The sequence below is a fragment of the Hymenobacter lutimineralis genome, from assembly GCF_008271285.1.
Lineage (GTDB): Bacteria > Bacteroidota > Bacteroidia > Cytophagales > Hymenobacteraceae > Hymenobacter > Hymenobacter lutimineralis.
Window position 1 is genome coordinate 287,396 of the sequence record NZ_VTHL01000001.1, and the last position, 57,457, is coordinate 344,852.

Genomic DNA, 57,457 nt, shown 5'->3' on the forward strand with positions numbered 1-57,457 from the left:
CGGGGCGTCACGTAGTTGGGCGTGCCCGGCGGCAAGGCAGCCCGCGGCGGAATAATGGGCGCCTCCAGTGAATCTTCCTCTTTGGCAAATGCTCTGCTCATACCTGTCCTTAACGCTGGGAGCCAGGGGAGGTTACCCGTTGGCTTAGGCCGAATCGGCCGGGACTATTACCTTGGCGCCATCCTTTTGCGGCCGCTTGCCCGTGGCAGTGCTGCCTTATTCTTTTCCGGCTTATGCTTTACTCTGACCGAACCCTGGCCCAACGACTCGAGCGCACCGAAGGGGCAAGCAATGCCGCTTTCGTAGAGGCCCGGGCCCGGCTGCAGCCAGACAGCGGAGCGCAGTGGCGCGAGGTAGGCGGTGCCTACGCTATGTTCGACGGGCCCGACTCCCCACTTACGCAAACCTTTGGGCTCGGCTTATTTGCAGAAGCAGAAGCCGAGCATCTGGCCGAGCTGGAGGAGTTCTTCCTGGAAAGGGGCGCACCGGTATTCCACGAAATCAGTCCTTTGGCTGATGCCTCGCTGCTGGCCTTGCTTAACCAGCGGGGCTACCAGCCCATCGAATACACCAGCGTATTGTATCTGCCGCTGCCGCTGGCCCCTGCAGCAGTCTTGGGTGAACACCATCCCCAACTGCATACCCGGCTGCTTTCGGCCGACGAAGCGCCCCTTTGGGCCAGCGTATCGGCGGCGGGTTGGGCCAGCGAAATGCAGGGTCTGGACGTATTCATGCAGGAGTTTGGGCTGATCAGTGCCCAAAGCATTGGGGCGCGGCCCTTCCTGGCAGAGCTGGCGGGCCAGCCCATTGCGACGGGGGCACTTTTCGTACAGGATGATGCGGTCCTACTGGCCGGAGCCAGCACCACCCCGGCGGGCCGACGGCAGGGCGGGCAGCAGGCCTTGCTGGCGGCCCGCCTGCACTACGCCGCCAACCAGGGCTGCACACTAGCTATGATGGGAGCCTTGCCCGGCAGCCAGTCGCAGCGCAATGCCGAAAAGCACGGGTTTCGGATTGCCTACACCCGCACAAAGTGGCAGTTGGTAAGAAGTTGATTTTCAAGAAAAATACCCAGCGCGCTAACCCTGCTGCCGCAGCCAAACAATGGCGTCGGCTTCGCTGCTGAACATACGGTAGGTGAGGGCGGCGGCTTTGGCTTCCTGCAGCATGTTGTTCACGGAAAGCCGCGCAAACACGTCTTCAGGCAACAGCACGGCCCCGTACACACTACTACCCTGGTTTTTCGCCGAAAGCCAGTAATCCACAATCCACTCACTTTCCTCGGGGGTGAAGGGAGCCATCTGGCGCTGGTCGCCGAGGAGCTTGTTCCAGTTGCGCAGGCGTAGCAGCTGGCTGGTGTGCGTGAGAAAAGCTTGTAAATGGTGGAGCTTGCGGGGGCCGGGGTGGTACTGGATGTAGGCATACCCGTCGGGGTGCTCCAAGACACGGCCCACAGGGTTTTCAAAATACAGCCGCATGGCAGGCAGAAGCATAGAATCGGGGGGTGGGGAAGAAACAGTTTAAGGCCGCCGCTTGCCGTGCAAAGCAGGCGGGCGACGAGCAAGACTGCAACAACAAGTGAAAGAGCGGAGTTGCCAGGGAGGGCCTAAAAATATGCAGTCCGGGGCAAGGGCAGGGTAGGGCGGCTAGTGGCCTGCCCCGGCCGGCGCGGCTGACGTAGGCGGAAGGCCCACAAACTCCTTGATCTGCTGATAGATAATGTTGCGCGGCCAGTATAGCTGCAGCACCATGGCCGCGTGCTTTTTGCCGGGCAGCACGGTAAAGCGCGGTTCCTGCCCCAGGTCCCGCAGCCGCTGGCAGAACTCCTCGCTGCTGCTGCGGATGGAAGGGTAGGTCTTGCCGCCCACAAATACCAGGAAGGGCGGGCTCTGGCGGGTGAGATGATAGTACGGCGACACCTGCTGCCACACGCGGGCATCGGGGCCGAAGGGCACCAAGTAGGCGGCGTCGCCGGGGTATTGCTGCTTTTGCAGGTAAGTATACATGTTCAGCCCGGCCGCATCATCAAGCACCACGCCCCGAACAGGGTTGTGCGGCTGGCCCAGGCGGGCAAACAGCGCGTTGTCGGTGGCTAGCAGGGCCGCCAGGCCCCCACCCGCCGAGTGACCCAGCAGGAAAATGCGGGCCGGGTCGCCGCCATATTCCCGGATGTGCTGCTCGGTCCAGCGCACGGCCCGGGCGCAGTCGAAGGCCATGGCCGGCACCTGCACCTGCGGGGAAAGGCGGTAGTTGACAACCACGGCTACCAGGCCCTGCCGGGCCAGCCGCCGCCCGATGAAGGCGTAAAAATCCTTGCTGCCGCTGTTCCAGCTGCCACCATGAATAAAGACCACCACCGGCCGGGGCGCCGTGCCCTTGCGCGGGCTATACACATCCAGGCGGTGGCGCTCCGCGTCGAAGTCGGGGGCGGCCGCGGCCACATAGGGCAAGTCGGCGGTGCGGAGGCTGGCGCGCGCTGTGGCGTATTCGTGGGCTGCCAAAAGCAGCACGGGGGTGAGCAGCAGCACGGCGCCGCAAAGCCAGGGAGAAAACTTCATAACAGGAAAAAACAACCCGAAAGCGGGCGGCTTCTATACGCCAGCGCCGGGCTTTCTGGTTTGCCTCCCGCCCCTGCCAAAAATACTTCGGGCGGAATACTGCCCCCAGAGGCAGCAAAGGCACTGCCGGGGGAAATCTGGCCGGATGCACTAGGAAAGGGGCTTGAAAAACAGCTATTTGCATGGGCTTGTGACGCCTCGGCTGGCGCAATCGGTGAGAAGTCGAACTGAACTTAACGGCCGCCGTACTGCTTGTTGATGGTGCTGGCCTGCCAGTGCTACCGGCGTTTTCTCCGCCGCCCTCTTTTCCGCCCTGCCTGTTGGCGGTGCGCCCTCCTACGGGCTTCCCTTATGTCTTCCTACTACCAGCCATCGGCCGAGCTGCTGCGGGCCTTTGGCTTCAAACAATTCACGGCTCCGCCCGGTCAGGCGCGGTATAGCCGTCCCAGCGACTGTGGTCAGGAAACCATTGTGCTGTACGAAGATTTAGAAATCACCCTGCTGGAGGCTGTAAACGGGCAACTGCTGTACAGCTTTCAGGGGCGCCTGGCCTCCGAAGCCGAATTCCGAGTGCTGCTGCGGCAAGTAAACTGGCCGGCGGAGGTTATTACCACGTCCTAATTCCTTTTCTGTTTTTCATGACTGATTCTTACCTGCGAAGCCTTGGCTTTGTCTCAACTGAACCCGAGCGTACGTCCAGCCAACTGCCCTTCGCCGCTGCCTGGCGCTACCAGCAGCAGCACCTGGCGCAGGATGGTACTGCCTTGTACATCGAGCATCCTTACGGCATCGACAGCTGCCGCCTGAGCACGCTCATTGCCCCGCTCGACCAGCAAGACGTGCTTACCACGCTGGCGCTAACCGACCGAGTCGGGCTGGAAGGAGCCATCCAACATTTTTACGCCGCCCACGGGGGCATTGGCCCGCTGGCCCCGGTGTTTGTGCCCCACCTGTTCCGGCCCTACCGCCGCGCCCAGTAGGCGCCTCGTTTTACCTTCTGCCCCAACTCATGGATCAAGACCTGCAACTCAGCCTGGCCAACAACGCCAAAGAATGGCTGGCCCTTTCCTTATCAATTTCCTCGGCCGAAAAAGAGGCGTTTGGCAAAGTCCACGATGGGTTCTTCACCACCTACGGGGCCAACTTCATGGCCCATGTGTACCGCCTCACCATCGAGCGGGCCATGCAGAGCATGCCCGAAACCGAGCGAACCAAGCTCATTATGGTTTTGCGCGAAACGATGGAACAGGCCATTGACGAGCATTACTCCACCAGGTCGTCTTAGCCGTATTGGCGGGCAAGGCCCTTCTACTTGAAGCTTTTCAGGGCTCCGGCAGTTGTCGGGGCCCTGTTTGCTTTAGCCCGTTGCGCTGGGGCAAGGCACCTTCGGGAAATGGAAAAAACAGGTTTGTCTTCACGTTAATTTTTGGGTTGACATGGGCCGCCGGTGTAGTTCGCAGTTTATGTTTGGGCCTATGGAAAGCAACCTTATCGACCTACAGTATCCTATTGGCCGGCCCGTGCTGCCGGAGGGCCCGCTCACCGCTGCGCAGCGGGCCGGCTACATCAACCAGCTGGCGGCGCTGCCCGCGACCCTAACGGCGGCCGCCCGGGCCGCCGGGGGCGTGCGCCTGGAAAACTCGTACCGCCCAGGCGGCTGGACGGGCCGTCAGGTAGTGCACCACGTAGCCGATGTACACCTGAATTTCTACCTTCGCTTTCGGCTGGCCCTCACGGAAGAGCACCCCACCATTCGCCCCTTCGACATGAATGCCTGGGCCGCTTTGCCCGACAATGACGCCACGCCCATAACGGTTTCCCTGGCCCTGTTGGAAGCTCTGCATTCGCGCTGGGTTACCCTGCTCTGGCACCTCACGGACGCGCAGTGGCGGCGCACGTTCTTTCACCCTTTGTACCAGCAAACCTATACCCTCGACCAGGCCCTAGTGCAGTATGCCTGGCATGGCCAGCACCACTTGGCTCACCTGCACCTGCTTCGCCCGGTAGAATAGGGGGCTGCTCAGCCGGGCGAAGGGTAGCTAGGTACCAGTCGCAAAACCAGCAAGTGAATTTTCCCGGCTCTACAAGCAAATCGGGCCATACAGCGCCTTTGAGCAGGGGCCAGGGTGTATATTTGTGGATCTGTGCTCTTGCTGCGCAAGCGGGAAAAGACATATTTTCTTGTTTTTGGCCCGGCTTACTTCGGTCCACCTATTCACCTATAGTATTGTGCTCTACCGCATGAATTATCCTCGTCTCACGGCCGCACTGGCTTGCTGTTGGGCCCTGCTGGCCACGCCGGTTTTTGGCCAGTGGTCTGCTGATATTGACCAGAACATGCTGGTGCGGGACGTGATTGACCGGACTGAGGCCAACCCGCGGGTGGCAGCCATAGCGGCCGGTGGTACCTACATAGCGTGGTGGGAGGCCGATGCCAACCGGAAGTTCTGGCTGCACCTGCAGCGCCTCAACGCCCAGGGACGGCCGCAGTGGGGCAAGGAAGGCGTGACCATCAGTCCTGCTCCGGCCGGAAATTTTACCACTAACTATGATCTGCAGACGGATGCTGCGGGCAACGCCCTGCTCGTGTATCCGGCGGCGGCCGTGCATACCAGTACTTCGCACCTGCTGGTGCAGAAAATCAACCCGGCCGGCGACCTGCTGTGGGGCCCGGCCGGCGCTTCCCTGTTTGATACCGCGCCGGCCACCGGGGGCACCAATCCGCACTTGGCCATCACGCCCGCTCAGGAGGTAGTAGTGGCTTGGATGACCTACGTACCCACCGCCGACCCTACCGGCTCGTATATCTGCCTGCAAAAGCTCTCCACTGATGGTAAGCCCCAGTGGGCGGAGCCGACGCGTCTTAAGGCCCCCAGCCTGGGCAACCTGTTACCCAGCCACCTGCTGGCCGCCGGCCCCGATGAAGGAGTGCTCATCACGTACCGGCGCTTTGTAAAAGGCCCTAATAGCTACCTGATTTACATGCAGCGGATAGCGGCCAATGGGGCGCTGGAATGGGCAGCGCCCACGCAGATAACAACTGCTGGGGATGGTATCCTGGGCGGTCGGCCCCTAGCTGTGAGCGACGGCGACGGTGGGGCCTTTGTGGCCGTGCAGGCCGCCGGCGGACCCGATAAGCTGCGGTTGGGAGTATATGTGCAGCACGTAACGAAAACCGGGGCGCGGTGGAATACCACGGGCGTGGCCGCAGCGCCTGGAGTGGCCAGCACCCTGCAGACCCAATTTGCCAAAATCCAGTACAACGCCACCCAGCAGGCCGTGTGGGTAGCCTATGAGGTATTCGACCCCTATGCTCCTTCTCAAGCGCTGGCCCTGCAGAAGCTGCAAGCCGCCGACGGTACCCGCCTGCTCGGCGAAGCTGGTTTCACCCTGATACCCCAGCAAACGGTAAAACCCAACCTGCTCGGCTTCAACGACACGGGCCATGACTTGGTACTGGCCCTGCACATGCAGCGCTTCGTAGGGGAAGCAGGGGCTATGGCTGCCCTGCGCCTGACCTATGAAGGCCAAGCACGCTGGGCCGACAGCCCCCGCCTGCTTACGACGGATGCCACCATCAAGTCCTCTGCCGTAACCACGCTGCTGGCCGATGAGTCGCTGGCTATGGTCTGGGAAGATTATCGGCAGGGAATGGGCGTCTATGCCCAGAACATTCTGGCCGACGGCACCCTGGGCAATACAGTTACGGCCGCCACTGCGCTGGCTGCACGGGGCCGGCTGGAGCTGTTTCCGAACCCGGCCGCCGCGCCCGCGCTGCACTGGCCGCAGGCGGGGCGGCAGCCCGTTGTAATTCGGGTAGTAGACGCGGTGGGGCGCACGATGAAGCAGGAAACGTTGAGTGCCACCGCCACGTCGTGGGTGCTGTGGGCGCCGGAGCTGCCGGCCGGCACTTACATTGTGCACGCCACGATAGCGGGGCAGCCACACACCGTGCGCTGGCTGAAAAACTAGTCGCTGTGAAAATCAGTAACTGCCTGCTTGAAACGATTATAGTTCGGGGGTACGCTTGAAACCGGCTGCTTAAGCGCCTTGTGCCAATACGCCGCAACCCGGCTGTAGGAACATTGTTGGCGGCAAGACACGTAGGTAGCAGCAGCCTCCGTTAGCCCCATCCGCCGGGTGCCCCGCCGTAAATTTGGTTTTCGGGTTTTCCAGCTACTCTCGTATATGACAACATCAGCCCCTCAGTCCCTGGAGCATGCCACCTTTCAGAACTCCTTCGTGGAGGAAATGAACGGCGACACCACTTTCGATAACACCCCCCGCCAAGTGCCCGGCTACCACTACTCCCGCGTGGTACCCACCCCCGTAGCCGACCCGCGCCTGCTGGCTTGGTCGGAGGAGCTGGCTGCCGAGCTGGGGCTGCGCCGCCCGCCCGAGCAGGGAGCGGCCGTGGAGGTACTGGCGGGCAACCGCGTGCTGGAATCGATGAAGCCCTTTGCGGCGCGCTACGGGGGGCACCAGTTTGGCAGCTGGGCCGGACAGCTCGGCGACGGGCGCGCTATTTCCCTGGGTGAGGTGCAGGCCCCGGACGCGAGTAGCTGGGAAATCCAACTTAAAGGCGCAGGACCTACCCCGTACTCGCGCCGCGCCGATGGCCGCGCCGTGCTGCGCTCCTCCATTCGGGAGTTTCTGTGCAGCGAGGCCATGCACCACCTGGGCGTGCCTACCACCCGGGCCCTGAGCCTGGTAGCCACCGGCGACCTGGTGGTGCGTGACATGTTTTACAACGGCAATGCCCGCCCCGAGCCGGGGGCCATTGTGGCCAGGGTAGCACCCACCTTCGTGCGCTTCGGCAATTTCCAGCTGCTGGCCGCCACGGGCGAAATCGACAACCTGCGCCGCCTGGCCGACTACGTTATCCGGCGGTATTTCCCGGCCCTGGGCGAGCCTAGCCCTGAGGTGTATGAGCGCTGGTTTGCGGAGGTGTGCCAGCGTACGGCCGTGCTTATGGCGCACTGGATGTCGGTGGGGTTTGTGCACGGGGTGATGAACACCGACAACATGTCCATTCTGGGCTTGACCATTGACTACGGACCCTACGGCTGGCTGGAACCCTACGAACCTGGCTGGACGCCCAACACCACCGACTTTGCCACCCACCGCTACGCCTTCGGGCAACAGCCGCGCATTGGCCTCTGGAACCTGATGGCCCTGGCCCAGGCCCTCACGCCCCTGGTACCCGACCCTTTGGCGTTGCGCCCACACCTGGACGAGTATGTGGCCACGTTCACCGCCAAGCGCCAGGAGATGCTGCGCCGCAAGCTGGGCCTTACCGCTGCTGCCGCTTCCGACGATACCCCACTGCTCGATGCACTGCTGGAAGCCCTGGCCGCGGCGCAGGTTGACATGACCATCTTTTTCCGGCGCCTTTCGCACTGCACTTACGCCCTGTTGACGCAGCAAGCCGAAGAAGAAGCTACGTGGACCGAGTTACTCGCTACGGCCGCCTACCCCGAGTCGCCCGCGGCGGGCCTGGACCAGCTGCGGCAGTGGCTGGAGCAGTATGGGCAGCGCGTGCGCCAGGAAACAGCTGACGCCGAAACCATCCGGAACGGAATGCTGGCGGCCAATCCCAAGTACGTACTGCGCAACTACCTGGCCCAGCAGGCTATTGAGGCCGCCGAGGCCGGCGACCTGTCGGGGGTGCGCCGCTTGCTGCACGTGCTCAAAACGCCCTTTGATGAGCAGCCTGAGCACGAGGAGCTGGCCGCCAAGCGCCCGGAATGGGCCCGCGAAAAGCCCGGCAGCGCCACGCTCTCCTGCAGCTCCTGAGGCGGGGCGAGGTCCGTGACGCGCGGGAGTTGCCCCGCGCTTACACCTATCCACGAGCAGTGGCATGTTTTGGTCGATACCCATACGGCCTTAGAGCCTGCTACTTGCGTAACGTGCTTTCTCTGCTTTACTTACGGAGTAAACCTGTCAAGGCGCTGCTCTATGCAAGTACTAGCTACCTCCGTAAACGACCAGCCCAGCGCCGGCCTCACCAGCTCCGACCTGGCCCCCGTGCCCGCCGCCGCCCGCACCTGGACCAGCGCTAACTACGCTGCCCTCTGGATCAGCATGAGCTTGTGCATTCCGACCTACATGCTAGCCAGCTCCCTTATTGAGGGCGGCATGAACTGGTGGCAGGCTTTGCTCACCATTTTCCTGGGCAACACGGTGGTGCTGGTGCCTATGCTGCTTAATGGGCACGCCGGGGCGAAGTATGGTATTCCGTTCCCGGTTTTTGCGCGAGCGTCGTTTGGGGTGCGTGGCGCCAACGTGCCGGCGCTGTTGCGCGCCATTATTGCCTGCGGCTGGTTTGGTATTCAGACCTGGATTGGGGGCTACGCCCTGTATCAGATGGCCGTACTATGGGTGCCGGGGCTGGCCACGCTGCCCGCCGTGTTTCCGGATTCCTGGGGGCTGGCCACGGGGCCGGCCATTACCTTTTTTCTGTTTTGGCTGCTGAACATGTACGTGGTGTACCTGGGGGTCGACAGCATCAAGAAGCTGCTGGTGTTCAAGGCATTTTTCCTGCCGGTAGCGGCAGCGGCCTTGCTGTGGTGGGCCATTTCAGCCGGGAAAGGCCTGGGGCCGATTCTCGCGCAGCCGGCCAAATTTGCCACGTCGGCCGAGTTTTGGGCGTTCTTCTTTCCTTCGCTCACGGGCATGGTGGGTTTCTGGGCCACGCTTTCCCTCAATATTCCTGATTTCACCCGCTACGCCATCAGCCAGCGGGCCCAGGTGCTGGGTCAGGCCCTGGGGCTGCCTTCGTCGATGACGCTATTTTCCTTTGTGGGCGTAGTTGTCACGTCGGCCACGTTCGTGATTTACGGGCAAACCATCTGGGACCCGGTGGTGCTGGCTGGTAAGTTCGATAGTAAAGTGCTGGTGAGCGTAGCCATGCTGGCCGTGGCGTTATCGACGCTGGCTACCAACATTGCCGCCAACATCGTCAGCCCCGCCAACGACTTCGCCAACTTCGCCCCCGAGAAAATATCCTTCACCACGGGCGGCTACATCACCGGCGTCATCGGCCTGCTCATCTTTCCCTGGAAGCTTATTGCCGACCCCTCCGGCTACATTTTTACCTGGCTAGTAGGCTACTCCGCGCTGCTGGGGCCCATCGGCGGCATCATGATTGCCGATTACTACCTGCTGCGCCACCAGCAGCTCCACGTGCCCGACCTCTACCAGTACCAGGGCCGCTACACTTACCAAAATGGTATCAACTACGCCGCCATGCTGGCCTTAGGCATTGGTATTCTGCCCAACATCCCGGGCTTTCTGCAGGCAGTGGGGGCTTTGCCGGCGGGTACCGTGTGGCCTTGGCTGGCGGCCGTGTACAACTACGCCTGGTTTGTGGGGTTCTTGCTGGCCGGTGGCCTCTACGTGCTGCTCATGCGCCCCCAAACCCGCATGGCTGTAGTGCCTCCGCTGGTTTCTCCGGAGGTGGCCTAAAACTGAAAGGGATTTAGTAGTAGCCTCCTCAAACCAGAACGCCCTGCCAGGTACTACCTGGCAGGGCGTTCTGGTTGAACAGGAAAATTGGAGACTACAGCGGACTCACCGCTTCATCGGTTGCCCATGCGGCCCGCACGACGGGACCGGTTTCCGACGCAGGTGCTGTTGTCACGGCCCGCAACGGCGTTGGCAGCCGCACGATGCTGATGCCCGGCAGCCGCAGCCACGCGGCCTGCGCCAGTTGATCCAGCCCAATGGTGCCCGTGAGGTAGTATCCCAACTCCTGGGAATGGAAATATTCGTGAATGGCGCTGAAATCGGCGCGGTCGGGGGCGTGTTCGGCGCCGAAGGTCACCAGCACATCAGCTTCGGCATCCGTCGGCGTGAGGGCCAGGGTGCTTTCTTGGTGGAGCTTCTTATACTCATAACGGTAGCCGTAGGTCAGGGCCGATAGGTCGCTGAGGACTGCCGAGGCGGTCGGTACAGCACCGGCGCCTTTGCCCAGAAAAAACTGCCGGTCGGCGAAGTTGCTTTGGGTGATGAGGCCGTTGTACTCGTCCTGCACGCGGGCCAGCTCGTGCTCGGGGCGCACCAGGGTAGGCAGCACGGCCGCGGCCACGCCCCCGTTGGGCAGGCGGCGGGCTTCGGCCACCAGCTTCAGCACCAGGCCTTTTTCACGGGCGTAGCTGCTGGCTAGGTCACTGATGCCCGTGATGCCCACGGCCAGAATGTCCTCGGGCCGGGCTACCAGCCCAAAGGCGTGGGCCAGCAGCAGCACCAGCTTATTACGGGCGTCGAGGCCTTCCACATCGAGGGCAGGGTTGCTCTCGGCGAAGCCCAGCTCCTGAGCCTTGCGCAGGGCCGCCGCGAAGGTCAGCGCATCGCGGTGCATGGCCGTGAGAATGTAGTTGGTGGAGCCGTTGATGATGCCTTCCACTGCTTCCAGCAAGTCGGTATCGTAGTACTCCTCTAGGTTGCGAATAACGGGCAGGGAGGCGCAGGCGGCGGCTTCGTAGAGCAGGGGGGTGTTGGTTTCGCGCTGCAGCTCAATGAGCTCCTGCAGGTGCTCGGCCAGCATTTTCTTGTTGGCCGTCACCACGGCTTTGCCCCGGCGCAGGGCCCCGGTCACAATGCGGTAGGCCTCATCGGCGTCGTCAATCAGCTCCACAATGACGTTGAGCGTGGGGTCGTCCAAGACTTCGTCGCGGTCAAAGGTGAACAGCTCGGCGGGCAGGTTTCGGGCTTTGGTGCGGTCCTTCACCCCAATGCGGCCGATGCGGGCCCGCAAACCGGGGGTGCGTTCCAGTACCGTGTGCAAGCCCTGGCCTACCACCCCAAAACCAAACAGCCCAATGCGGATGTCGTTACGATTCATAATGCTTGTGCAAATGCAAAAAAGGCGTCATTCTGCTGTTGACCGTCAGGCTGAGCGCAGCCGAGGCATGACGGTCAATAATTTCTGTACTCTTACGCCAGCTGGGCTTCGGCTTCGCGCACGGCCTCCTTCAGGGTTTCCTTGGCTTCGCTCAGGCGGTCCAGGGCCTGGGCCAGGTCGGCAATGAGGTCTTCAGCATCCTCCAAACCCACGCTCAGGCGAATCAGGCTGTCGGCGACGCCGGCGGCGCGGCGTTGGGCCACGGGCGTGGACTTATGCGTCATGGTAGCTGGGTGGCAAAGCAGGCTCTTGGCACCGCCAAGGCTTTCGGCCAGGTGGAAGTACTTGGTGCCCGTTACCACCTGGGTGGCGGCTTCCTGGGTGTCGTCTTCGAGTACGAGGGCAATGATGCCGCCGAAACCGCCGGGCTGCTGCTTTTTGGCTACCGCGTGGTTAGGGTGCTCTTCAAGGCCAGGGTAGTATACGGCCCGCACTTCGGGGCGCGTCTGCAGGAACTGGGCCACTTTCAGGGCCGTGCTACAGTGACGCTCAATGCGCAGGGGCAGGGTTTCCAGCCCCCGAATCACGAGGAAGGAATCGAACGGCCCCAGGATACCGCCCGAAGCGTTTTGGATGAATTTCAACTGCAGGCCGATTTCCTCGGTGGCCGCTACCACGGCGCCGGCAATGAGGTCAGAGTGGCCGCCCAGGTACTTGGTGGCGCTGTGGACCACGATATCAGCTCCCAGCTTGATGGGCTGCTGCAGCACGGGCGAGGCGAAGGTGTTATCCACGCACAGCCAGGCGCCGTGGGCGTGGGCAATGTCGGCAATAGCGGCAATGTCCGATACTTTCAGGGTAGGGTTGGAGGGCGACTCCAGCCACACCAGCTTGGTTTTGTCGGTGAGGGCGGCAGCTACCTGCGCCGGGTCGGTGGTGTCGCAGTACACAATGTCGATGCCGAAGCGGCGGTACACGTGCTCGAACAGGCGGAAGGCCCCACCGTACAGGTCGTCGATGGCCACGATCTGGTCGCCGGCCGAGAGCAGCTTCACCACCGCATCAATGGCCGCTAGGCCCGAGGCGAAGGCGTAGCCGGAGTGGCCATACTCAAGGGTGGCTAGGATATTTTCGAGGGCGCGGCGCGTGGGGTTGCCGGTGCGGGCGTAGTCGTAGCCCTTGTTTACCCCAGGGGCCTCCTGCACGAAGGTCGAGGTCTGATAAATCGGCACGGAGATGGCGCCGGTGAGCTCATCAACGGGAATGGACTGGAGGAGGCGAGTGGCAGATTGCATGGGGTTGGCCGTTTTGTGGTTAGACGAAAACGCACCTTGTTGCCCAGACACTTATGCAAGATTTCTTACCGAAAGAGCATAAAAAAAGCCCTCCCGACAAGTCAGAAGAGCAAGACCGCTGCAGACGGTAGGCATCTTTTAACTTATCTTCTTCCGCGCCGACCGAAGCCGACTCAGAACAGGATTTAGCACCTGGTATTTCTACTGGTTGCTAAGGCATCACAGGGCCTGTCCCTCCGCCTTTCTTGATAAGTGCTCCGTGGCATGGAGCGCAGGGCAAATGTACAACCGGATTTTTTTCGCGCAAATTTTTTTGAAAATTTTTGAAGAGGGCAGAAAAATAGCCTGCCCGGCCAAACGCAGCCAGCGCAAACCCCGACCTTTGCCCGCATGCACACCCTGGAGCAACTGCGCCGCGGCGACCTGGCCGGCACTACCCGCCTCGATCTGGCAGAAGGCCTCACGGAGTTCCCGCGCGAAATCCTTGACCTGGCCGACTCGCTGGAAATCCTCAACCTTTCCGGCAACGCCATCTGCAGCCTGCCCCCCGACCTGGGCCGCCTGCGCAAGCTGCGCATCCTTTTCTGCTCCGATAACCAGTTTACTGAGGTGCCCGAGGTGCTGGGGCAATGCCCGGAATTGGAAATGGTGGGCTTCAAGGCTAACCAGATCCGGACGCTGCCCGCCGCCGCGCTGCCGCCCAAGCTGCGCTGGCTGATTCTGACTGACAACCAACTCACGGCGCTACCGCCCGAAATTGGCCGGTGCGGGCAGCTGCAAAAGCTCATGCTCGCCGGTAACCACCTCACCGCGCTGCCACCCGAAATGGCGGCCTGCACGGCCCTGGAGCTGCTGCGCATTTCGGCCAACCGCCTAGCGGAGCTGCCAGCCTGGCTGCTCACCCTGCCCCGCCTGAGCTGGTTGGCCTACGCGGGTAACCCGCTTAGTGAACAAGCCGAAGCCACGGCGCTGGCGCAGCAGCCTATTCCGAAAATCCGTTGGGAAGAAATGGCGGTGCAACAGCAGTTGGGCGAGGGCGCGTCTGGGGTGATTTACCGGGCGGAGTGGCAGAAGCCTACGGACCGTAAGGCGGTAGCCGTAAAACTGTTCAAGGGCGCCGTAACCAGTGACGGATTGCCGCACAGCGAAATGGTGGCTTGCATCAGCGCCGGCACGCACGCGGGGTTGATACCCGTGCTGGGGCAGGTAGCTGGCCAACCGCAGCAGGCCGAGGGCCTGGTATTGGAGCTGATAGCGCCCGAATTTTCCATTCTGGCCGGGCCGCCCAGCTTTACGACCTGCACCCGTGACGTATACCCAGCCTCCGCTGCCTGGAGCCTGGAAACGGCAGTGCGGATAGGGGAGCGGGTAGCGGAGGCGGCAGCCCAGCTCCATGCCCGCGGTATCCTGCATGGTGACCTGTACGCCCACAATATCCTGACGACGACTGCGGGTGAAGCCTTGCTGACGGACTTTGGGGCGGCCAGTTTTACCAGGGGCCAGGACGCTGCGCAGGCCGAAGCCCTACAGCAACTGGAGGTGCGGGCCTTTGGCTGCCTGTTGGAGGAACTGCTGACGCATTGCCCGGCGAGCCAGAAAGATGAACGCCTAACGACCCTATGGGCGCTGCAGCAGCAATGTGCCCGGCCTGTAGTAGCCGAGCGGCCGTCTTTTGCGGAAATAGCCCGGCTGCTGCAGAAGATATAAAGCCGTCTTAGGCCTGCCTGAGGAGCCAGGAATAGCCGGAAGCAACGTCGTCAAACAAGACGACCATGGGCTGGGTCACGAACAGCATGGCGGTTTCCATGGACTTGCGCGCCGGCCAGTGCGGAGGGCAAATCCAGGCAACAAACCGGATGCCCTTTTCCGCCAGGGTCGTGTAGTAGTGCCCGCCTACCCAGCGGGCGCCCTTTTCCCACTCGCTGGTTACCTGGCTGTTGTCGTTGAGCATCTTGTAGCAGGAGCAGCTTTGCAGGTAGTGCAGCACCAGCTCGCCCCCTTTTTTAGCCGATACGGCGTCGTGCTGGCCTTTCCACTCCACGTACAGCCATTGGTTTTCCTCATCGAAAGCAATGGACAACGACGGCGTATCGTAGAAGGTGCGCATTGGACAAGGAGCGGGGCGGCTGTACGGAGGAGCTTGGCTGGCTAGGAAGATACGGGTTGCGACGGGTATTTGCGCTATATAGGGCGCCTCTATTCTACGTTGCTGGCTAACCACCGGGTAGAAACGTTTTCCGCCTGCTTTTACGTAACTCCCGGCTGGATAGCTACTCTCTTTGTCTTCAGGCTCTCTAATTTCTGCATGACCATGAAAATGCCCGGAATGAACCGCGCCCCGCGCCCTGATTTTGATGACCGCTACACGAAGTGGGGCTGGTACGTTATGGCATTGATTGCCGTGGCCTGGCTGCTGTATGGCTTGTTTTTCAAGTAATTATACGAACCCCTGGTTAAGCGAAAGGCAGCATCAGTGGGGCCTGGACGCTGGCAGTGGTGTATAGTGTAGCGTAGGGAAAACCAGCCACAATCGGTTTACTGCCGTATTTTGGCCCATGACGCCTTCCTCTGCTTCTTCTAACCTTGATGGCTTTGTGCGCGTGCGCGGGGCCCGGGAACACAACCTCAAAAACGTAGACGTAGACATTCCCCGCGACGCCTTGGTCGTGTTTACCGGCGTGTCAGGCTCGGGCAAATCCTCCCTGGCGTTTGGTACGCTCTACGCCGAAGCCCAGCGCCGCTACCTGGAGTCGGTGTCGCCGTACGCGCGGCGGCTGTTTCACCAGATGGCCGTGCCCGAGGTGGATAGCATTGACGGGCTGCCCCCGGCCGTAGCCCTGCAGCAGCAGCGCGGTACACCCACTACCCGCTCCTCGGTAGGCTCGGTTACAACCTTGTCCAACTTGCTGCGCATGCTCTATTCCCGGGCCGGCGACTACCCCGTGGGCCAAAGCATCGTGTACGCCGAGGGATTTTCGCCCAACACGCCTGAGGGGGCCTGCCCGCAGTGCCACGGCCTGGGCCGCATCTACGAAGTGACGGAGCAAACCATGGTGCCCGACCCCACGCTCACTATCCGGGAGCGGGCCATTGCGGCCTGGCCCCAGGCCTGGGGCGGGCAAAACCAGCGCGACATCCTCGTCACGCTGGGCTACGATGTGGACACGCCCTGGAAAGACCTGCCCCAGAAAGACCGGGACTGGATTCTGTTCACTGAGGAGCAGCCCGTGGTGCCCGTATACCCTGGCTATTCGCCCGAGGAAACGCAGCGGGCCCTTAAGCGCCGGGAGCCGCCAAACTACATGGGCACCTTCACGGGCGTGAAGCGCCACGTGCTGCACACCTTCGCCACTACGCAAAGCCCGCTGATGAAAAAGCGGGCCCTGCAGTACATGCTTAGCACCGAGTGCCCCACCTGCCAGGGCAAGCGCCTGCGCCCCGAGTCGTTGGCTGTGAAGTTTGCCGGCCTCGACATTGCCGACATGGCCCGCCTGCCGCTCAAGCGGGTAGCTGCGCTACTTAAGCCCTACGCCGATGGTACCGCCGCGGGGCGCAAAAAGCACGACGCGGCTCACCCCGAGCAAATCATCGTAGCTCAGCGCATAGCCGAAGATTTGTGCGCCCGCCTGTCGGTGTTACTGGATCTGGGTCTGGGCTACCTGGCTTTGGAGCGCAGCACGCCTACATTGTCGCCGGGCGAGTTGCAACGCCTGCGCCTGGCTACCCAGCTGTATTCCAACTTGTTTGGGGTGGTCTATGTGCTCGATGAGCCCTCGGCGGGCCTGCACCCCTCCGACACGGAAGCCCTGCTCAGCGCACTGCATACCCTGAAAAAAGCCGGCAACTCCCTGTTTGTGGTGGAGCACAACCTGGACGTAGTGCGCCAGGCCGACTGGCTCGTGGACGTGGGCCCGGCCGCCGGGGAGCAGGGGGGCGAAGTGCTCTACAGCGGCATTCCGGCCGGGCTGGCCCAGGTGGAGCCCTCCCAAACGCGGCGCTATTTATTTAGTGAAGCCCAGGCGGAGCGCCGCGCCCCGCGCACCCCGAGCGGCTGGCTCAAGCTGCAGGGCATCACGCGCAACAATCTGGATAACCTCAGCGTGGAGTTTCCCTTGGGCGTGTTTACCACTGTCACGGGCGTGTCGGGTTCGGGCAAGTCGAGCCTGGTAAGCCAGGTGCTGGTAGAACTGGTAGCGGAAAGCCTGGGCCAAACGGTGGAGGCGGAGGAAGAAGAAACCGACCCACTGGAGCAAGCCGCGCCGGTGCAAACCGGCGGCCGGATTGTGGCCGGGATGGAGCACATCAAGCGCCTCGTGCGCGTGGATCAGAAGCCTATTGGTCGCACGCCCCGCTCCAACATGGCCACGTACACCGGGCTGTTTGACCACGTGCGCAAGCTGTTCGCGGCCACGCCCGCGGCCAAAAAGCGCCGCTACGATGCCGGCCGGTTTTCCTTTAACGTGGCCAAAGGCCGCTGCGAAAATTGCCAGGGCGAAGGGTTTGTAATGGTCGAGCTGCTGTTTTTGCCCAGTGTATACGCCCCCTGCCCGGTCTGCCACGGAGCCCGCTACAACGCCAAAACCCTGGAAATTACCTACCGCGACAAGAACATTGCCGAGGTGCTGGGTTTGACCGTGGACGACGCCTGGGCCTTTTTTGCTGATGAGCCTGCCGTGCATCGGGCCCTCACGGTGCTGCGCGAGGTGGGCCTGGGGTATCTGCGCCTGGGCCAGCCCGCTACCGAGCTCAGCGGGGGCGAAGCCCAGCGCATCAAGCTGGCTACGGAGCTGCAGCGGGCCCAGCGCGGCAACTCCCTCTACATCCTGGATGAGCCTACCACCGGCCTGCACCCTTCGGACGTAGAAAAGCTCCTCACCCAGCTCGATGGCCTGGTAGAAGCGGGTAACACTGTCATTGTGGTGGAGCACGATATGCGCGTCGTGGCCGGCTCCGATTGGGTACTGGACATTGGACCCGGTGCCGGCGAGGAAGGGGGACAAGTGGTGGCTGCCGGAACCCCCGCCGCGGTTGCCAAAGTCAAAGAAAGCCGCACCGCTCCCTACTTGCAACGCTTTCTGCGGCAGTAATTCTAACAGAGGCAAGAGCCCCCAGTGTGCACAGCGGTGCGAGGTGTCGCGCACTCACGCGCCTTTGCTGATCTACGGCACCGCCAACCAATTGGTAGAGCTCAGCAGCAGTAGCGTAGATGTTTTAGCGCTTCTGGGCAACAAGCTTTACCAGGCGCCGCGTTTCCCTGGTGAAGTCAGCAGGACCGACGGGCTCTTCGTAGCGCACAATGCGGAAGCCATTCGCCGCGTACTGCTGGGGAAGGTAATTAGTGTCAAAGCCTATTTGCTTGGTTGGCGAAGTATTCCAGGCCGCATTTACCTCGGCATGGAAGTTTTCGAACACGAGCAAGCCCCCCGGTTTTAGCGCTGCGTGCACTTCCGCTACGTGGGCTTCGTCGTCGGCGTAGCAGAGCACCACCAGGTCCCAGGCATTCGTACCCCAGTCGAAGGCGGCCAGCTCCTGGGCATGGGTACGCAGCAAAACGCCCAACTCCCGGGCCCGCTGCTGGGCATACAGCAAGGCTTGGTCGGCGAAGTCTACGCCCGTCACCTGCCAGCCTTGCTGGGCCAGGTACAGAGCGTTGCGGCCTTCGCCCATGTTCACATCCAGCGCCTGGCCGGGTGTGAGTCCCGCTATTGTTTCGGTTAATAAGGCATTGGGCTGGGCATTGAAGCGCGTACGCCGCCAGGCTTCATCTACCAGGAAGTGGTTCCAGCGGCCCCGCTCATACTCGCGCAGCTGGGCCGGCGTGGCATTCGTGGGGGGAGGCAGGTTGCTGAAGTGGGCGGGAGAAGAACCGGGTGGTGGAACTGGCATAACACGACAACCAAGAGAACCGCTGGAAATTTGTTTCTGGCCGGCGTTGGCTTTGGCAGAGCAGTCTAAGCACCCCCCTGGGCTTGGCTGCTACAGCCAAGCCCAGGGGGGCCATCCAACGGAGAAGGCCCGCAACCGATGCTTACGCGATGCGCTAATCTCCGAAAAAGCTGGAAGTAAAGAGGCTTAATCGGATACGTAATGGAACAGAAATTTTCGGTAGTCATGCCCCGGTCTTATTGTACCGCTTGGTCGTATCTTTCTCCGCCCAAGCTGAAGCCCCTTCACCCATGCCTGAACATGTTTCCTCGCCGAATCCAGTGCTGGTTATTGGGGCTGGCATTGGTGGCCTGAGCGCCGCCATTCGTCTGGCCCGGCTGGGCTATACCGTACGGCTGCTGGAGGCCCGCCAACAGGCCGGCGGACTGGCGTCGGGCTTTACCTTGGCGGGGTTTTCATTTGATTCCGGCCCCTACATCCTGCTGGATCAGCCGGGGCTGGCCTGGGCTTTCCGGCAGCTCCAGGTACCAAACGAAGCGCTGCCGCTACGCCCCATCGACGCTGTGTACCATGTGTTGCAGGAAGATGGCTCCGTCACAGCCTTCGACCGCAGCCTGACTACGACGGCGGCCCGCTTCGAAGCCCAGGAGCCCGGTAGTGGGGCGCGCTATGCAGCCTTTGTGCGACGCACGTTCAGGATTCACCAGCTCATGAAGCCGCTGACCTTCACGAACCACCCCACGCCGCTGAAGGTGCTGCGGGCCGGGGGGTGGCGCCATGTACCCTTTCTGCTGAGCTCCCTGGGTACGGTGCTGGAGCAGGCCGGGCTGCCTCTGTCCGTGCGCAAAGGCATCAGCATCTGGACGCACATTGCCGGGCAGCCCGTGTCGGAAGCGCCCAGCCCCATGGCCTTTGTACCGGGCCTTTTCCACGAAGTGGGCTCCTTTTACCCCAGGGGCGGGATGCGGGCCATTCCAGAGCTGCTGGAAGCCACGGCCCGGGCAGCGGGGGTACAAATTTCCTACAACACGAAAATTTCCCGCATTTGCACCCGCCACGGCGCCGTAACTGGGGTGGAAACCACGCAAGGAGAGTTTATTGCCGCCGAGGCTATTGTTTCCAACTCAGCCGGCATCGGCACCTACACGGAACTGGTGCAGGAGCTAAAGCCCACCGACAAGCAGGAGCTCGAAGCCCTGCCGCTGCAGTCGCCGGGCGTGTGCGTGTACCTGGCTGTGCGGGGCCTGAATCCGCCGTACTACATCCGCTTTAAGCTGCGCGGTAATGGCTGCACGGCTTTTGTACAACCGGGTTTGCTGGCCCCCGAGCTAGCGCAGGATGGTTGGTATCCGGCCCGCCTCATTGCGCCCCTCAACCACGCCACGGCCGCTAGCCTGGGGCCAGAAGGGCAGCACCAGTTGATGGATGAACTGCTGGCCGAGCCCTGGTGGCAGGAAAACATTGCGGAGTACCGGGTGCTGCACCAGCGTACTACCTTCGAATGGGGGCGGGAGTTCAGCCTCTACCACGACAGCATGAACCCGGTGATGACGGCTAAGTTTATGCGCCAGGGTCGTATAGCCCACCGCAGCTCATCAATACGGGGCCTATATCTGGCCGGCAGCGCCACGCACCCCGGGCAGTGGGTCAGCTTCTGTGCCATTTCCGGCGTGTTGGCGGCAAATTGTCTGGCTGAAGACTTTCCGCGCCGTGCTTAGTACCACCACTGAACAGCCCCGGCCCGGCAAATGCCTGCGCGTAGCCCGGCTGGGCCAGGGCCAGGCCGTAGTACTGCTGCATGGCTACCCCGACAACCTGCAGGTGTTTAGTGCCCTGGCCCCCGAGCTGGCCCGGCATAAGCAGGTCGTTGCCTTTGACTGGCCCGGCATGGGCAGCAGCGACGAGTGGCCCGGTGGGGCAACGCCCTTGCTTATGGCCAAGCGCCTGCGGGAGCTGCTAGATACCTGGCAACTCGACAAAGTCCACCTTGTGGGGCAAGACATGGGCGGGCAGCCGGCCCTGGTGTTTGCGGCCCAGTACCCCGAGCGGGTGCGCAGCGTGGTGGTGATGAACTCCCTGGTAAATGGGGCCGCCGCCACCTCCTGGGAAATCAGATGGCTGCGGCGCTTTGGGGCAAACAAGCTCCTGCTGCGCCATTTGCCCTGGCTGGTGTTTGGGCGGGCCATGCGCACGTTTACGCCAGGGGGTACCCGCCTCAGCCCGGCCCTGCGTCAGGATCTGTGGGGGGCTTTTCGCCGGCCAGCCGTGCGCGACTTCATCGTGCGCATGTGTGCTGGCTACGAGGGGCAGCTCAAGCGCCTGCCTGAGTGGTACGGCCAAGTGCAATGCCCCGTACTGCTGTTGTGGGCCGAGCACGACAAGCACTTTCCCGTGTTGCAGGCGGAGTCGTTACGGGCGTTTATTCCTCAGGCCCGGGTGCAGGTGGTGCCCGGGGCCGGACACTGGATGGTACTTACCCGAGCCGCCGAGGTAGCCGACCATCTTCGGCGCTTCTACCAGGAGCTTTAGAAGTTCAAGGAATACACCCGCCGGAACTGCTCGTCAATGATAAGCTGAGGTGTGGCCCGGATGACGAAGTTGCGCACAGCCGCCGAAGCATGTTGCCAGTAGCCTACTTTCCCCATGATTCGGGAAGTGCGCACAATGTACTGGGCCTTGGCGCGGCGCAGGCGCTGCATGGCGGCAAAAGCCTGCTCGGCGGTAGCCTCCTGGTCCAGGCATTGGGCCAGAGCATAGGCGTCTTCTACGGCCTGGCAGCCGCCCTGGCCCATGTAAGGTGTGGAGGCGTGGGCCGCGTCGCCAATCAGGCATACCAAGCCCTGGCTCCAGCTGGGAATGGGGTCGAAGTCCGTGATATCGTTGCGGATAATACGGGGCTCATCGGCGGCGGCCAGAATAGCCCCGACGGGGTAGGCAAAACCTTCGAACAAACGGAGCAAATGGGTCTTCAGCCCTTCGGGGTACGCTACCGGATTGGGCGCATACTCACCCACAAACCAATCGACTAGGCCGTCGGCAATTTCGGAAAAGCCGAAGCGCACCCCGTTAGCCCACACTTCCATAATAGCCTGCTTAAACTCGGGCCGCAGCTGCACGGCCGAAATACCCCGCCAGACGACGTGGCCGGTGCGGCCAAACCGCGCCCCGGGAAACAGCTGCCCCCGCACCACCGAGTGAATGCCGTCGGCCCCGATCAGGTAGCCCGCCCGCAGGGTAGTGCCATCGGTAAAATCCACCGTAACCCCCGTTGTGGACTGCGTGAAGTGCGCCACTGTTTTGGCCAGCTGTACGGTGCCGGGAGCCAGCTCAGCTAGCAAGATTTCCTGCAGACGGGCCCGGCGGATGGCGGTGGTGGTGTAGCCAAAGCGGCGCCGAATTTTCTCCTGGTCGGTGCGCATGATGGGCTGCATGCGGGCATCCACCACCTGTATGTTGCGCAGTGGCACCCCGGCGGCGTTAATTTTATCGGTAATGCCTAAGCGGTGAAATACCTGCATGGCGTTGGGAGCCATCCAGATACCGGCGCCCAGCGGCTTGATTTCGGGCGCCGACTCGCACACTGTGACCGGCAGCCCCCGGCGCTGCAGGGCCAGGGCCGTCGTCAGGCCCGCAATACCGCCGCCAATAATAAGTCCGGGAAGCTGCATAGAAAGATAAAGCCAAGAAGAAAGCACCGGGTAACCTTCGGGCGCCAGGGTTAAACATACGGTACAATCGGGGAATGACCGCACGAGCTACCAGGGTAGGCGCGACGCCACCCAAATCAGGCCTGTAGCCGTACAGAGGCAAATCACCTAAGGGTTTATTCCGTCCTGCTTTTCTGACCATGGCCTTTCTCGAAGAATTCCTGCGCAACCCGGCTACTGTAGGCTCCCTGGTGCCCAGCTCCCGGGAGCTGACTGATAACGTCACGGCGCCCATCGACTTTTCCTCGGCCAGCTGCATTGTGGAGTATGGGCCGGGCACGGGCGTGTTTACCGACATCCTGATGGCCCGGCGCCGGCCCGAAACGGTGCTGGTACTGGTAGAAGTAAGCCGCCGCTTCTGCCAGCTGCTGCAGGCGCGCTACGCCGACCACGCCAACGTGTACATTCTCCACGGCTCGGCCGACAAAACCGGCGACTACCTGCGCAAACTAGGACTTCCCAAGCCCGACTACGTCGTCTGTGGTTTACCTTTTAGCTCGCTGCCGCGTCGCCTGGGCTGGCGCATTCTGGAACACACCCGGGAGCTGCTGCTGCCGGCCGGCCAGCTCATTCTCTTTCAGTATTCTTTGCGCAACACCCGCTTATTTGAGCGGTTCTTTCAGCCGATAGGGCAGGAGCACGTGCTGCTGAACCTGCCGCCCGCCTACGTTTTGCGGTACCAGCCGCTTAGGGCTGCCCCCGCGCCCCGGGCCCGGGCCCGGCTGGAAGCATGATGCGTTGGGCGGGTGGGCAGTAGAGCCAGCTGTGCAAAACGCCCCCGGCCACAGCCGAGATTAAAGCGTTATATTCTTATTTTAATGAAAATATAAGACGGTTATAATGCAATATTAATTCCCGGCTTTTGGTTGAGCTTTACCTTTGTGACGGTGACACCCACTGCTTCGGCAGGTCCAGCGGCCTGTTGGCAGGGACACTCCTTGCGCTTTCCAGCTGACGTCCTCGTCCCTCTACTTCGGGCCCCTGGCCCGGCCTCCCCGGTCATTCAGCTTTCCTCTTCGCTGCCGCTAAACAGCGCCGGCACGCTCATGCCTTTTGCTTCGCCTATGTATACCGCCGCCGATGAGCCAAACCACAAACTACTCGCCGCCGGTGCCGCCGGGCCAGGGCTGCGGTACCTTCTGAATCGGCTGCTGCTGAAGCTGCGGCAGGGCTGGACCGGAGGGCTGCGGGAGCCGGCGGCAGTGGGAGCCCCCGGGGCCGCAGGACCACGCCGCCAGGTTATTCGCCTAGGGCGCAACGTGTCTTTTTTGCAGAAGGCCAGCCTCTTGGCCCGGCTCAGCCGCGTTGCCCCCCATACCATCTTGGTGCTGGATGGCACCCACTCCGTTTTTATTGACCCCGATATTCTAGGCGTAATTGAGTTGTTTCGCGAACGGGCCCGGCCGCACCATATTCAGGTGCTGCTGCTGCGCCAGGGCGACGACTACGCCCGCTCCCTGACCGAAACAACCAGTGCTGACCCCCGGGTGGCAGTCTTTGCGGCTTACTACTCGTTGTTTGTCAGTCCCTATCACTGGGTAGCAGCCAAGCTACGCAATGGCGCTGCCAGCCCCGGGGCTTCGCCCCGGTTTCTGTTTGTGGGCTACTCCGAGGCCTTGCCGGAGCCGGTTGCCAGCGGGCTTACGGGGCCCGAGCACATATTTGCCTCCAGCCCAACCACTATGCAGGTGGTAAGCACGCCCCTGGGCCTGGACGCCGTACTGCGCTACGCCGTGCACACCCTGCACGTAGACCACCTGGTGCTGTGTGGGCACTGCGGCCGCAGTCCCGAGCCCCCGGGCGCCACCCGCGGCAAACCCACCGGTAAGCGTGGCCAGGCCACTACCCCCGAGCCCCTGGCCCCGGTGCTGGCCGACGTCACGGAGCCGGAAGCGGAGCCGGAGCGCAGCCGCCGGCTGGTTTCCCTCAGAATTATCGAACAGGTATATCAGTTGCAGGCTGCCTTGGTCACGCCGGCGGGCCAGCCCCCGGTGGCCGTGCACGGCTGGGTGTACGATGAGGCTCAAGGCATGCTGCACGACCTGGCCGTGGATGTGCGCCGCGATTTTGCCGAGTACGACACTCAGTTTCGGTACGAGGTAGCCGCCGGCGGCCTCCGCCAGCTGCCGGGCGACCTGCAGCTGACGCCCTTTCTGTACGCCGTGCAGGCCGCACACCCTGCCGGAACGGTGCTAGCGGTGCCCCCGCTGGTAAGCTCTGGGCCTTTGGGGGTGCCGTAGGCGCCGCCCGCTATTCCTTCTTCTCTATTCTTCCTGCCGGGGTTTACCTGCTCCGGGAGGTGTTACCTGTTTTCTTGAAGTATGCTACTCGACACCAAGCTTCCCATTTCCTACATATTCACGCGCATCAAGCCCGATATCATTCGCGTGCTGCTAATTTCCGGGGTATTCCAGCTCCTCAAGCTTTTCTTTTTTGCTTACCTGCCCCGGGTACCCCTACAACTGCCCACCATCCTCGGTAGCTGCATTTCCCTGCTGCTGGCTTTCACCCTCAATCAGTCTTACGACCGGTGGTGGGAGGCCCGCAAAGTGTGGGGCAGCATCGTCAACGACTCCCGCAGTCTGGTGCTGCAAATCATGGGCTTTGTGCCCGACGACGTGCTGGGGGCCGCCAACGCGGAGTCGCCGCTCCGGCGCATAGCCTACCGGCAGATAGCTTGGTGCTATAGCCTGGGCCAGGCCCTGCGCGGCCTGGATATGACGGCTACGTTGGTGAAGTACCTGCCCAAAGCGGAAGTGAAATACACGCAGGGCCACGCCAACAAGCCCCTGGCGTTGCTTTCCCTGCACACCCGGCACATCAAACAGCTTTACCAGGAGCAGACCATCAACACCTACCAACAGGTGCAGCTGGACAGCACCCTCGTGCGCCTCTGCGACTCCATGGGCAAGGCTGAGCGCATCAACAGCACGGTGTTTCCCGTGAGCTATCGGCTGCTGGTGCACTTCTTTATCTACCTGTTTCTGATGACGCTTTCCCTGGGCCTGGTTGAAACCATTGGCCTCTGGGAAGTGCCGGTGCTGCTGGTCACGGCCTCCACGTTTTTTCTGCTGGAGCGCACCGCCCGCTACCTGCAGGACCCCTTCACCAACAAGCCCACCGACACCCCCGTGACAGCCATAGCGCGCACTATCGAAATCAACCTCAAGCAGCTGCTGCAGGAAGCCGATGTGCCAGCCCCGGCCCGGGCCGGGGAGTACTACCTGATGTAGCCGACCTGCGCGCCGGGCAACTAATCGAAAATGATGCTTTTGTTGCGGTGCACAAATACCTGCTCGTTGAAAACCAGCTTCAGCGAGCGGGCCAGCACAATTTTCTCCACGTCGCGGCCCGCCTGGGCCATTTCGCGGGCGCTGTGCGTATGGTCGACGGGAATGACGCTCTGGGCAATAATGGGGCCCTGGTCGAGCTGCTCGTTGACGAAGTGCGCCGTGGCCCCAATGATTTTTACGCCCCGCTCGTAGGCCTGGGCGTAGGGACTGGCCCCCACAAACGCCGGCAGGAAAGAGTGGTGGATGTTGATGAGGCGGTTGGCGTAGTGGGCCACAAACTCCGGCGACAGGATGCGCATGTACTTGGCCAGCACCACAAACTCGGGCTGGTACTGGGCCAGCACCTGCAGCACGACGGCTTCGTGGTCGGGGCGGCTCAGGCCCTCGTGGCTGATGTAGTGAAACGGCACCCCAAAGCGCTGGGTAAGATCGGCCAGCACCTCGTAGTTGCTGATAACGGCCAGCACGTGGGCATTCAGCTCCTGAAAGGCGTGGCGTACGAGCAACTCGCTCAGGCAGTGGTGCTCCTTGGTGGCCAGCAGCACAATGCGCTTGGGGCGGTTGTCGGAAAGCCGGATTTCGGCCGCGGCCGGCAGTACCTGGCGTAGCGCCTCGGTAAGGTCGGCGGGCTCGAAGGTGCCGGCTACCTCCGTGCGCATGAAAAAGTAGGTGTCCTGGCGCTCCACAAACTCGTCGTTGCGGATAATATTGAGGCCGTAGGCGTACAGCACGCCGGTAATCTTGTAAATCAGTCCGGCCTCATCGGGGCAGCGGATCAGCAGGAAGTGCGACGAGGCAGCGGCAGCAGACACAGGCAACAAGCTAAAGACCAGGAAGGCGGTAAAGGTACTGTGCTGCCTTTAAGTCAGCCGGTTATTTTTAGAGGAGCCTCTCCCTGTTGCCTTATAGGGTAGAAGCAGGGCCAGCCGGGGAACAACTGAGCCGCTTGGCCTACGCCGGGCAACAAAGCACTAGGCATAATTACGCAGTGAGAAATACTGGTTTCTCCCCGGCAAAGTAAGGGTTTTTCGCCTGTCGTTTCGGCCAAATGGGTGCGTATAGCCAGTAGCTGGCCACTTTAGGGGTTCTCGCGGGGCCAGCGTTTCTGCTTTCTGTTCAGCCCTAAGCTGCCTCCCCAGCCCTGCCTGCTATGCTACCAGCCGGCATCAGAGCCAACCTACTATGCCAGGGGTGCAGGAGCTTGGGGCCGTTCTACGCCGCTTCGTTATGCTCTTCCCAGCCGTTTTCTTTAGTGTCTTCTTTGGATTGTATGGCTTCGTGCTGCTCCTGGTAGCCAGGCGCCGACTGGTAGAACTTCCCGCTCTGGCTGCCGGGCCCCGGGTGAGCATCCTGCTGGCCGCCCGCAACGAAGCCGCGAATATCGAGCGGTGCCTGGGGGCGTTGGCGGCCCTGGACTACCCGGCCGAACAATTGGAAATTCTGATCGGGGATGATGCCTCCACCGATGACACCGTGGCGCTGGTACGCCGCTTTATTCACGGCAAACCCCAATTTCGGCTGGTGCCCATTGGGGGGCAGTTGGGCACGGCGCGGGGTAAAAGCAATGTGCTGGCCCAACTCAGCCGCGCTGCCACCACCGACTATTTCTTTATCACCGACGCCGACATGGCCCTGTCGCCCCGCTGGGTGCAGACTATGCTGGCCGCCGCTACCCCCGAAGTGGGCAGTGTAACGGGCATCACCACGGCCGATGGCTCCCTGTTTGGCCGCCTGCAGGGCCTCGACTGGCTTTTCGGCCTCAACCTGATTCGGCTGCTTTCCGACCGGGGGCTGCCCGTAGCGGCCGTGGGCAACAACATGCTGGTGCGCCGGGCCGCCTACGAGTCCATTGGCGGCTACGAAACGCTGGCGTTCAGCATTACCGAAGACGTGCAGCTATTTGAGCGAGTAGTAGCCCAGGGCTGGCAGTTCCGCAACCTGATAGAGCCCGGCGTGCTAGGCGTCTCTGCTCCCCAGCCTACGGTGCGGCAATTGCTACGCCAGCGCAAGCGGTGGATGCGCGGTGCCGGCCGGTTGCCCTGGCAGCTGGGGGTACTATTCAGCTCTTATGGGGTCTTTTACACGGTGCTGGGCTGGCCGGGCCTCCTGCCGGGTGCTACGGTAGCGGCCCTGTACGCGGCCAAGATGCTGTTCCAAACCATTTTTCTGCACATCACGCTCCGGCAGGCGGGGCGCCAGGAGTCGTTGCCAGTGCTGCTGCTCTACGAGTTCTACCTGCTGGCCATGTCGGTGGCGGTGCTGGCCTATACGGTGCTGCCCCGGCCCATCGTCTGGAAAGAGCGGCGGTATACCTGGGCCGAAAGCTAGAACGGGGCCACCACCGGCCGCGGGAAGGGCTGACTGCTCGAAATATTAACCTACCGGAGCCCCGGCACAAACCGAAAAATTCGGTTTGTGCCGGGGCTCCGGTAGGCTACAGAAGAAGAGTCATGGGCGGCTTAGAAACCCGGCAGCGTATAGCACTGGCCTTTCGCCAGCAAGTGCAGCTGCAGGTCACGTATAGAAAATACTTCCCCGGGCTTAATCTCATAAATGGTGTTTCCGGTACACGCATGTCCGTCCAGGAGCACCACGATGCCGTTGCCAATGACTTCCAGCTCGTTGCCTTTCGTGACCAGCACCGCCGTGTCTTCTTCCAGGCCCAGGCCAAGGCAGCCAGGGTTGGTGGCAATAATCTGGGCCATGCGGATGATGCGGCCGCGGGCAATAAAATGGGTGTCGATGGCTACGTCGCGCAACAGTTGGAGCCCGGTCGTGATATGAATTTCATCCTTGAGGAAGCCGGCGTCGTTGCGGCCCTGGTAAATCATGGGCGTGCTCATGGCGGCGGCTCCGGCGCTGGTGCCGGCAATGACGATGGGCTCCTGCTGGTAGCGTTCCGTCAGGCGGGTCAGGAGCTGGGTGCCGCCCAGCAGGGCCGTTAGACGCAGCTGGTCGCCACCCGTTAGCATCACCCCGTCGGCCCGGTTGATGATGTCGAGGGCCTCCGCTCCGTTGGCTTGTTCCCGGCTTTGGATGTTGAGCACTTCCACGTGCTCTACTCCGAGGGAGGAAAATACCTGAACGTAGGCCTCCGCAGCTTTTTCCGGCTCCTCCGAGGCAGTGGGTATAACGACAACCGTGCGCTTGGCCGGCAACTCATCGACAAAGCGTTACAGAATAAATTCGGCCGAGGCATCGTCGTTGGGTTGCTGATCGGGCGCCTGGCGTTGTTCGTGGCCGCCAATAGCGAGCAGGCGGCCCTTGGGTTGGGAAGGATGGGTTGGCATGAAAAGAGAAACAGTAAGCAAATAGTACGTTGGCAGGCTGCAGCCGGCAAGTGTCAGCCTGGGGGCCTGCCAGCAGGAAGGCTGCTAGCCGGGTATGCCCGCAGAGTTGGGCAAAAAGAGCTCAGCTCATCCTGACGCAGCAGGCCAGCACTGGTTCTTAGTAGCAGAACCCAGGGTCAGCTTGGTTGCTGGCTTGCAGCAGTCAGCGGTGGAAAAGAAGCGGTTAGCGCCTAGTCACCTGGAGGTCAGGCTTCTCACTTGCGGAATACCAGGCCAGGGCAGTTAACAGAAAAAGACACAAACAGGGGGGGCGGCAATGCAATAGCTTAAAGCATACTAGCGGCTCCAGGCTGGAGGCTGCTGTGTAGTTAAACGGCCGCAAGGGGCAGTAGATGGTCGAGAAAACCCTTATTTTAGCCTGGAAAGCTGGTTTTTTCCTCCGGTTAATTACGGAGCACGCAACAGTTTGGCCGGTACAGCTGCTTTTTCCACTTAGCCTCACGAAAAATGCCCGCTAGCAGCGGGCATTTTGTTGGTGCCTTGACCAAAGCCGGAGGTTACTCTGCTTTGCGGTTGAGGTAGTTCTTAGCTAAGTCATTGAGCTTGGTGTCCGTCAACTGCTCCTCGTCCAGGGTCTGGCGCAGTAGCTCGGCGGCCTGCTCGTGGCCGAGGCGCCCGGCAAAATGAGCAGCCGTGCCGTAGCCCGAAATTTCGTAGTGCTCGATGCGCTGCGCGGCGGCAATCAGGGCCGCATCCATCACTTCCTCCGTAGCCCGCTCCGACATCGTTTCCTGGCCTTCCGCAATCAGCCCTGCCATGGCCTTGCAGGTATGGCCCTCCAGGTCGAGGTTTAGGGCTTTGCCAATTCTTTCGAGGCGCTTTATCTGCGTTTCGGTTTCGTGCAGGTGCTTGCTGAATCCGGCCCGCAGGCGGCCATCCTTGGCTTTCTCCGCCATCAGCGGCAAAGCCTTTAGCAGTTGATTTTCGGCGCTATACAGGTCCTTGAGCTGCATTTCGAACAAATCGTCGAGGGTTTCCAGTTTGTCGAACATAACGAGGTGGAAAAAGGTGGGCGTAGGTGGTTCGGCCGGGAGAAGGGAAGGAGTGCTTCCCCACCTGGTCAAGTAGCATACGCGGGATGCCCGGGCACGTTAAACGCCCCCTCAGCCCAGGCTATGGTTTCATGACTCGGGCTAAGGGGCAAGGTGCTGCTCAGCAAGATTTTAGCCGGTGGTGGCGGAAAGTTGGGGCCCGCCGCCCGGAAAACACGTAGCAGTATTTGCGCAGTTTTCCCCGCGAAATCCGGGTTTTCATCCCCTTAGGGCTGCTCCAGGTGGGCATCATCTGCCGAGAGCTTTCCCGCCTAAGCCTGGTGAGCAAGGCAGTGACTAGGGCTGCGTGAAGCTGAGAAGCTCCAGCCGCTGCTGCAGCTGCCCGGTTTCGCGGGCGTAGTAGTTGGCGTGCACCATGCCCAGGCCCGGCGTCACATATTCCTCGCGCTTCTGCACAAGGGGGGGGCTCTGGTTGTGGTACTGATACTGCCACTCTATAGCGTAACGAATGGCGTTGTAACGGTGGCGGGAGGTAGCGACGGGTGCCGGCGCGGGGGCCCGCCACGTCATCACCCACAAGGTGTAGGTGGGGTATTCGTAGCCGTAGCCAATGGAGCCACCAAAGCGGGCGTTGGCGTAGAGGATGATGCCGGCCGGGTCGCTGGGGTTGTAGCGCACGTACCCGTTCTGGTTGTTCTGAACAATGTCGCGGTTGCTGAGAATATACCAGGTACTCTGATTAATAAGCGTGTCGCGCAGCACTGTGCGCGTGAAAATAGTGCTGTCGGTAACGGCCCCGTTGTCATCAAAATAGTAGCGTTGGTACATCCACGTGTTGCCCACGCGTAGGGGAACCACTTGTTCGGGGGCGGGGGCCATAGCAGCCTCTTTCTGACAGGAAATAAGCCCCACAATGCCAAGCAGAAGCAAGGCGGGGCGTGGAAATATGGGCATAGTATAAGATGGGCAAGGGCGGGCCGTGGGCGGGGCCAAAGAGTAGAGCCGCTTTAGCCCCCGGAAGTTGCACCGACTAAGTATCCTGGGCCCCAGATGGGGTTGCCAAGCTGCCTACTCCCACGTAGCTAAGCTGAGGCAGCGCCAGTCTAAACGATGACCATCCAAGCAAGCCCCTGCTGTGCGACCTGCCCAACTTCATCCCTGCGTAGCTTTGCTGCATGACCAAAGGCCTTATTCAAACTACCCCGCCAGAGCCCGCTGCCCTGAAACTGCTGCGCCTGAAGCTGCGCCTGCAGGCGGCCGTATCCACGGAATGGGCGTTTGGGGCGGCCTGGCGCATCTTCACCACGCCACGGCGGCTGCCGGAGAAGCTTTGGGAAGCAGCGGCCCTGGCCGGGGCGCGGCGCTTCACGGTGCCGAGCGGGCCCTATACCATCGCAGCCTACGAGTGGAACCCCACCGGCCGGCGCACCGTGCTGCTGGTCCACGGCTGGGAGCACCGGGCCAGCTTCTGGGGAGCTATGGCGGCCGGGCTGGTGGCGGCGGGCTACCGCGTAGTGGCCCTCGATGGACCGGCCCACGGGGCCTCTAGCGGCTCGCGCACTACGCTGCCGGCCTTTGCCCGTGCCATCCAAGCCGTGGCCGACAGCCTGGGCGAGGTGTATGCGGTTGTCGCGCACTCCTTTGGGGCCGCTGCTACTGTGGGCGTGCCGGTGCAGTTCAACCAAGCCACCGGAGGGCAGCTGCCGCGCCTGGTCCTACTGGCCGCCCCGGGCAGCACCACGGCCGTGGCCCAGCGTTTCGCGGCCTTTCTGCATCTTCCGAATGCCGTAGTAGCACGCATGGGCCGCTACATCCAGGAGCAGCAGGGCCGCGACGCCGAAAGCTTTAGCCTCATGCAGGTGGGGTGCCACTTTCCCGCCGGCCGCGCCCTGCTTTTCCACGACCACGCCGACGAAAGCATCCCCTTCGCCGAGGCCGAGGAAATTGCTGCCAACTGGCCGGGCTTGATGTTTCGCCCCACTACCGATCTGGGCCACAACCGCATCATGCGGGATGATGCGGTGATAGGGGAGGTAGTGGTGTTTTTAGGGTAAAGGGAGGGAACTCAGCACGTCATTCCGAAGCGGTAGAGATGCTTCGGCTTCACGGACGCCAGATGAAGCATGACAGCCTGGGTCGTCCTTAACCATTCATTTTCCTCTATCATACTGTGTCGTGGCCCTCGGCGGCTAGCTCGCGGAGTACTTCGCGCAGGCCGTTGGGGTCCTGAATCAGGCGGTGGACGTGGTGGAGATACTCGGCCTCGGCCCGGAGGTGGCGCTTGAGCTGGCGGATTTCCTGCTCGCGCTTTTTGCCGGTAGTGCCGCTAAAGCCGTTGTCGCCGAATTTCAGCTCGTTCAGCTGGGTTTTCGACTCTAGCTGCTGCTGGTGCAGGGCCTGGGTGTAGCGCAGCAGCAGCGTTTCGTCGGTGGCCGCCGCGGGGGCCGACTCGGACAGGAGCTGGAGCAGGGTGTAGAGGTCGTTGGTTTCGTAGGCCTCCGTGATGCGCTGCATGAGCTGAGTGCGCTGCTCCCGAATGGCTTCGTCCTGAGTTAGATCGGGGTGGTGGGTGCGGGCCAGTTGGCGGTAGAGGGTTTTAGTGTTCGACAAGAGCAGCTGCTCCTGAGTACGGGTTTGCGCGGCGGCGGCTTCCTCGGCTTTCTGCTGCTTGGTTTTGCGCCGGGCACGGGCCGCGGCTGCGGCCTGCTCGTGCGGGGGCAGGGTGGGGTCGAACGGTTCGAGCGCGGGCGCGGTTGCGTCTTCGTCCGGGGCGTTGTCGTCCTCGTCGGCGCGGCGGCGCGGGGCGTACTTGCGCAGGATTTCGGCGGCATCTTCCCCGAACCGGTTTTGCAGGGCGCGGGCATTGCCCACCAACAGGGCCGTAATCTGCTGCTCCTCCAGGCGGCTGAAGTAGCCCAGCAGCAAGGCTTCTTCCAGCGGCGCGAACAGCGCCTGACGGGCGCGCACCACTTCTTGGGCGGCGGGCCCTACCTGCTGCCAGTAGCGCCGGCGTGCCTCGGCCTGCTCCTGCTGCAGGTCCCGCAGCCGCTGGCGCAAACCTTCAACCTGCGCCACCGCCTCCCGAAACGCTTGCTGAGCCGGAGTACCGGGTGCTTCGGCGGGCGCGGGCGTAGGCAGCTGATTGGCGGCAGGCAGGTCGGTGAGCGGGTTGTGCAGGTTCATGTCGGCAAAGGTAGGGGAGGAGAATGTGCTGAGGTGGAGAATGTGGGGAATGTGCGGAGGTGCCCCTCTGACGTCAGGGGGCTTTTCGCTTTGCAGGGCCGGGCACGTTGCCCGGGACGGATGGCGTCGTCCCTGGCCTGATGCGCCACCTGCTCGCCGAAAGGCATTAGCACCTCAGCACCTTCTTCACATTAGCACATTCCCCACATTCCCCTCACCCATACAGCTCATAGGCCACCCGGAACGTGTTGCAGTGCGCGTCCACAATGTCGCGCAGCAGCTCGGAGTAGCCGCCGCCCATGCTCACGGCCACGGGCAGCTCGTGCTGACGGCATAAACCCAGCACGTATTCGTCGCGCTGGCGACAGCCAGCCTGGGTGAGGGCCAGCTTGCCCAGCTTGTCGGTAGCCAACACATCTACCCCGGCCTGAAAGAAGATAAAATCGGGCTGCACGTCAGCCAGCAGGCGCGGCAGGGTCTCGCGCAGAATACGCAGGTAAGTGGCATCGTCGGTGCCCAGCTCCAGGGCCACGTCCAGGTCCGACTGCTCTTTGCGCAGGGGGTAGTTGGCCCCCGCGTGCATGGAAAAGGTGAACACGCGCGGCTCGTGCCGGAAGATGCTGGCCGTGCCGTCGCCCTGATGCACGTCCAGGTCCACCACCAGGATTTGCCGGGCCAGCTGGTGATGAAGCAGGTGAGCGGCGGCCACGGCAATGTCGTTGAGCACGCAAAATCCTTCGCCCCGGTCCCGGAACGCGTGGTGGGTGCCGCCGGCCAGGCTCAGGCCAATGCCATCCTGCAGGGCCCGCCGCGCCGACTCTACCGTGCCGGCCACGCTGCTTAGGGAGCGGCGCACCAGCTCGGGGCTCTGGGGCAACCCCAGCCGGCGCACCTCGGCGGGGGAGAGGTGCAGCTCCTTTACCTTATGCCAGTACTCGGCCGAGTGCACGCGCAGAATGTCTTCCTCGGAAGCCAGGGCCGGGTCGTAAATGTCGGCGGGCTGCGCAACGCCCTGCCACAGCAGCTGCTCCCGAATCAGGGCGTACTTGGCAATGGGGAAGCGGTGGCCGACAGGCAGCGTAATGGAGTAGTTTTCGGAGGAAGCAAGGCAGGGCATGGCCCTTCCTTACGTGCGGTGGCTGGCCCGGTTAGCTTCGCCGCTGCGGATTCCCAGTTGTGTAGAGACGCATACTTGCGTCCTGCCGTCCGCGCCGCGTGCTGTTCAATATGGGACGCGAATACACTTCTCTACACGCTGTATGCGCTATTTATATAATGCTCAAATGACGCTGTTGGTAATCAATAATTGATCTGAAGTAGCGAACAAAGTTGAATAATTATTTACTTAAAATATGATCATTTTCAAGGCGAGTAAAAATAATTGAAAATATTTTTTAAAAAATTTGGTAAGAACAAAATAACCTTTCTACCTTTGACCCGTTCAAAGACCCAAACGTCACCGACTTCTACCACTTCCCTCGTCATGCGCCGGCACTACAATAAATTAGCAGGTACCCCATCAATGCTGGATAGCAAGATCCAGCCGGGGTTCGGCGCGCTAGCAGCAAGGTGAAGTTCTATCCATAGAATCATCCTCCGCAAAACGCCCGAATCCTGCCAGATTCGGGCGTTTTGTTTTTCAACTATCTGTTACCCATTCTCCTTTCTCCCATGCTTACGCCCAACCAGCTCCGCTCCATTGTCGCCCGCAATCGGGTGTTCAGTACCCGGTGCCACGTGGGCTGCATACGGGCTACGTGTCTACTTAACCGACGCCGAAAACGCGGCGACGAAAAGAGAAGTAGAGTAAAATCGGCTAGCTAAAATCGAATTAAATTCCGGGTTTTATTTCCTGTTTTATTGCCTTTATTGAGGTAATAAGGAAGAATATTGTCCACGGTTTTAAAATAAAATAACTTCCAAAATAGCAGTATTTGTGCGCGAATAGCTGGCTGATTTTTTACGTCCTTTTTTTCGATTTGTCATGTACGAAGGTTTCCGGATTCTGCTTTATCCCAGCGCGCCCCCGGCGCCAACCTCTTCTGATTTTTCAATCGGTAAACGACCCCGCGAGGGCAACCCCGACCGATGGCTAACCGTCACAAACCATTATCCCACGAAGCCTGGCAAGCCGAGCAAGCAGTAATTGTGCTGGCGGCAGCCCGGCGCCTCTACTGGCGCAAATGGCCGCTCCGCCAGCAGGTAGAATACTTATTTAACCAGGGCGGCCCTTTGACGGCCGTACAGGCCCAACTCGGCACCGACTGTGTGTTGCTTCCGTTCTACGAAGCCTGCATCCTCAATCAGCCGGAGGAAGTAAGCCAGCGGCAGCGAAAAGTGCTACTGGCCCTGGCCGATCAACGCAGCGAGTTGCTGTGGCGCCCCGAGCTTTGTCAGGCCCTGGCTGCCATCGGCAAGCACTATCCCCAGCGCCGACGTGAGCTGGCCGACTGGAAACCCCGCAGCCGAAACCCGTTCCGGCAGCTGGAAAGCCTCGTTCGCCACCTGTTCGACCAGTATGGCGACGTGCCAGCCTGGGTGCTGAACTCCTGGATGGCGGGCCGGCTGTACGAGGGTATCGACATTCCGCGGCTTACGCTCCACCTTGGACAAGGCCTGGCGTTGCGCAAGTTTCAGGGACTCCCGCTGACGCTGACGCGCAAGCTGGAGCATCACCTGCGGCAAGCCCCGGCAAACTGCACGTTTCTGGAAGCCCTACGCTACGCCCAGCTTGCCGACCGCAACGCGCTAAGCTGGCTGGGACCGGTGCTGGACTCGCGGCTGGGCCGGGAAATCGGGCGCGACGACAGCTTCTGGCTAACCGTAGTCGACTTTTTTCGGGCTGCTCCCGCAGTTGATAGGTGGCGTTTCGGCCCGGTTTGCGACTGGATTCACCAGAAGCGGAGCGTAGGCCTGCCACTGGAGCCGCCACAACCCGGCTTCACGCTCAAGGGGCGCTCCATGGCGAGTGTGCTGCACCAAACGGAACAGTGGCACCGTCAGGTAGCCCGCCTTCCGCCAATACCCGAAGAGGGTGTCGACATTACAGCAGCTACTACTTGGGAACCCCTAGCGGTAGCCGATTTCAACGGGGGCGGGCCGGGCAAAGTGCAGATTACCCAACTGCGCACTTACCGCGACTTGCTCCGGGAGGGCTGGGCTCAGCGGCACTGCGTTTCCACCTATGTGCAAGCCTGCGTGCGGGGCCGCTGCGGCATCTTCTCGCTCACCGTTGGAGGCGTGCGGGCCCTTACCCTCGAGGTGCTGGCCAACCGCACCATCGTGCAAGCCCGGGGCGTGTTCAACCGGCGCATGAATGATGAGGAGTTGAGCTGGGTGCAGCGCTGGGCCAATGAAAACCGCCTGCTGGTGCCAAAGCACCTGTACTAAAGGTCAGCTGCTGGTCTTGCCATAAGCGGCCAGCAAATACTTAATAAACGAACAACGAATAACCAAAACCCACTTCCCTCATGCGTTTCAACTTTAGCTTCCGCAAAACTCAGCCGGCCGCCGTGGTGAACCACGAGGGGGCCGTGGCTTACCAACTCACGCCAGCCCTGGAGCTGTACGCCGCCGTTGCCACGGCTGCCCTCAGCGACCAGTACTACGAAAAAGCCGATACCCGCCTGCAGCGCCTTCGCGAGCTGGTGGCCCGCAACGACCCGCGTTTTGTGGCGCAGCTGGCCGTGTACGCTCGTGAAAAGCTCTACCTGCGCACCGTGCCCCTGGTACTAGCCGTGGAGCTGGCTCAAATTCATCGGGGCGACAACTTGGTGAGCCGCCTGGTAGCCCGCATCGTGCAGCGCGCCGACGAAATCACGGAGCTGCTGGCTTTCTACGCCCTGGCCAACCAGCGCCAGGGTACCAAGCAGCTCAACCGTCTGTCGAAGCAGCTGCAGAAAGGCCTGGCGCTGGCGTTCAACCGCTTCGACGGCTACCAGCTGGCCAAGTACGACCGGGCCGGGCAGGTGCGCCTCCGCGACGCCCTGTTTCTGGTGCACCCTGCCGCCAAAAGCCCCGAGCAGCAACACCTGTTTGACCAGCTGGTGCGCGGGGAGCTGCCCACGCCCTATACCTGGGAAACCGAGCTTTCGGCCCTGGGGCAGGCAAGCTACGCCACGGCGGCGGAACGGCCAGCGGCCTTCCGCCAGAAGTGGGAAGAGCTGATTGGGAGCGGCAAGCTGGGCTACATGGCCTTGCTGCGCAACCTGCGCAACATCCTTGAAGCCGAAGTTTCGGCCGGGGCTATGGCGCAGGTAGTGACTGCCCTCACCGATGCCACGGCGGTGGCGCGTAGCAAGCAGCTGCCGTTCCGCTACCTGGCCGCCTACCGCGAGTTGCTGACCGTGAAGTCGGGGCACGTAGGGGTCTTGCTGGCGGCGCTGGAAACGGCCATTGGCCACTCCATTGCCAACCTGCGCGGCTTCGGCCCCGAAACACGGGTGGTGGTAGCCTGCGACGTGTCGGGCTCCATGCAGCAGCCGGTGTCGCAGCGCAGCAAAGTGCTGCTCTACGATGTGGGCCTGGTGCTGGGCATGCTGCTGCAAAGCCGCTGCGCCCACGTGGTAACCGGCATGTTCGGCGACCGGTGGAAGCGGGTGGCCTTGCCCCAGGGCCAGGTGCTGCGCAACGTGCAGGAGCTCTACCGCCGCGAAGGCGAGGTAGGCTACAGCACCAACGGCCACCTGGTCGTGCAGGACCTGATCCGCCACAACGAGCGGGTGGATAAGGTGATGATCTTCACCGACTGCCAGCTCTGGGACAGCACCGGCAACGATGCCTCCCTGGCGGCGGTGTGGCGGCAGTACCGCCGCACGGTGGCGCCCCAGGCCCGCCTGTACCTCTTCGACCTAGCCGGCCACGGCACAGCCCCGGTGCAGGTACACGAAGCCGACGGGGTGGCGCTCATTGCCGGCTGGTCCGATAAAGTGTTCGACGTGCTCCAGGCCCTGGAAAACGGCGGCACGGCCCTCACCGAAATCCAGCGAATTGAGCTGTAGTTCTTTATTCAACCGAATTGCTTGTGTATTTATCCTTAGCCCCAATTGGTTATGAACTGCTAACACTACGCGGCCGGGCGGCGGTCAATCCGGGCCGCCGCCCACAAAAACGACTTTTTACTTTCATCATGAACCGCGAACAACGACAGGAAATAGCCCGCCAAACGCTCCAAGCCCTAAAGCAGGGAAGCTACAAAACGGCCACTGGCACCCAAGTCGACATTGGCAGCTGGCAACGCACTGCTGAAGCAGAAAGCCGCTTGTATCGGCCAGAGGATGCCGCGGCTTTATTGGCGCCGAAAGGCTCCGGCACTTCTGCTGCCAAGCCGGCAGAAGTGCGGGTATACAATGCCACCACGCTCGCGGCGGCGTCTGATCTTGTCAGCCAGTACCAGCGGGTTGCCTGTCTGAACTTTGCATCGGCCCGGAATCCGGGTGGGGGCTTTTTGGGCGGCAGTCAGGCCCAGGAAGAAAGCTTGGCCCGCTCCACGGGGCTGTATCCGTGCATTGCGCAATTCAGTGAAATGTACCAGCACAATGCCCACCTCAACGGCCTGTACAGTGACTACCTCATTTTCTCACCCGGCGTGCCGGTGCTACTAACGGATGAAGGCGAATGGCTGGCCGAGCCGTATCGAATTGACATCATCACCGCGCCGGCGGTGAATGCCGGCGCACTCCGCCGCAATAACCCGGAGCTACTCGACCAGCTGGTGCCTACCATGCAGCGCCGGATCCGGCAGGTGCTGGCGGTGGCTGCCCGAAACAGGTGCGAAGCGCTGGTGCTCGGGGCGTGGGGCTGCGGCGTATTCGGAAACGACCCCGCGCAGATAGCGGAGCTGTTTGCCGAAGCCCTGGCCGAACCAGCGGTTCGCAACCAGTTCCGGCGCATCGATTTTGCGGTGTTCGACCCAAAGCTGCCCTATTCAACCTTACATGCTTTTGAACAAGCTTTTGCCTGACCAACCTTTTTACTAAAATGAAACCCTTCTCATAAGTCTTTGGAAACAGTGCCGTAGATCAGCCATGCTTCGCCCAACTGCGATGGAAGATTGAGTTCTTCGCCGTGCTCATACCACGGAGTATTGGTAGGCTGGTCAGATTTATTGCCTGTTTCCTTTCGCCGCGGCCAAGCAGGCGGCCGGGTGCCGTCGGAGGGCGTTTCTTCGTCTGGTTGAGGGCAGTGGACCAAGAGCCACGCCCGGGGTTCGATTCCCTATGAAGCCTTCCAACCCGTTTCCCCTGTCCTTGCTTGCGCCTGCCGCCGATACCTTCGCCGGGTGTCGTGGCCTTCACATACTTCGTGTTATAAGTTCGACTCTTATCGGGCCCACCAGTAGCAAACATCTGGGCCCGTAGCTCAATGGTAGAGCAGAAGTGGGGCCTTTTTTACCCCGGCGACTAGTACCACAAAAAACGGATGCCGTAGCGCGGCCTTCCTTCGTACCATAAATAGAGGCCTGTCGCGGGTTCGACTCCCGAAGTAGCGCCTACCCGGCGTTGCGTATACGTGAATTGGTAGGGCAGCCTCGTTAGGCCGGGCGTTTGTTGCTCCGTTTTCTATTACCTCGTTGGGTGCCGTAGCTCAGCCTTACTTCGCACTTCTACTGCCCGGGTCGCGGGTTCGAATCCCGCCCGCAGCTTCGGCGGCGGTAGCTCAGTCTGGTAGAGCAGGATATGTAGGCTGGGCGCCCTGTCGCCCCAACGTTTTTTCATCTGTTTACCGGGTGCCGTAGGCGGGCGTTACTTCGTTAAATCTCAAAAGGGTTTCGCAGGTTCGAATCCTGTCATTGTCTCCACCGAGATAATGTGGCTGAGTGGTCTAAAGAGCTGATTCGCCCGCCGCCCTGTTGCCCTGGTAAGCAGCTTTTTCCTGATTGGTGCCGTAGCGCCGCCATACTTCGATTTAGTAAATGGGGTCGGGGGTTCGAGGCCTCCCTGCTTCTTCGGGAGCAGTAACTCAGCTGGTTAGAGCACATAACGGCGGCGCGTGGATAGCCCAATCAGGGGTGGGGCGGGCAAGGTGGCGTCGGGCAGCATTCTTTCGACTGAAAATTGAAACCTGAAGCTGCTCACCTGTAACCCTTGCCCGAACCTACCTGCCTTCCCGGCCGGATGCCGTAGGCCCGCGTTACTTCGACCTGTCTTGTCGGGTAGTATACCTCTGGTGTGCCCCAATGTGCGCGGGCCGGCCTGTTGCTCCGGCTTTTGCGGGATAGTAACCATTACGCTGAGCTGTGCTCGGCGCGGCAGCCTCGGCTGCTAAGCATGGCCATCATTATGGCTCTGCATCAGCATTTTGATGCGTGACATGCTATTGCCTGGCTCTGCCAGGTACCGCTCGTCAACGCTTTTCTTTCAACCTCACGCGACTTCGTTCGCACCGACCATTATGGCCAATCAATTACGCGGCAACGACCTTCGCCAACTCGGATTTCCCGAAGGCCGGGCCATTGGGCTGGCGCTGGCCCAACTGCAGCGCAAACACCTCAAGCGCCTCTCGCATACCGATCAGCTGGCGCTGCTCAACCTAATTCTGCAAACTCCCAGCAACTTTCTCACCGACCTCGACTGGAGCCACACCGCAGCTGCGCTGCTGCCCGCTCCTAGCCGCCACATTGCCCTCACCGAGCGCAAGCCCTACGTCACGTTCGGGGCCGAGCACATCGAGGCCGGAGCCATCCACCAGATGGAAACGGCCATGAAGCTGCCCGTGACGGTGGCCGGCGCCCTCATGTCCGATGCCCACTTTGGCTATGGCCTGCCCATCGGTGGCGTGCTGGCCACCGACAACGCCGTGATTCCCTACGCCGTGGGCGTGGACATTGGCTGCCGGATGGCCTTGTCCATCTTCGCTCTGCCGCCCCAGTACCTCACCCAGCGGGTGCAGGAGCTGCGCAACGTGCTGCTGACGACCACCAAGTTCGGCAACCGGGACGTGTTCCGCCACGGCCAGAAAATGGGCCACGAGGTGCTGGAGCGCGACGAGTTTACTGCCATTCCCTTCCTGCGCAACAAGCACGAGTCGGCCATTGCGCAGATTGGCACCTCGGGTTCCGGCAACCACTTTGTGGAGTTTGGCATCGTCGAAATCACCGACGCGACCAACGAAATGGGCGTGCCGGTGGGCCAGTACCTGGGGCTGCTTTCGCACTCCGGCTCCCGGGGGCTGGGCGCAGCTGTGGCTCAGCACTACACCAACCTGGCCAAGGACGTCTGCAAGTTGCCGGCTGAAGCCCAGCACTTGGCCTGGCTCACGCTCGACTCGGAGGCCGGGCAGGAATACTGGGCGGCCATGAACCTGGCCGGGGACTACGCCTCCGCCTGCCACCACCAGATTCACCAACGCGTGGCCCGGGCCTTGGGTGAGCGGCCCCTGGCGAAAGTGGAAAACCACCACAACTTCGCCTGGAAGGAGCGCCTCGCTGATGGCCGGGAGGTGATTGTGCACCGCAAGGGCGCTACCCCGGCCGGCAAAGGCGTGCTGGGCATCATCCCTGGCTCCATGACCGCGCCCGGTTTTATCGTGCGCGGCCGGGGCGTGGCCGATTCGCTCGGCTCCGCTTCCCACGGGGCGGGCCGGCTGATGTCGCGCACCCGGGCCAAAGCCGAGCTGGGCGAAGCCGAGGTGCGCCGCTACCTGCACCAGCACGGCGTCGAGCTCATTGGCGGCGGCCTCGACGAAGCCCCGCAGGCCTACAAAGACATCTACACTGTGATGGAAAGCCAGCAGGACCTGGTAGATGTGCTCGGCACCTTCACGCCCAAAATCGTGCGCATGGACGGAGCCGCGTAGGGAGCTGAGCGACGCTGGGGAGTCCGTGTCATCCTGAGCGGAGCGAAGGACCTTATTACGCTTGAACGACTTGTTCTGGTGTGATAAGGTCCTTCGTTCCACTCAGGATGACAGCCAGGGCATCGAAAAGCAGGTCAATCAACCATTCACTTTTTATTTATCACTCACAATGACCCGCACCCAACTAGCCGAATCCATTTTCACTGTCGATGACTTCCTGAGCCGGACGGAGTGCCTGGAGTACATGGCGCTAAGCGAGCAGCTGGGCTACGAGGCGGCTAAGGTGACTACAACCTCCGGAGCCCGCTTAGTACCCAGTGTGCGCAACAACAGTCGGGCGTTTTATTCCAGCGAGGAACTGGCTCAGAAACTCTGGGAAAAGGCTCAGCCATTCATTCCGGCCCGGTTTGGAAACAGTCAGGCATTGGGGCTTAACGAGCTATTCCGCTTCTACCGCTACCAGCAAGGCCAGCAGTTCCGCGGGCATTACGACGCGAGCTACGTGCGCAGCCCCACCGAGGCCAGCCTGTTCACCTTTATGGTGTATCTGAACGACAACTTCCAGGGCGGCGACACGGCCTTCCGCAACCTGCGCGTCTGGCCGAAACAAGGGCGTCTGCTGCTGTTTGAGCACGGCCTCTACCACTTGGGGCATACCGTAACGCAGGGCGTGAAGTACGTGCTCCGCACCGATGTAATGTACCGTCTACCGGCCGGGTAAACCTTTAAATAGCCTTGTAAAAGCCGCCGCTGCAACCCGCAGCGGCGGCTTTGCGCTAGAGGAGTTCCACCCTTTGCTCCTCGTTATGGCTAAAGCAACCAACAAGCTCCACGGCAAAGACCTGCGCCAACTGGGCTTCACCGATGATAAACAGATCAGTCTGGCGCTGGATATTCTCGACCAGCGCGAGCTGCGCCGGCTCGATAAAGGCAGCGCCCTGGCCCTGCTGCGCGAAATCAAGGCCGACCCTTTCAAGTACGTGCGCGACCAAACCTGGCGGCCCCTGGCCCAGGAGCTGGTGCCCCAGCCCAGCCGCGACGTGCAGCTCAACCCCAGCATCAAGGACTACCGCCGCTACGGCGACGCCTTCATCGAAGACGGGGCCCGCAAGCAGATGGACACTGCCATGCAGCTGCCCGTCACCATCGACGGAGCCCTGATGCCCGATGCCCACCAGGGCTATGGCTTGCCCATTGGGGGCGTGCTGGCCGTGGATAACGCCGTCATTCCCTACGGGGTAGGCATGGATATCGGCTGCCGCATGGCTTTATCGGTGTTCGAGGTGCCGGCCCGCTACCTGGAGCAGCGCCGCGACGAGCTGAAAAAGCTGCTCCACAACCACACCCGCTTCGGAGGTAAGGAAGTGTTCAAGAACCCCGCCGACGACCCCGTGCTGGAGCGGCCCGAGTTCCGGGAAATCGGGGTGGTGCGGGGCAAGCGCGAAGCGGCCATTAACCAGCTGGGGTCCTCGGGCTCCGGCAACCACTTCGTGGAGTGGGGCGTGGTGGACATTACGGCCGAAGACAACGACCTGAATTTGCCCATAGGTCAGTACCTCGGGCTGCTTTCGCACTCCGGCTCCCGGGGCCTGGGGGCAGCCATTGCCCAGCACTACACCAAAGTGGCCATGAATAAGTGCCCGCTGCCGCCCGAGGCCCGCTACCTGGCCTGGCTGGGCCTCGACACCCAGGAAGGGCAGGAGTACTGGGCCGCTATGAATCTGGCTGGGGACTATGCCTCCGCCTGCCACCACGACATCCACCGCCGCTTGAGCAAGGCCCTGGGGCAGGAAGTATTGGCCAAAGTGGAAAACCACCACAACTTCGCCTGGAAAGAGCAATTGCCTGATGGGCGCGAGGCCATAGTTCACCGCAAGGGGGCTACCCCGGCCGGAGAGGGTGTGCTGGGCGTGATTCCAGGCTCCATGACGGCGCCCGGCTTTATTGTGCGCGGCCGTGGGGAGCGGGACTCCATTCAGTCGGCTTCGCACGGGGCGGGGCGGCGCCTTTCCCGCACCCAGGCCAAACTGCAGGTAAGCGAAGGCGAGCTGCGCCGCCTGTTGCGCGACCAGGGCGTGGAGCTGATCGGCGGGGGCCTCGATGAAGCCCCCATGGCCTACAAAGACATTCACCAGGTGATGGCGCACCAGCGCGACTTGGTAGACGTGCTCGGCTCTTTCCAGCCTAAAATCGTGCGCATGGACGCCGGCGGTGCGGGCAAAAGCAAGTACGGGGGCGAGTAGGCAATGAAGGAGTTTAACCCCGGATAAGATCAGGGCGAATCAGTTCCCCGTTATCGGATGAAAAAGAACGAGACCCGGATGCATGCATCCGGGCCTCGTTCTTTTAAAAGCGGTATACGAGCAGGTTGCTCAGGCTTTCTGCCGACGTCGCAGCTGGCGGAGGCCCAGGCCTACGCCGGCGGCCAGCAGCAGCGAAGCACCCCCGTCAATGGGCACGGCGGTCGGCGCGTCGGGTTCCGGACCGCCTTCCGGGGGCTCACCCTGGGCAAAGGCCAGACTCGTGATACAGAGCAGCGCCGCCGTTAGGCTACCAGCGCGAAACAAGTGAGAAAAGCGTGTCATCAACAACAGAAGTTTTAGCTAGAAAAAGGAAAACGAAAGGGCCAGAACCACTGCCCTGGCCCTTTCGACATGCTATTGCACCACCAGACGCTTGGCAATCAGGCCCTGGGCAGTGCGCAGCTGCACGGTGTACACGCCGGGGGTGAGGCCTTGCAGGCTCAGGCTGCGCTGATTGCCGGTCAGGGTCTGGTGCCGCACCACTTGGCCCAGGGAGTTCACCACTACCGTTTCTACCGACTGTTGCCGCAGGCTGGCGGGCAGTAGCACGCTCACGGCGTCGCGGGCGGGGTTGGGGTAGAGGGCTACCTGCTCGCGCAGGGCAGCCGGGGCCGTAGCCAGCACGCTGCCGGCGCTGAGCACCAGCGTAAAGCGCGGGGCCTGGAGGCCGTCGGCGGTGGTGCTGAACGCGTAGCGGGGCTGGGCACTCAGGTCGGTGAGCTGGCCGGTCTGCGCGTCGCGCAGGTAGGCCTTCACGCCGGCCGGCAGGTTCAGCAGCTGAGCGGCGTGCAGGGTGTAGGTGCCCGCCCGGGGCACGCGTACCGTCAGGGCCAGCTCCGTGGTCGTGGCCGCATCCAGGGAAGGCAGGCCGCTGATGCTCATTTCCTCGGTGCCAGCCAGCAAAGCCAGGGACAGGCCCGAGCGTACGGGGAACTTCACGGCGTCAAACTTGGCGTCGAAGCCGGCAGTAGCGCCTTGCTCCCAGTAGGCGTAGGCGGCATCGGCCTGGTTCTGGCCCAGCAGCTCCAGCTGCACCAGGGGGCGCTGCTCGGCGGTGCCGCGCTGGAAGGCGGGGCTGGCGTATGAAGTCAGACGGGCATCGTTGCTGAAGGTGAGGGAGCCGGTAGTGCCGGGGGTAGTCACCCGCACAAAGAAGCCCTGGCCCACGGCAATGTTCTGCCCCCCGAAGGGCACCCCATTCACGAAGGAGCTATACGTGCCGCTGTACTGACCCGAGGAGGCAAAAATGTACACGGCCCCATCCAGGCCCGCCGCCCCACTCTGGTACAAAGCCGACCAGTCGATGGGGGAAGGGTAGGGGTTGCCGAGCAGGTGCCAGCCGGAGCTGCCCACGTCGGTGGTGGAGCGGGTGAGGCCGGTTTGGGCAAGGGTGCCGTTGTTGAGCGTACCCACGAAGTCTACCTGGGCCGTACCGGGCAGGTTTACGCTGTAGCCGCGGCCGGGCTCCAGGGTGCTGCCCAGACTGGCCGGCGAAAGCCAGCCCTTGCTGAACGGGGCCAGCGCCGTAGCCGGGCTGCTGGCGAGGCGGCTTTCGTCGTAGGCAAACACCGTGGGGTAGGGCTGCACGCTGCCGGGCGTGAGCGAGGAATTGTAGCCGGGGTTTACCACGGGCACGAAACCACTGGTCGCCAGATCGGCCACCGTGGTGCCGGTTACCGGCGAGGCGTAGTGGCGGTAGCCCAGGCCGTTGTTGCTCGACGTGATAGTGCGCTGCACGGTGGCCGCGCCGCTCACCGCGCCGCCGCTGTTCACCACGTGGGCCGTGCCCGCGTCGTTGGAGAGCAGGGTGAGGTTGCCGTTGGAAGTCAGGTTGCCGTTGAGCTGCAGCACGCGCTGCACCTGCACCGGTCCGCCCGCCAGCACTCCGGCCGGCCCCGCCGTCAGGTTCTGGAACTTGGTGAGGGAGCCGCTGATGGTTTGGGCCGCGGCCCCGCTGAAGCGCACTTCGCCGGTGCCGGCCCCATCGGTGCTGCCGCCGTTGTTGGTGAAGGAGCCATTCACCGTCAGTACGCCGCCGTTGGCCGTGAAGAGGGAAGCCCCGCTGCCCAGGGTCACGTTAGCCGCCTGTTGGGCATTGCTTACTACGGGGTCATTCGCCACGTTGGGAATGACGACGTTGCTGGTGGCCGTGGGCACCTGCGCCGGGCTCCAGTTGCCGGCTACGCCCCAGTCAGAGCTGAGGGCCCCGGTCCAGGTCAGGTCGCCAGACAGCACCGGAGCCGCTTCCAGAAAGGCGGCCAGGCCCGTGAGGTTGGAGCCCGCCCCGATGCGGCCCACCAGAGAGGCGGCCCCGCTGGCCAGATTCACGGTGTACAGGTTGTCCGTTGTGGCGCTGGCGGGCGTGGCCACCAGGTAAGCCGTATTCACGGGCGTAGCCGGGGAGGTCAGATCCGCGAAAATGTCGAAGTCAACGCCCCCGCTCACCGTAATGCCGGATGCCCCCAGCACCGTATTAGTCCCATCGTTGGGAGAAGTAACGTCGATGAGCTGGTTGGTGCCGGGCTCGTAGGCGTAGAGCTTGGTGCCGGTAGCCGTGTTGTTGTCGTTGTTGGTGTAGGCGGCCGCGTTCAGGCTGCGGCCGGTGGTGCCATCCGTGGTCACGGCGTCGGTACCCAGGGCCGGGTTCAGGCGGAAGTTAGCGCCCCCGGCGCCGGTTACCCGAATCCGGTCCGGCACGGGGTTGAAGTCGAAGCCGATGCCGGCTCCGCTGCTGCCCAGGGCCAGGGCGTTTACGCCGCCCACGGCCGTGAGGGCGCCAGTGGTGGTGTTGAGGGTGTAGAGCTGGCCCTGCTGGGTGGTGGCATTATAGCCCAGGGCGTAGAGCACCCCGGTAGCGGGACGGAAATCCACCCCGGCCAGGGCCTGGCCGGCGCCCAGCCCCGTGATGTTCACGGCCGTGCGAATGACCCCGGGGTTGCCCGAGTCAAACGAGACAAGGTTGCCGCCGGCTACGCCGTAGAGCAGGCGGCCGGTGAGGGCCGCCGAGGCATCGGCCCCGTTCAGGAAGGCCGCTACGTCGCGCACGGCAATGCCCCCGCCAATCACGCCCAGGCTGCTGGTGGTAGCCCCCGGCAGGTTCACCGCGTACAGGGTGCTGAACGCAGCCGGGCTGCCGCTGCCTCCATCCGACACGGCATAGGCCCGGTTTACCTGGGCCGCCGCGTCGAAGTACACGTCCAGGTCGATGTTGGTGCTGCTAGCCCCGGCAAACAGCGCATTAGTATTCACGGCCGTTAGCGTGCCCGCGTTGGGGTTGCTTTGCAGGAAAAGCTGGTTGCGGACCCCGTCGATGTCGTAGAGCTCGGTGCTGGTGGAGCCGGGGTAGGAGTTGGTGTAGGCCACCGCGCCGATGGTGGGCGTCCCCGGGGTACCGTCTCCGAAGTTCAGGCTCCCGTCGGCAATGACCAGGGCGCCATTGTTGGGGTTCAGTCGGTAGTTGGTCGCGTTCAGGCCCGTCACCCGGATGCGGTCCACGGTGGGGTTGAAGTCAAACCCAATGCCGTTTACTTCGGCCGCCGAGCTGCCCAGCTCCAGCCGGATGGCGGTGCCCACCGCCGTAGCCACGCCCGTGGCGCGGTCGATGTTGTACACCTGGGCGTTGGGGCCCGCCGAAGCGGCGTCGTAGCCCAGTCCGAACAGCTGCCCGGTGTTGGGGCGGAAGTCAGTGCCTACCAGCGTCTGACCGGCTGCAATACCCGTGATGGGCGTGGCCGTGTTGATAAACTCCGGCGTACCGGAATAAAAGGACAGTAGGTTGTTGGTGGTGCTTACGGCGTACAGCAGCTGCCCGCTGGGGGCCGGCGTGGTGCGGTCAATCAGCACGGCAATGTCGGTGAGCTGGTCGCTGGCGCCGCCCACGAGGGCCGGAGCCGATACCGCGCCGTTGTCCAGGTTCAGCTGGTAGAGGGTAGAGCGGTCCGGACCGAGGCCGGGGTTGGCCGTGGCCAGCAGATACGCCACGTTGGTGCGGGTACCGTGGTCAAAGTACACGTCGGCATCCACCGCCGAGGCACTGGCGGGGGTGGGCAGGGTGCCCACCGTGTTGAGGATGCCGGCATTGGGCGGGCTTTGGATAAGCAGGCGGCCGGCCAGCTCGTCGAGCACATACAGGGTAGTAGCCGTGCTGCCGATAAAAGAGTTGGTGTAGGCCGCCGTGCCTACCCCGGGGTTCTGGCCCGCGTTGGCATCGGCGGGGGCATAGGCCAGGGTGCCATCGGGCTGCACGCCCGCCAGGGCGGCGTTGCCATCCACAATGGCGCCGGTGGTGGGGTGCAGGCGGTAGTTGGCGTCGTTGGTGCTCACTATCCGGATGCGGTCCACGGTGGGGTTGAAGTCGAAGCCGATGCGCTCGGTGCTGCCGCCCAGCTCCAGGCGGCTGGCGCTGCCCACGGCCGTAGCGGTTCCGGTGCTGCGGCTAAGCACGTAGAGCTGGGCGTTGAGGCCGGCCGTGGCCGCGTCGTAGCCCAGGGCGTACAGCTCCCCGGTGGCGGGCCGGAAGTCGAGGCCCACCAGCTGCTGGCCGCTGGCCACGCCCGCAATGGCCGTGGAGGTAAGCGAGGCGGGCGTGGCGGCCGCGAAGCTCACCAGGCGGGAGTTGTCGGGGCCGGCCAGGCCGTAGATGGTTTGGGCCGAGGCCACGCCGGCCGAAGCCAGCAGCAGCCCCGCGCCCAGCGCCAGGCGGCGGAAGGTGGGGGAGGTTCCCGGAAGGCGCAGCCGTGGCGGGAGTAGGGGTGTTGGCATACTCAACAACGATAAAAGGTGGAAACGACACGCCGCTGATGCCGCCATGCGTGGGTTGCAGTAGCCAACGCACGACGGCCTGAGCGTGAAAATTCCTACGCACCTGGTTGAGCTACCGGATTTCGGAGTTGGATTAAAATCGAGTTAAAAATAATTAATCCGGGGTGGCGGGGGCAGGAGGCTGCCGGAGGACCCGCCGTGGGTCTGGGTTGCTGGGCTTCCCTGCCCATCGTGTCCACCCGTCGTACCTGCCCGTCATGCAGAGCGCAGCGAAGCATCTCGCGCGCTTCGTTGAGGTTACTACCCTAGCGAGATGCTTCGCGGCGCTCGGCAGGACGTTCTTTTGGGTGGGACAAAAAAAGCCCCGCCCGGGGAGCCGGGAGGGGCCTGCAATAGGCGAATAGGGTAACCTAGAGTAGGGCCGGGGCTTAGAGGGCGGCTTTGCGGGTGGTGACTTCCGTGATGAATAGGTTAACCTCCGTTATCTGGGCTTGTACCTGCCGTAGGTCCAGGGCCCGGTTGAGGGCGGCTATGGCCCCGTACACTTGCTGGCCGGCCAGGAGGTTGTCGCGGCGCTGGGTGGCCCGGCGTAGGTTGGCTTCCGTACTCAGGCGGGTTCGGCTACCGGCCGGCAGCGTGTCGATGACGGGGGTCAGGGCGTCAATGATGGCCTTTTGCGCCGCCAAATCGGCGGTAGAGTTGGCCGCGCTTTCGCTGGTTCGGTCGCCTTGGGCAGTCAGCACGGTTTCGCGTACGCCCAAGTCGCGTAGCTCATTCTGAGCCGCGTCCAGTACGGCATCACATTCAGCCGCGGTAGTCAATAGCTCAATGGGGAAAGTAGGCATGGAAATAAGGTAAAAGGTGAAAATTAAATACTGCTGCCTAACGCCCTCGCGCTGCCCTATATTGTATAGCTATATATATTGATTAATGAATAATAATGTGTGGTTCGGTTCCTGGCTTACTGCCGCTTCCCGCGCCTGGATAACCCCGTAGAACGACGCGCATGCCCCGGCCCCTACGTGGCGGCGCGGGCCAGCAGATGGACCAGGGTGGCCGCTTCGGCTTCCAGGGCGGCCAAGCGCACCACCAGCAAAGCCAGCGCCGTATCGGCATCGGGGCGCAGGGCGGGCGCGGGCGGCAGCGTGGCGGCCAGCTCGTCCAGCCAGCGGCGCAAGTGGGCCTGCTCAGCGTGCTCAGCGGCGGCCGGGTCGGCGGGGTGGGGCGTCAGGGCGGTTTCCAGCACCGGCAGGGCCCAGCGCCGCCGCTCGTAGCCCGTGGTGCGGCTGGTTAGCACGTGCAGGTCGCGGCGCAGTAAGGCAAGGCGGCGGGCACACTGGCGCTGCCGCTGCCGGATGGGGCTGGCCGCCAGCCCGGCGGGCAGGGGCAGCTCCGCCCCGAACAAGGCGGCGGGCACGGGCGGGGGCGCGTAGGTTGACGTCGGGGCCGGCGGCCCAAAGCCTTCGGGGGGAGGCAATAGCCGACCCAGCCGCGTGAGGCGCAGCGCTGCCTTGGCCGAAGCCGGCCGCCGCCCGGTTTCCTGGTGACCCACCTGCCCCCGCGACACGCCCAGGTAGCGGGCCAGCTCCTCCTGGGTGAGGCCAAAATGCGCCCGGATGGCGGCTTCCGGAGAAAGCGAGGAAACGGGTTTAGGCATACGGGTTAGGGGGTGTAGCAAAGCCGCAAAAAAAACGCGCCGGTGCTACAACGTTGTAGCGGCTCAAAAATTTTTATTTCGGATTGCTACAGGATGGTAGCAAGGTGAGTTTTTTTTCGAACTAGTGCTACAAGCCAGCCGGTTGCACCTTGGGCCATGGTGCGGCGCGGCCCTCCCATTGCGTTGGTGCTACGCCCCTTAGGCTGCTACGACGCGGCTATTGGGGAGGTGGCAAGTACGTTGGGTGCTTCAACCAACGTGGTAGCCTGCCGCCCGGGCAGGTGGCAGCTTCACGCATAGAGGCGCGAGCTGCATAGCTCGCGCCTCCACAAGAATCTAGGGGTAGCCTGCATAGGCAGGCGTTTAGCTTTCCGCTTCCAGCTCCTCGGCAATGGAGCTAAACTGGGCCAGCGCTGCCTGCAGGTTCTCCAGTATTTCCTGGGCCAATACATCCGGCGCCGGCAGGGAGGCGCTGTCTTCCAGGGTTTCGTCCTTGAGCCAGAAGATGTCCAAGTTCACTTTGTCGCGGGCCAGGAGCTCGTCGTAGGGGAAGGCCTTGAACCGCTCGGTTTCTACCCGCTTATGGATTTCGCCGGGCTGGCCGTAGCACCGCACGAAGTCGTAGAGGTGGGCGCGGGTGAGCGGGTTGGTCTTGAGGGTGAAGTGCTGGTTGGTGCGCAGGTCGTACACCCAGAGCTTGCTGGTGCGGGCGGTTTCGCCCCCGGTCTTCTTGGTGAAGAACAGCACGTTGGCCTTCACGCCCTGGGCGTAGAAGATGCCGGTGGGCAGGCGCAGCAGGGTGTGCACGTCGCAGTCCTTGAGTAGCTTGCGGCGGATGGTTTCGCCGGCCCCGCCCTCGAAGAGCACATTGTCGGGCAGCACCACGGCGCCAGTGCCGTTCACCTTCAGAATGGTGTAGATGTGCTGGAGGAAGTTGAGCTGCTTGTTGCTGGTGGTAGCCACGAAGTCGGTGCGCTCGTAGCTGAGGGCGTCCTTGCTGGTCTGGCCTTCCTCGCTCATCACCGTAATGCTGCTCTTCTTGCCGAAGGGCGGGTTAGCCAGGATGATGTCGAACCGCTCGCCGGAGTCGGAGGCCAGGGAATCCTGGTTGCGGACGGGGCTTTCGAGGCCGCCCACGCCGTGCAGGTAGAGGTTCATGGCCGCCAGGCGCACCACCGAGTCCACGATGTCGAAGCCGTAGAAGGTGTCGTGGCGCAGGGCGCGCTTCTGGTCGCGGTCCATTTCGGCCTCGTAGTGGTGCACGAGGTAGTCGCGGGCCACGAGCAGGAAGCCAGCCGTGCCGCAAGCGGGGTCGCAGATGGTCTGGCCGGGGCGGGGCGCTACCACATCCACCATGGCCTGAATGAGGGGGCGGGGGGTGAAGTACTGACCCGCGCCACCTTTCACGTCTTCGGCATTTTTCTGGAGCAGGCCCTCGTAAATCTCGCCCTTCACGTCGAAGGACATGCCCGACCAGTTTTCCTTGTCGATGAGGGCAATGAGGTGACGCAGGCGGGCGGGGTTCTGAATCTTGTTCTGGGCCTTCTTGAAGATGACGCCCAGCATGCCGGGCTCCTTGCCCAGGTCGGTGAGTAGGTGGCGGTACTGTACCTCCAGCGCGTCGCCTTCGAGGTGGCGCAGGGAGGCCCAGTCCTTATCGGCGGGTACGGCGGGGGCGTTGGGGGAGCCGGCCTGCTCGTCGGCCATCTTGAGGAAGAGCAGGAAGGTGATTTGCTCGACGTAGTCGCCGTAGCCCACGCCGTCGTCGCGCAGCACGGTAGCGTAGTTCCAGACGCGCTGGACGAGTTGAGAAGCCTGGATGTTCATGAGAGAAGAGAAGTAGAGCATTGTTGCGCACTGTTGCGCATTTATCGGACTTTATTGCGCATTACTGCGCAGCAGAGAATAGCGTCTGAACGCTTGTCAGCAGGTTTGACAGTATTTACCGAACACTTACTGAACATTTACTGCACGTTTATTTTTTTTTAGCCAGTGAATAGCGCCGGTTCCGGTTTCCTCCTTCAGGGGTAAGCATACCTGACTGCACCATTTCGTATACCGCCCGCCGTACCGTCTGATAGGAAAGCTCCTCACCCAGGCGCTGATGAATTTCAGCGAGCGAACTACTGGGATACGCCCGCAGGTCTTCTTCCAGCAGCGCTCGGAGCCGGTGCGGCTCAATGGTTTTCAGGGTCGGTTTCACCTGGAGGTTGGCGGCGGCAAATACTTCCGGGTTAAGCACATAGTCGGTGCCCTTCTTCACGCCCTGCGTCTGCACAATTCCCCATTCCACCAACCGGCCTAACCACGTGCGGGTGCGCTCTTCCTGGCGCAGCTGCAGGGCCTGGGTTAGCTCTGTCGCGCTCAGGCGTCGGCGCTGGGCTATCAGGCCAAGCACAATGATTTCTTTCTGCTGGAATGCGTAGTGGCCGGCCAGATAGTCGAGCAGGCGCAGGGTGTCGGCGTCGGGTAGTTGTGATTTGACAGTAACGCGCAGCGAGGTGCCACTGTCATCAAGAACAGGAAGGGGCTTGGCTTCGCGGCTGAGCTGCTCGTAAATCAGGTCATAGCCGGAGCCCTCTCCTTCCATTAGGCCCGTGGCCTGGAACGTGGCCGTGAGGTGCGGATTGCGCCGCATCCGCTCGTGCAGAATGGTAGTGGGCGTCACCCCCAGCGGTAGCCCACCCGGGCTGGTAATTTCCAGCCGGTTGGGGTACACGCCCACAAATACATCAGTGGCGGTGGTGTAGAGGCGGTGGGCAAAGGCGTTGGCCAGCAGCTCGCGCAATACCGCCTCGGGGTAGTGGCGCACCAGCCGGCGTGTGGCCCCGACGGGTATTTCGTGGTAATAGCGTAGCTCCACGGCCTGGGCCAGCAGCTCATCGAGGAGCTGGGCGGGGTTGAGGCGGTGGTCGAGCCAGGTTTCCTTGCGCACCTTCTGCTCCTGCTCGTCATACACCACGTACTGCACCATAAGGCCGTAGCTGAGGCGGGCGCGCTGCGCAGGGGTGCCCAGCCACAGCACCCCCAGGTGTGTGACTTGACCGGCGGGCGTTACCAGGTGGTAGTACTCCAGCAGCTCGGCGTCGGATTTGGTCAGCACAAACGGGCTGGCTTTGGCCGCTGTGCGCACCCGCTCCACGAAGAACCGCGTTTCCCGCGCCGATAAATCAGCCAGCTGTACGTCGGGAATCACTCGGATTTCCCATTGTAGCCCCGTTTTTTCGTACACGAGCCGGTGTAGGTCTTCGCCGGTTACGGGCTGGCATTGGTCGCTGAGGCGGGCGTAGGTGCGGCCATCGGAGGTGGTAGCTACCACGTGCAAGGAGGGCTGCACCGGCAGGCGCAGGTACTGCCCACCGTTCGGTGCGGTCAGCAGCTCCGGGGCGCCGAGGCTGACGTTTACGGCCCGGCTACTGAGCTTTTTCACCAGCTCATTTACCTCGCGCTGGCTTAGCTGCTGCCCGACGGGCGGTTCTTCTTCTTTGTCTTCGATGCCTAGCAGCAGGCTCCCGCCCTGGGCGTTGGCTAGGCACACGCAGGTTTTGGCGAGGTCGTTCAAATCGGGACTGGCCCCAAATGCCTTGCGGTAGCTTTTCTTCTCGTACACATGCGTCTCGTCCATGGTAGCGGCCCGTTTACAGGTTCAAAGCAGTTTGGCCGGACTCCCTGGCCTTGCGCCCGCGCTTGCCCTTGGCGGCGGGCTGGGTGGCTGGCGCATCTTGCAGCCGTTCCAGCAACGCTGCGGCGGGCTCATCGGCAGCATCCTGGGGCACGAGCCGGCCAGTAAAGGCGCGGTGTAGGATGCTCTGGCGCAGCCGCTCGGCGCGGGTCAATTCGGCTGTAATGTTCTTTTCGAGATAATCAATAACGGAGAGGCGACGCTCTACTTCTCTTACGATTTCTGTTTGCTCCTCCAATGATGGTACAGGAACGGCTACTGTTTTAAATCGTCCTAAGCTTACTTTTTGTTGGGCAACACCTTGAGTGATGAATGCTATTTGTACACGCACCAGATGTGCATTAATAGCATAGACATAAAACTCTTTGTTTTCAAGATTAGAATCCAAAGTCCATTTAATGCAATCAGCTGTAATGACGGCATCCGGGCGACCTTCAGGGTATAAACAGGCGTCACCTGGGGGCTCACCCATTTTAGTAATTAGGATATCACCACTCGCTACTTGGTGCGCACGCAACTCTTCTGCTTTAGCAGGAGTGACATATTTCGTTTTAGGGCCACCAAATTTGCCAGACTTAATTTCTCGGACAAATACAAGTGGCACACCTTCTTCTCTATAGTCCGGCACTTTTAAGTTGCTACCAAATGGACCTATTGCCATTGAGTACTTATCTGATGATGCAATTTGCTCAGGACTAGCCCACACCCACCCCTGCGGCAACTCCGGCAGCTCCGACGTATCAGGAGCGGCGGGCTCCTCGTATTTCTTTTTCCAGGCGTCGCCGAGCGGGAGCTGACCGCCGCGCTTGGCGAGCTGGGCGGCTTCCCACTGGGCCCGGCGCTCCGCGCGGATGCGCTGCAACAGGGCCGCGCCCGATTCAGTGGGCTCGGGGTGGGCGGCGCGCCAGGCGCGGGTCAGCTCGCCCGTCACGGCCGCGTGCAGCACCGATTGGCGGTAGCGTTTCAGCTGGGCCTGGGTCTGGCGCAGGGTAGCCACGCCCGCATCCAGGCGGCTGAACAGCTCCTCCAGCTTCGCCACGATGCGGCGCTGCTCGGGGAGGGGAGCTAAGGGGAAAGGTGTGTTCCGAACAATGTCTTGGCTGATGTTTGGCTGAGCACCACCTTTACCTTGTTCAATAAATTCACGTCGAAGCGACAATAAATAGTTAAACGCAAATTTGAGTTCAACCCAAGGTGGCAGGAATATGCCGCAAACAGCTTGATTAGTGGCAGCATCCATTGTCAAAACGCCTACTTTACCAACTGTAGCCCCGTAAAGCGCAATCAATAAAGTGCCTTTTGGAAACAGCTTAGCACTTGAATTTGCTAATGCTTCTTCGCTAATAAACTCGGTGTGTTCTGATACTTCCCCGTCGCCTAATTCGCCAGATTTAATCCAAGGAATGGTTCCAGTGAAGTATGATGGATTACTGCGGCTCGGTGTTCCTCCGCTGCTTGTAGAAGCTATTTGCCCAATCTTAGTCCACACCCAGCCTTTCGGCAATTCCTGATTTTCCTGCATCCTATTGATTCAGCCGATTACGCGGCGAGTACTTCGTTTAATTCTTTCACTACCGGGAGCAGCTCGTCGCCGAACAGGGCGCGGGCGCGGCCGAAGCCGCCGTGGTCCTCGAAGGGGGTGTAGCCGAAATCCTCGGTTTCCACGGTGAGGGAGGTGGTAATGTGGTCCTTCATCATATCGAGCCACTGGCGCTGGGGCTCCGTGAACAGGCGGCCCGCCAGCTGCTGCTGGTGCAGCCACTGCTGGTAGCGCTGCTCCACGGTCAGGGCAAAGGGCTCCAGCACGTCGGTGCGCTCCAGGGCAAACTGCACCAGGTTGATGAGGTTGGTGAGCAGGTTTTTGCTGCCGGTGCTGCTGACGCTGCTGCGCACCCGGGCCTTGTCGAGCCGCTCGTAGGCGTCCCAGAGGTGGGCGGGCGTCAGGTCGGGGCTTTCCAGCTTCAGGGCCTCGGCCAGGTCGCGGAGCTGGCGGTGGGTCAGCTCGCGGCGGCGCCAGGGCTGGTTGTGCAGCACCTGCAAGGCCAGGATTTCGGCGTTGTGCTCTTCGATAAAGGCGCGGAACTTGTCGACCTGCTGCCGGGCCAGCTTCGCGGCGGCCTGCTCGGGCGAAAACCGCTCCCCAAACTCCGACACCAGCACCTCGTCGGGGCTGAGGTGGTCGATGACGAGGTCTTTCTGGGCGTGGAGCTTTTCCAAGATGCTGCGCAGCTCGGGGTTGTCGAAGGGCGCTACGGCGGCCGTGGTCAGCTGCTCTTCGGCTTGGCGGAAGTACTCGGGGGCAGGCTCCACGGGTATTTCCTCGTCCTCGGGCCCCTGGGTAAAGGTGGGCTCCCCGGCCGCAGCGGCCAGCTGGGTGGCTACGTCCTCCACCTTCACCGGGTCCACGGCGTCGTAGAGGCGGCCGGCCAGCTCTTGCACGGTGGCGCCGTGGGCCTGCTGGCTTACCAGGGCCTGTTCGGCGGGCTTGAGCTGCTGGTGCAGGCGGGCCAGGCGCTTGGCCAGGCTTTCCAGGTGCTCGGGCTCGGTGTTGCCGTAGGATACGGCCTTGAGCAGGTCCTTAAAGCTGAGGCCCTTGATCCGCTCGGTGGTGGCGGCGTCCTTTTTCTCGGAGTGCGTCACGCCCACGGCATCTACCAGCACGAAGTGGGTTTTGGCCGTGGCGTCCTCCGTCACGTTTTGCAGGTCGCTGGTGCTGATGATGCGGGTGCCGCGGCCCTTCATCTGGTCGAAGTACACGCGGCTGCGTACGTCGCGCATAAACAGCAGGCACTCCAGCGGGCGGATGTCGGTGCCGGTCGAAATCATGTCGACCGTGACGGCCACGCGGGGCTCAAAGGAGTTGCGGAAGCGCTTGATCAGGTCGTCGGCTTTCTCGCCGGTGGTGCCGTAGGTTATCTTCTTGCAGAAGTCGTTGCCCTTGCCGAATTCCTCGCGCACGATGTCCACGATACGGTCGGCGTGGTCGTCGCTCTTGGCGAAAATCAAGGTTTTGGGCACGATGCTCCGGCCGGGGAAGAGGCGGGTAAACAGCACGTCGCGAAACTCCCGAATGACGGTCCGGATCTGGTTCGGGTTCGTCACCGAGCGGTCGAGCTGGGTGGCGGCGTAGGGCAGGTCGTCGTCGAGGG

At 62.2% G+C, this 57,457-nt stretch carries 46 protein-coding genes and 1 riboswitch (2 of these 47 cut by a window edge); of the genes, 24 read left to right on the forward strand and 22 right to left on the reverse strand.

The features are described 5' to 3' along the window. A protein-coding gene (locus FY528_RS01120) for a GreA/GreB family elongation factor (protein ID WP_149069143.1) crosses the window boundary here: on the reverse strand, positions 1 to 101 show its 5' portion. 415 nt of this gene lie to the left of the window's left edge; 101 of the gene's 516 nt are visible here — the first part of the coding sequence; its start codon is at positions 99 to 101; its stop codon lies beyond the left edge, outside the window. Between the two features lie 132 nt (positions 102 to 233). On the opposite strand from FY528_RS01120, the gene FY528_RS01125 reads away from it, so the two are divergent. Continuing rightward, the gene (locus FY528_RS01125; protein WP_149069144.1) at positions 234 to 1,055 is read left to right on the forward strand and encodes a GNAT family N-acetyltransferase; all 822 of its coding nucleotides are present in this window, start codon (positions 234 to 236) and stop codon (positions 1,053 to 1,055) included. Between the two features lie 24 nt (positions 1,056 to 1,079). On the opposite strand, the gene FY528_RS01130 is transcribed toward FY528_RS01125, so the two are convergent. Both FY528_RS01130 and FY528_RS01135 read right to left on the reverse strand, forming a co-directional pair. Further along, entirely contained in the window at positions 1,080 to 1,493 is a 414-nt protein-coding gene (locus FY528_RS01130) for a hypothetical protein (protein WP_149069145.1), read from the reverse strand. Positions 1,494 to 1,646: 153 nt separating this feature from the next. After that, on the reverse strand, positions 1,647 to 2,558 hold the full coding sequence (locus tag FY528_RS01135) for an alpha/beta hydrolase (RefSeq protein WP_149069146.1): 912 nt from the start codon (positions 2,556 to 2,558) through the stop codon (positions 1,647 to 1,649). Between the two features lie 351 nt (positions 2,559 to 2,909). Between FY528_RS01135 and FY528_RS01140 the strand changes: the two genes are divergently transcribed. The 7 genes from FY528_RS01140 to FY528_RS01170 all read left to right on the forward strand — a co-directional run bounded on the left by FY528_RS01140 (position 2,910) and on the right by FY528_RS01170 (position 10,025). Next, positions 2,910 to 3,179 carry a hypothetical protein gene (locus tag FY528_RS01140; RefSeq protein ID WP_149069147.1) on the forward strand — a complete coding sequence of 90 codons (270 nt, stop codon included), beginning with the start codon at positions 2,910 to 2,912 and terminating at the stop codon, positions 3,177 to 3,179. 17 nt (positions 3,180 to 3,196) lie between these two features. Further along, positions 3,197 to 3,538: a hypothetical protein gene (locus FY528_RS01145; protein WP_149069148.1), complete on the forward strand. Its 342-nt coding sequence runs from the start codon at positions 3,197 to 3,199 to the stop codon at positions 3,536 to 3,538. Positions 3,539 to 3,567: 29 nt separating this feature from the next. Further along, positions 3,568 to 3,843 carry a hypothetical protein gene (locus FY528_RS01150; protein ID WP_149069149.1) on the forward strand — a complete coding sequence of 92 codons (276 nt, stop codon included), beginning with the start codon at positions 3,568 to 3,570 and terminating at the stop codon, positions 3,841 to 3,843. Positions 3,844 to 4,033: 190 nt separating this feature from the next. Beyond that, positions 4,034 to 4,570: a YfiT family bacillithiol transferase gene (locus FY528_RS01155; RefSeq protein WP_149069150.1), complete on the forward strand. Its 537-nt coding sequence runs from the start codon at positions 4,034 to 4,036 to the stop codon at positions 4,568 to 4,570. A 229-nt stretch (positions 4,571 to 4,799) separates the two neighbouring features. Next, on the forward strand, positions 4,800 to 6,530 hold the full coding sequence (locus FY528_RS01160) for a T9SS type A sorting domain-containing protein (protein ID WP_149069151.1): 1,731 nt from the start codon (positions 4,800 to 4,802) through the stop codon (positions 6,528 to 6,530). A gap of 216 nt (positions 6,531 to 6,746) precedes the next feature. Beyond that, the gene (locus tag FY528_RS01165) at positions 6,747 to 8,354 is read left to right on the forward strand and encodes a protein adenylyltransferase SelO (protein ID WP_149069152.1); all 1,608 of its coding nucleotides are present in this window, start codon (positions 6,747 to 6,749) and stop codon (positions 8,352 to 8,354) included. A gap of 162 nt (positions 8,355 to 8,516) precedes the next feature. Beyond that, positions 8,517 to 10,025, forward strand: coding sequence for an NCS1 family nucleobase:cation symporter-1 (locus tag FY528_RS01170; RefSeq protein WP_149069153.1), 1,509 nt, complete (start codon positions 8,517 to 8,519; stop codon positions 10,023 to 10,025). A 94-nt stretch (positions 10,026 to 10,119) separates the two neighbouring features. Here the strand turns inward: FY528_RS01170 and FY528_RS01175 are convergent, their stop codons facing one another. After that, complete coding sequence (locus FY528_RS01175; protein ID WP_149069154.1) at positions 10,120 to 11,403, reverse strand: homoserine dehydrogenase; 1,284 nt, start codon at positions 11,401 to 11,403, stop codon at positions 10,120 to 10,122. 92 nt (positions 11,404 to 11,495) lie between these two features. Further along, a complete protein-coding gene (locus FY528_RS01180) occupies positions 11,496 to 12,698 on the reverse strand; it encodes a trans-sulfuration enzyme family protein (RefSeq protein WP_149069155.1) in 1,203 nt (400 codons plus the stop codon). Positions 12,699 to 12,838: 140 nt separating this feature from the next. Further along, a riboswitch (SAM riboswitch) is annotated at positions 12,839 to 12,953 on the reverse strand. Positions 12,954 to 13,088: 135 nt separating this feature from the next. Between FY528_RS01180 and FY528_RS01185 the strand changes: the two genes are divergently transcribed. Further along, complete coding sequence (locus FY528_RS01185) at positions 13,089 to 14,405, forward strand: leucine-rich repeat-containing protein kinase family protein (protein WP_149069156.1); 1,317 nt, start codon at positions 13,089 to 13,091, stop codon at positions 14,403 to 14,405. 7 nt (positions 14,406 to 14,412) lie between these two features. Here the strand turns inward: FY528_RS01185 and FY528_RS01190 are convergent, their stop codons facing one another. Next, on the reverse strand, positions 14,413 to 14,805 hold the full coding sequence (locus FY528_RS01190) for a hypothetical protein (RefSeq protein ID WP_149069157.1): 393 nt from the start codon (positions 14,803 to 14,805) through the stop codon (positions 14,413 to 14,415). Between the two features lie 204 nt (positions 14,806 to 15,009). On the opposite strand from FY528_RS01190, the gene FY528_RS21465 reads away from it, so the two are divergent. Then, entirely contained in the window at positions 15,010 to 15,135 is a 126-nt protein-coding gene (locus FY528_RS21465) for a hypothetical protein (RefSeq protein WP_262383875.1), read from the forward strand. A 118-nt stretch (positions 15,136 to 15,253) separates the two neighbouring features. Further along, positions 15,254 to 17,785: an excinuclease ABC subunit UvrA gene (gene uvrA, locus FY528_RS01195; protein ID WP_149069158.1), complete on the forward strand. Its 2,532-nt coding sequence runs from the start codon at positions 15,254 to 15,256 to the stop codon at positions 17,783 to 17,785. A 124-nt stretch (positions 17,786 to 17,909) separates the two neighbouring features. On the opposite strand, the gene FY528_RS01200 is transcribed toward uvrA, so the two are convergent. Further along, positions 17,910 to 18,584 (reverse strand): class I SAM-dependent methyltransferase, encoded by a 675-nt coding sequence (locus FY528_RS01200; RefSeq protein WP_149069159.1) that lies wholly within the window; start codon positions 18,582 to 18,584, stop codon positions 17,910 to 17,912. Positions 18,585 to 18,874: 290 nt separating this feature from the next. On the opposite strand from FY528_RS01200, the gene FY528_RS01205 reads away from it, so the two are divergent. Next, positions 18,875 to 20,302 carry a phytoene desaturase family protein gene (locus tag FY528_RS01205; RefSeq protein ID WP_149069160.1) on the forward strand — a complete coding sequence of 476 codons (1,428 nt, stop codon included), beginning with the start codon at positions 18,875 to 18,877 and terminating at the stop codon, positions 20,300 to 20,302. Continuing rightward, the gene (locus tag FY528_RS01210; protein WP_187631943.1) at positions 20,295 to 21,113 is read left to right on the forward strand and encodes an alpha/beta fold hydrolase; all 819 of its coding nucleotides are present in this window, start codon (positions 20,295 to 20,297) and stop codon (positions 21,111 to 21,113) included. Before FY528_RS01205 ends, FY528_RS01210 begins: the two co-directional genes overlap by 8 nt. Here FY528_RS01210 and FY528_RS01215 read toward each other — a convergent pair. Beyond that, the gene (locus FY528_RS01215; RefSeq protein ID WP_149069162.1) at positions 21,110 to 22,252 is read right to left on the reverse strand and encodes an FAD-dependent oxidoreductase; all 1,143 of its coding nucleotides are present in this window, start codon (positions 22,250 to 22,252) and stop codon (positions 21,110 to 21,112) included. The two genes, FY528_RS01210 and FY528_RS01215, sit on opposite strands and share 4 nt — an antisense overlap. Positions 22,253 to 22,431: 179 nt before the next feature. Here FY528_RS01215 and FY528_RS01220 point away from each other — a divergent pair, with 179 nt between their 5' ends. The 3 genes from FY528_RS01220 to FY528_RS01230 all read left to right on the forward strand — a co-directional run bounded on the left by FY528_RS01220 (position 22,432) and on the right by FY528_RS01230 (position 25,524). Continuing rightward, entirely contained in the window at positions 22,432 to 23,025 is a 594-nt protein-coding gene (locus FY528_RS01220; RefSeq protein WP_149069163.1) for a class I SAM-dependent methyltransferase, read from the forward strand. Between the two features lie 330 nt (positions 23,026 to 23,355). Then, positions 23,356 to 24,531 carry a carbonic anhydrase gene (locus FY528_RS01225; protein WP_187631944.1) on the forward strand — a complete coding sequence of 392 codons (1,176 nt, stop codon included), beginning with the start codon at positions 23,356 to 23,358 and terminating at the stop codon, positions 24,529 to 24,531. Between the two features lie 81 nt (positions 24,532 to 24,612). Beyond that, positions 24,613 to 25,524, forward strand: coding sequence for a bestrophin family protein (locus tag FY528_RS01230; protein WP_149069165.1), 912 nt, complete (start codon positions 24,613 to 24,615; stop codon positions 25,522 to 25,524). A gap of 20 nt (positions 25,525 to 25,544) precedes the next feature. On the opposite strand, the gene purU is transcribed toward FY528_RS01230, so the two are convergent. After that, entirely contained in the window at positions 25,545 to 26,396 is an 852-nt protein-coding gene (purU, locus tag FY528_RS01235; protein ID WP_149069166.1) for a formyltetrahydrofolate deformylase, read from the reverse strand. 415 nt (positions 26,397 to 26,811) lie between these two features. Here purU and FY528_RS01240 point away from each other — a divergent pair, with 415 nt between their 5' ends. Beyond that, complete coding sequence (locus tag FY528_RS01240; RefSeq protein WP_187631945.1) at positions 26,812 to 27,912, forward strand: glycosyltransferase; 1,101 nt, start codon at positions 26,812 to 26,814, stop codon at positions 27,910 to 27,912. A gap of 131 nt (positions 27,913 to 28,043) precedes the next feature. Here the strand turns inward: FY528_RS01240 and FY528_RS01245 are convergent, their stop codons facing one another. From FY528_RS01245 to FY528_RS01255, 3 genes are all read right to left on the reverse strand, one after another. Continuing rightward, positions 28,044 to 28,742, reverse strand: coding sequence for a cyanophycinase (locus tag FY528_RS01245; RefSeq protein ID WP_262383876.1), 699 nt, complete (start codon positions 28,740 to 28,742; stop codon positions 28,044 to 28,046). 689 nt (positions 28,743 to 29,431) lie between these two features. Further along, on the reverse strand, positions 29,432 to 29,926 hold the full coding sequence (locus FY528_RS01250; protein ID WP_149069168.1) for a YciE/YciF ferroxidase family protein: 495 nt from the start codon (positions 29,924 to 29,926) through the stop codon (positions 29,432 to 29,434). Between the two features lie 336 nt (positions 29,927 to 30,262). Continuing rightward, entirely contained in the window at positions 30,263 to 30,880 is a 618-nt protein-coding gene (locus tag FY528_RS01255) for a hypothetical protein (protein WP_149069169.1), read from the reverse strand. Between the two features lie 221 nt (positions 30,881 to 31,101). On the opposite strand from FY528_RS01255, the gene FY528_RS01260 reads away from it, so the two are divergent. Further along, the gene (locus FY528_RS01260) at positions 31,102 to 31,980 is read left to right on the forward strand and encodes an alpha/beta fold hydrolase (RefSeq protein ID WP_149069170.1); all 879 of its coding nucleotides are present in this window, start codon (positions 31,102 to 31,104) and stop codon (positions 31,978 to 31,980) included. Between the two features lie 109 nt (positions 31,981 to 32,089). Here FY528_RS01260 and FY528_RS01265 read toward each other — a convergent pair whose 3' ends face one another. Both FY528_RS01265 and FY528_RS01270 read right to left on the reverse strand, forming a co-directional pair. Continuing rightward, entirely contained in the window at positions 32,090 to 33,109 is a 1,020-nt protein-coding gene (locus FY528_RS01265; RefSeq protein WP_149069171.1) for a J domain-containing protein, read from the reverse strand. Between the two features lie 214 nt (positions 33,110 to 33,323). Further along, positions 33,324 to 34,226, reverse strand: coding sequence for a histone deacetylase family protein (locus tag FY528_RS01270; protein WP_149069172.1), 903 nt, complete (start codon positions 34,224 to 34,226; stop codon positions 33,324 to 33,326). A 971-nt stretch (positions 34,227 to 35,197) separates the two neighbouring features. On the opposite strand from FY528_RS01270, the gene FY528_RS01275 reads away from it, so the two are divergent. The 6 genes from FY528_RS01275 (at position 35,198) to FY528_RS01300 (ending at position 44,148) form a co-directional block, all read left to right on the forward strand. Then, positions 35,198 to 36,499 (forward strand): PcfJ domain-containing protein, encoded by a 1,302-nt coding sequence (locus FY528_RS01275; protein ID WP_149069173.1) that lies wholly within the window; start codon positions 35,198 to 35,200, stop codon positions 36,497 to 36,499. Positions 36,500 to 36,579: 80 nt separating this feature from the next. Continuing rightward, positions 36,580 to 38,109 carry a TROVE domain-containing protein gene (locus tag FY528_RS01280; RefSeq protein ID WP_149069174.1) on the forward strand — a complete coding sequence of 510 codons (1,530 nt, stop codon included), beginning with the start codon at positions 36,580 to 36,582 and terminating at the stop codon, positions 38,107 to 38,109. A gap of 128 nt (positions 38,110 to 38,237) precedes the next feature. Then, positions 38,238 to 39,071, forward strand: coding sequence for a TIGR02452 family protein (locus tag FY528_RS01285; protein ID WP_149069175.1), 834 nt, complete (start codon positions 38,238 to 38,240; stop codon positions 39,069 to 39,071). Between the two features lie 1,430 nt (positions 39,072 to 40,501). After that, positions 40,502 to 41,905 (forward strand): RtcB family protein, encoded by a 1,404-nt coding sequence (locus FY528_RS01290; protein WP_149069176.1) that lies wholly within the window; start codon positions 40,502 to 40,504, stop codon positions 41,903 to 41,905. A 169-nt stretch (positions 41,906 to 42,074) separates the two neighbouring features. Next, positions 42,075 to 42,626, forward strand: a complete 552-nt coding sequence (locus FY528_RS01295) for a 2OG-Fe(II) oxygenase (protein WP_149069177.1) — start codon at positions 42,075 to 42,077, stop codon at positions 42,624 to 42,626. A gap of 85 nt (positions 42,627 to 42,711) precedes the next feature. Further along, entirely contained in the window at positions 42,712 to 44,148 is a 1,437-nt protein-coding gene (locus FY528_RS01300) for an RtcB family protein (protein WP_149069178.1), read from the forward strand. 129 nt (positions 44,149 to 44,277) lie between these two features. On the opposite strand, the gene FY528_RS01305 is transcribed toward FY528_RS01300, so the two are convergent. The 8 genes from FY528_RS01305 to FY528_RS01340 form a co-directional block, all read right to left on the reverse strand. Beyond that, positions 44,278 to 44,490: an Fjoh_0651 family PID-CTERM protein gene (locus FY528_RS01305; RefSeq protein WP_149069179.1), complete on the reverse strand. Its 213-nt coding sequence runs from the start codon at positions 44,488 to 44,490 to the stop codon at positions 44,278 to 44,280. Positions 44,491 to 44,562: 72 nt separating this feature from the next. Continuing rightward, entirely contained in the window at positions 44,563 to 48,969 is a 4,407-nt protein-coding gene (locus FY528_RS01310; protein ID WP_187631946.1) for a DUF4394 domain-containing protein, read from the reverse strand. 428 nt (positions 48,970 to 49,397) lie between these two features. Then, positions 49,398 to 49,814 carry a hypothetical protein gene (locus tag FY528_RS01315; protein WP_149069181.1) on the reverse strand — a complete coding sequence of 139 codons (417 nt, stop codon included), beginning with the start codon at positions 49,812 to 49,814 and terminating at the stop codon, positions 49,398 to 49,400. 173 nt (positions 49,815 to 49,987) lie between these two features. Beyond that, positions 49,988 to 50,626 (reverse strand): helix-turn-helix transcriptional regulator, encoded by a 639-nt coding sequence (locus FY528_RS01320; RefSeq protein ID WP_149069182.1) that lies wholly within the window; start codon positions 50,624 to 50,626, stop codon positions 49,988 to 49,990. 363 nt (positions 50,627 to 50,989) lie between these two features. Further along, complete coding sequence (locus FY528_RS01325; protein ID WP_149069183.1) at positions 50,990 to 52,453, reverse strand: class I SAM-dependent DNA methyltransferase; 1,464 nt, start codon at positions 52,451 to 52,453, stop codon at positions 50,990 to 50,992. 148 nt (positions 52,454 to 52,601) lie between these two features. Next, positions 52,602 to 54,251, reverse strand: coding sequence for an ATP-binding protein (locus FY528_RS01330; protein WP_149069184.1), 1,650 nt, complete (start codon positions 54,249 to 54,251; stop codon positions 52,602 to 52,604). Between the two features lie 13 nt (positions 54,252 to 54,264). Next, the gene (locus FY528_RS01335) at positions 54,265 to 55,830 is read right to left on the reverse strand and encodes a restriction endonuclease subunit S (protein ID WP_149069185.1); all 1,566 of its coding nucleotides are present in this window, start codon (positions 55,828 to 55,830) and stop codon (positions 54,265 to 54,267) included. A 17-nt stretch (positions 55,831 to 55,847) separates the two neighbouring features. Beyond that, positions 55,848 to 57,457, reverse strand: the 3' portion of a protein-coding gene (locus tag FY528_RS01340) for a type I restriction endonuclease subunit R (RefSeq protein WP_149069186.1). The gene runs 1,234 nt beyond the window's last position; only the last 1,610 of its 2,844 coding nucleotides appear in the window; the start codon falls outside the window, past its right edge — the gene reads right to left on this strand; its stop codon occupies positions 55,848 to 55,850.

Excerpts from the sequence above, each read along its gene's own strand:
- FY528_RS01310 (WP_187631946.1), bottom strand. The coding sequence starts at position 48,969 with ATGCCAACACCCCTACTCCCGCCACGGCTGCGCCTTCCGGGAACCTCC.
- FY528_RS01200 (WP_149069159.1), bottom strand. The coding sequence starts at position 18,584 with ATGCCAGTTCCACCACCCGGTTCTTCTCCCGCCCACTTCAGCAACCTG.
- FY528_RS01330 (WP_149069184.1), bottom strand. The coding sequence starts at position 54,251 with ATGGACGAGACGCATGTGTACGAGAAGAAAAGCTACCGCAAGGCATTT.
- FY528_RS01315 (WP_149069181.1), bottom strand. The coding sequence starts at position 49,814 with ATGCCTACTTTCCCCATTGAGCTATTGACTACCGCGGCTGAATGTGAT.
- FY528_RS01240 (WP_187631945.1), top strand. The coding sequence starts at position 26,812 with ATGCTCTTCCCAGCCGTTTTCTTTAGTGTCTTCTTTGGATTGTATGGC.
- FY528_RS01165 (WP_149069152.1), top strand. The coding sequence starts at position 6,747 with ATGACAACATCAGCCCCTCAGTCCCTGGAGCATGCCACCTTTCAGAAC.
- FY528_RS01160 (WP_149069151.1), top strand. The coding sequence starts at position 4,800 with ATGAATTATCCTCGTCTCACGGCCGCACTGGCTTGCTGTTGGGCCCTG.
- FY528_RS01230 (WP_149069165.1), top strand. The coding sequence starts at position 24,613 with ATGCTACTCGACACCAAGCTTCCCATTTCCTACATATTCACGCGCATC.
- FY528_RS01175 (WP_149069154.1), bottom strand. The coding sequence starts at position 11,403 with ATGAATCGTAACGACATCCGCATTGGGCTGTTTGGTTTTGGGGTGGTA.
- FY528_RS01185 (WP_149069156.1), top strand. The coding sequence starts at position 13,089 with ATGCACACCCTGGAGCAACTGCGCCGCGGCGACCTGGCCGGCACTACC.
- FY528_RS01300 (WP_149069178.1), top strand. The coding sequence starts at position 42,712 with ATGGCTAAAGCAACCAACAAGCTCCACGGCAAAGACCTGCGCCAACTG.
- FY528_RS01295 (WP_149069177.1), top strand. The coding sequence starts at position 42,075 with ATGACCCGCACCCAACTAGCCGAATCCATTTTCACTGTCGATGACTTC.
- FY528_RS01135 (WP_149069146.1), bottom strand. The coding sequence starts at position 2,558 with ATGAAGTTTTCTCCCTGGCTTTGCGGCGCCGTGCTGCTGCTCACCCCC.
- FY528_RS01275 (WP_149069173.1), top strand. The coding sequence starts at position 35,198 with ATGGCTAACCGTCACAAACCATTATCCCACGAAGCCTGGCAAGCCGAG.
- FY528_RS01140 (WP_149069147.1), top strand. The coding sequence starts at position 2,910 with ATGTCTTCCTACTACCAGCCATCGGCCGAGCTGCTGCGGGCCTTTGGC.
- FY528_RS21465 (WP_262383875.1), top strand. The coding sequence starts at position 15,010 with ATGAAAATGCCCGGAATGAACCGCGCCCCGCGCCCTGATTTTGATGAC.
- uvrA (WP_149069158.1), top strand. The coding sequence starts at position 15,254 with ATGACGCCTTCCTCTGCTTCTTCTAACCTTGATGGCTTTGTGCGCGTG.
- FY528_RS01265 (WP_149069171.1), bottom strand. The coding sequence starts at position 33,109 with ATGAACCTGCACAACCCGCTCACCGACCTGCCTGCCGCCAATCAGCTG.
- FY528_RS01280 (WP_149069174.1), top strand. The coding sequence starts at position 36,580 with ATGCGTTTCAACTTTAGCTTCCGCAAAACTCAGCCGGCCGCCGTGGTG.
- FY528_RS01290 (WP_149069176.1), top strand. The coding sequence starts at position 40,502 with ATGGCCAATCAATTACGCGGCAACGACCTTCGCCAACTCGGATTTCCC.
- FY528_RS01155 (WP_149069150.1), top strand. The coding sequence starts at position 4,034 with ATGGAAAGCAACCTTATCGACCTACAGTATCCTATTGGCCGGCCCGTG.
- FY528_RS01170 (WP_149069153.1), top strand. The coding sequence starts at position 8,517 with ATGCAAGTACTAGCTACCTCCGTAAACGACCAGCCCAGCGCCGGCCTC.
- FY528_RS01250 (WP_149069168.1), bottom strand. The coding sequence starts at position 29,926 with ATGTTCGACAAACTGGAAACCCTCGACGATTTGTTCGAAATGCAGCTC.
- FY528_RS01325 (WP_149069183.1), bottom strand. The coding sequence starts at position 52,453 with ATGAACATCCAGGCTTCTCAACTCGTCCAGCGCGTCTGGAACTACGCT.
- FY528_RS01190 (WP_149069157.1), bottom strand. The coding sequence starts at position 14,805 with ATGCGCACCTTCTACGATACGCCGTCGTTGTCCATTGCTTTCGATGAG.
- FY528_RS01150 (WP_149069149.1), top strand. The coding sequence starts at position 3,568 with ATGGATCAAGACCTGCAACTCAGCCTGGCCAACAACGCCAAAGAATGG.
- FY528_RS01180 (WP_149069155.1), bottom strand. The coding sequence starts at position 12,698 with ATGCAATCTGCCACTCGCCTCCTCCAGTCCATTCCCGTTGATGAGCTC.
- FY528_RS01335 (WP_149069185.1), bottom strand. The coding sequence starts at position 55,830 with ATGCAGGAAAATCAGGAATTGCCGAAAGGCTGGGTGTGGACTAAGATT.
- FY528_RS01305 (WP_149069179.1), bottom strand. The coding sequence starts at position 44,490 with ATGACACGCTTTTCTCACTTGTTTCGCGCTGGTAGCCTAACGGCGGCG.
- FY528_RS01260 (WP_149069170.1), top strand. The coding sequence starts at position 31,102 with ATGACCAAAGGCCTTATTCAAACTACCCCGCCAGAGCCCGCTGCCCTG.
- FY528_RS01270 (WP_149069172.1), bottom strand. The coding sequence starts at position 34,226 with ATGCCCTGCCTTGCTTCCTCCGAAAACTACTCCATTACGCTGCCTGTC.
- FY528_RS01145 (WP_149069148.1), top strand. The coding sequence starts at position 3,197 with ATGACTGATTCTTACCTGCGAAGCCTTGGCTTTGTCTCAACTGAACCC.
- FY528_RS01320 (WP_149069182.1), bottom strand. The coding sequence starts at position 50,626 with ATGCCTAAACCCGTTTCCTCGCTTTCTCCGGAAGCCGCCATCCGGGCG.
- FY528_RS01125 (WP_149069144.1), top strand. The coding sequence starts at position 234 with ATGCTTTACTCTGACCGAACCCTGGCCCAACGACTCGAGCGCACCGAA.
- FY528_RS01220 (WP_149069163.1), top strand. The coding sequence starts at position 22,432 with ATGGCCTTTCTCGAAGAATTCCTGCGCAACCCGGCTACTGTAGGCTCC.
- FY528_RS01285 (WP_149069175.1), top strand. The coding sequence starts at position 38,238 with ATGAACCGCGAACAACGACAGGAAATAGCCCGCCAAACGCTCCAAGCC.
- FY528_RS01225 (WP_187631944.1), top strand. The coding sequence starts at position 23,356 with ATGTATACCGCCGCCGATGAGCCAAACCACAAACTACTCGCCGCCGGT.
- FY528_RS01205 (WP_149069160.1), top strand. The coding sequence starts at position 18,875 with ATGCCTGAACATGTTTCCTCGCCGAATCCAGTGCTGGTTATTGGGGCT.
- FY528_RS01255 (WP_149069169.1), bottom strand. The coding sequence starts at position 30,880 with ATGCCCATATTTCCACGCCCCGCCTTGCTTCTGCTTGGCATTGTGGGG.
- FY528_RS01215 (WP_149069162.1), bottom strand. The coding sequence starts at position 22,252 with ATGCAGCTTCCCGGACTTATTATTGGCGGCGGTATTGCGGGCCTGACG.
- FY528_RS01130 (WP_149069145.1), bottom strand. The coding sequence starts at position 1,493 with ATGCTTCTGCCTGCCATGCGGCTGTATTTTGAAAACCCTGTGGGCCGT.